Origin of the sequence: Virgibacillus sp. AGTR (genome assembly GCF_016919725.2) — a bacterium.
Lineage (GTDB): Bacteria > Bacillota > Bacilli > Bacillales > Amphibacillaceae > Virgibacillus > Virgibacillus salarius.
Genome location: NZ_JAJERH010000035.1, coordinates 1 through 45,496, shown reverse-complemented (window position 1 = coordinate 45,496; position 45,496 = coordinate 1). Strand labels below are relative to the sequence as shown.

Annotated in this window: 48 protein-coding genes and 2 pseudogenes; 19 read left to right on the top strand and 31 right to left on the bottom strand. The window is 35.1% G+C overall.

The annotated features are described in order from the left end of the window. Positions 1-33: 33 nt before the first annotated feature. The 16 genes from JUJ52_RS23730 to JUJ52_RS13465 all read right to left on the bottom strand — a co-directional run bounded on the left by JUJ52_RS23730 (position 34) and on the right by JUJ52_RS13465 (position 12,754). Complete coding sequence (locus tag JUJ52_RS23730; protein ID WP_161629305.1) at positions 34-189, bottom strand: lipoprotein; 156 nt, start codon at positions 187-189, stop codon at positions 34-36. Positions 190-298: 109 nt separating this feature from the next. Next, a complete protein-coding gene (locus JUJ52_RS13535; protein WP_228089006.1) occupies positions 299-892 on the bottom strand; it encodes a DUF4352 domain-containing protein in 594 nt (197 codons plus the stop codon). Positions 893-1,142: 250 nt separating this feature from the next. Continuing rightward, positions 1,143-1,583 carry a hypothetical protein gene (locus JUJ52_RS13530; RefSeq protein WP_026683200.1) on the bottom strand — a complete coding sequence of 147 codons (441 nt, stop codon included), beginning with the start codon at positions 1,581-1,583 and terminating at the stop codon, positions 1,143-1,145. Between the two features lie 17 nt (positions 1,584-1,600). Further along, positions 1,601-2,185, bottom strand: coding sequence for a DUF4352 domain-containing protein (locus JUJ52_RS13525; RefSeq protein WP_228089005.1), 585 nt, complete (start codon positions 2,183-2,185; stop codon positions 1,601-1,603). Between the two features lie 433 nt (positions 2,186-2,618). Further along, entirely contained in the window at positions 2,619-3,209 is a 591-nt protein-coding gene (locus JUJ52_RS13520; protein WP_026683198.1) for a TadE/TadG family type IV pilus assembly protein, read from the bottom strand. A 36-nt stretch (positions 3,210-3,245) separates the two neighbouring features. Next, complete coding sequence (locus JUJ52_RS13515) at positions 3,246-3,473, bottom strand: hypothetical protein (protein WP_228089004.1); 228 nt, start codon at positions 3,471-3,473, stop codon at positions 3,246-3,248. 226 nt (positions 3,474-3,699) lie between these two features. Continuing rightward, on the bottom strand, positions 3,700-4,071 hold the full coding sequence (locus JUJ52_RS13510; RefSeq protein WP_026683196.1) for a hypothetical protein: 372 nt from the start codon (positions 4,069-4,071) through the stop codon (positions 3,700-3,702). Positions 4,072-4,171: 100 nt separating this feature from the next. Beyond that, a complete protein-coding gene (locus JUJ52_RS13505) occupies positions 4,172-4,741 on the bottom strand; it encodes a DUF4352 domain-containing protein (protein ID WP_026683195.1) in 570 nt (189 codons plus the stop codon). Between the two features lie 17 nt (positions 4,742-4,758). Then, positions 4,759-6,909 (bottom strand): TadE/TadG family type IV pilus assembly protein, encoded by a 2,151-nt coding sequence (locus tag JUJ52_RS13500; RefSeq protein ID WP_228089003.1) that lies wholly within the window; start codon positions 6,907-6,909, stop codon positions 4,759-4,761. 1 nt (position 6,910) lies between these two features. Next, on the bottom strand, positions 6,911-7,534 hold the full coding sequence (locus JUJ52_RS13495) for a TadE family protein (protein WP_051388481.1): 624 nt from the start codon (positions 7,532-7,534) through the stop codon (positions 6,911-6,913). A 53-nt stretch (positions 7,535-7,587) separates the two neighbouring features. Continuing rightward, complete coding sequence (locus JUJ52_RS13490) at positions 7,588-8,256, bottom strand: DUF4352 domain-containing protein (RefSeq protein WP_228089002.1); 669 nt, start codon at positions 8,254-8,256, stop codon at positions 7,588-7,590. A 40-nt stretch (positions 8,257-8,296) separates the two neighbouring features. Beyond that, positions 8,297-8,476 (bottom strand): Flp1 family type IVb pilin, encoded by a 180-nt coding sequence (locus JUJ52_RS13485; RefSeq protein WP_026683192.1) that lies wholly within the window; start codon positions 8,474-8,476, stop codon positions 8,297-8,299. 35 nt (positions 8,477-8,511) lie between these two features. Further along, complete coding sequence (locus JUJ52_RS13480) at positions 8,512-9,378, bottom strand: type II secretion system F family protein (protein WP_051388480.1); 867 nt, start codon at positions 9,376-9,378, stop codon at positions 8,512-8,514. 13 nt (positions 9,379-9,391) lie between these two features. Beyond that, positions 9,392-10,321 carry a type II secretion system F family protein gene (locus tag JUJ52_RS13475; protein WP_051388479.1) on the bottom strand — a complete coding sequence of 310 codons (930 nt, stop codon included), beginning with the start codon at positions 10,319-10,321 and terminating at the stop codon, positions 9,392-9,394. Between the two features lie 31 nt (positions 10,322-10,352). Further along, positions 10,353-11,534, bottom strand: coding sequence for a TadA family conjugal transfer-associated ATPase (locus JUJ52_RS13470; RefSeq protein ID WP_205389742.1), 1,182 nt, complete (start codon positions 11,532-11,534; stop codon positions 10,353-10,355). Between the two features lie 113 nt (positions 11,535-11,647). Next, on the bottom strand, positions 11,648-12,754 hold the full coding sequence (locus JUJ52_RS13465) for an AAA family ATPase (protein WP_152525466.1): 1,107 nt from the start codon (positions 12,752-12,754) through the stop codon (positions 11,648-11,650). Positions 12,755-13,375: 621 nt separating this feature from the next. Here JUJ52_RS13465 and JUJ52_RS13460 point away from each other — a divergent pair. The 3 genes from JUJ52_RS13460 to JUJ52_RS13450 all read left to right on the top strand — a co-directional run bounded on the left by JUJ52_RS13460 (position 13,376) and on the right by JUJ52_RS13450 (position 16,816). Beyond that, a complete protein-coding gene (locus JUJ52_RS13460; protein WP_205389579.1) occupies positions 13,376-14,803 on the top strand; it encodes a zinc ribbon domain-containing protein in 1,428 nt (475 codons plus the stop codon). A gap of 426 nt (positions 14,804-15,229) precedes the next feature. Continuing rightward, complete coding sequence (locus JUJ52_RS13455; RefSeq protein WP_026683187.1) at positions 15,230-15,766, top strand: GNAT family N-acetyltransferase; 537 nt, start codon at positions 15,230-15,232, stop codon at positions 15,764-15,766. Between the two features lie 495 nt (positions 15,767-16,261). Further along, complete coding sequence (locus JUJ52_RS13450; RefSeq protein WP_308036040.1) at positions 16,262-16,816, top strand: DUF3267 domain-containing protein; 555 nt, start codon at positions 16,262-16,264, stop codon at positions 16,814-16,816. Positions 16,817-17,359: 543 nt separating this feature from the next. On the opposite strand, the gene JUJ52_RS13445 is transcribed toward JUJ52_RS13450, so the two are convergent. Beyond that, positions 17,360-17,761: a hypothetical protein gene (locus JUJ52_RS13445; RefSeq protein WP_051388478.1), complete on the bottom strand. Its 402-nt coding sequence runs from the start codon at positions 17,759-17,761 to the stop codon at positions 17,360-17,362. 568 nt (positions 17,762-18,329) lie between these two features. Between JUJ52_RS13445 and catA the strand changes: the two genes are divergently transcribed. After that, positions 18,330-18,980, top strand: coding sequence for a type A chloramphenicol O-acetyltransferase (gene catA, locus JUJ52_RS13440; RefSeq protein WP_026683185.1), 651 nt, complete (start codon positions 18,330-18,332; stop codon positions 18,978-18,980). A gap of 505 nt (positions 18,981-19,485) precedes the next feature. On the opposite strand, the gene JUJ52_RS13435 is transcribed toward catA, so the two are convergent. Next, complete coding sequence (locus JUJ52_RS13435; protein WP_228089001.1) at positions 19,486-19,701, bottom strand: hypothetical protein; 216 nt, start codon at positions 19,699-19,701, stop codon at positions 19,486-19,488. Positions 19,702-20,013: 312 nt separating this feature from the next. Between JUJ52_RS13435 and JUJ52_RS13430 the strand changes: the two genes are divergently transcribed. The 4 genes and pseudogenes from JUJ52_RS13430 to JUJ52_RS13415 all read left to right on the top strand — a co-directional run bounded on the left by JUJ52_RS13430 (position 20,014) and on the right by JUJ52_RS13415 (position 22,717). Then, the gene (locus JUJ52_RS13430) at positions 20,014-20,364 is read left to right on the top strand and encodes a YqfO family protein (RefSeq protein ID WP_228089000.1); all 351 of its coding nucleotides are present in this window, start codon (positions 20,014-20,016) and stop codon (positions 20,362-20,364) included. 55 nt (positions 20,365-20,419) lie between these two features. After that, positions 20,420-21,115 carry an MBL fold metallo-hydrolase gene (locus JUJ52_RS13425; RefSeq protein ID WP_205389575.1) on the top strand — a complete coding sequence of 232 codons (696 nt, stop codon included), beginning with the start codon at positions 20,420-20,422 and terminating at the stop codon, positions 21,113-21,115. A gap of 231 nt (positions 21,116-21,346) precedes the next feature. Then, complete coding sequence (locus JUJ52_RS13420; protein ID WP_026679797.1) at positions 21,347-21,988, top strand: hypothetical protein; 642 nt, start codon at positions 21,347-21,349, stop codon at positions 21,986-21,988. A gap of 351 nt (positions 21,989-22,339) precedes the next feature. After that, positions 22,340-22,717, top strand: a pseudogene (locus tag JUJ52_RS13415) (hypothetical protein). Between the two features lie 295 nt (positions 22,718-23,012). On the opposite strand, the gene JUJ52_RS13410 reads toward JUJ52_RS13415, so the two are convergent. Next, positions 23,013-23,372: a winged helix-turn-helix transcriptional regulator gene (locus tag JUJ52_RS13410; protein ID WP_205389574.1), complete on the bottom strand. Its 360-nt coding sequence runs from the start codon at positions 23,370-23,372 to the stop codon at positions 23,013-23,015. A gap of 101 nt (positions 23,373-23,473) precedes the next feature. Between JUJ52_RS13410 and JUJ52_RS13405 the strand changes: the two genes are divergently transcribed. From JUJ52_RS13405 to JUJ52_RS13380, 6 genes and pseudogenes are all read left to right on the top strand, one after another. Further along, positions 23,474-24,133 (top strand): MBL fold metallo-hydrolase, encoded by a 660-nt coding sequence (locus tag JUJ52_RS13405; RefSeq protein ID WP_205389573.1) that lies wholly within the window; start codon positions 23,474-23,476, stop codon positions 24,131-24,133. Positions 24,134-24,144: 11 nt separating this feature from the next. Continuing rightward, positions 24,145-24,951: a carbon-nitrogen family hydrolase gene (locus JUJ52_RS13400; RefSeq protein WP_205389572.1), complete on the top strand. Its 807-nt coding sequence runs from the start codon at positions 24,145-24,147 to the stop codon at positions 24,949-24,951. Between the two features lie 368 nt (positions 24,952-25,319). Then, a complete protein-coding gene (locus JUJ52_RS13395; protein WP_205389571.1) occupies positions 25,320-25,883 on the top strand; it encodes a DUF4256 domain-containing protein in 564 nt (187 codons plus the stop codon). A gap of 443 nt (positions 25,884-26,326) precedes the next feature. Continuing rightward, positions 26,327-26,755, top strand: coding sequence for an RDD family protein (locus JUJ52_RS13390; RefSeq protein WP_205389741.1), 429 nt, complete (start codon positions 26,327-26,329; stop codon positions 26,753-26,755). A 248-nt stretch (positions 26,756-27,003) separates the two neighbouring features. After that, a complete protein-coding gene (locus JUJ52_RS13385; RefSeq protein WP_026679791.1) occupies positions 27,004-27,216 on the top strand; it encodes a DUF3955 domain-containing protein in 213 nt (70 codons plus the stop codon). 83 nt (positions 27,217-27,299) lie between these two features. Continuing rightward, positions 27,300-28,097: pseudogene (locus JUJ52_RS13380) on the top strand (DUF817 domain-containing protein). Between the two features lie 66 nt (positions 28,098-28,163). Here JUJ52_RS13380 and JUJ52_RS13375 read toward each other — a convergent pair. The 5 genes from JUJ52_RS13375 to JUJ52_RS13355 all read right to left on the bottom strand — a co-directional run bounded on the left by JUJ52_RS13375 (position 28,164) and on the right by JUJ52_RS13355 (position 34,114). Then, positions 28,164-29,057, bottom strand: a complete 894-nt coding sequence (locus JUJ52_RS13375) for a peptidoglycan recognition protein family protein (protein WP_051388234.1) — start codon at positions 29,055-29,057, stop codon at positions 28,164-28,166. 305 nt (positions 29,058-29,362) lie between these two features. Next, complete coding sequence (locus JUJ52_RS13370; RefSeq protein ID WP_205389570.1) at positions 29,363-30,982, bottom strand: amidohydrolase; 1,620 nt, start codon at positions 30,980-30,982, stop codon at positions 29,363-29,365. A gap of 171 nt (positions 30,983-31,153) precedes the next feature. Continuing rightward, positions 31,154-31,318, bottom strand: coding sequence for a hypothetical protein (locus tag JUJ52_RS13365; RefSeq protein WP_205389569.1), 165 nt, complete (start codon positions 31,316-31,318; stop codon positions 31,154-31,156). A 66-nt stretch (positions 31,319-31,384) separates the two neighbouring features. After that, positions 31,385-31,537, bottom strand: a complete 153-nt coding sequence (locus tag JUJ52_RS13360; protein WP_228089007.1) for a hypothetical protein — start codon at positions 31,535-31,537, stop codon at positions 31,385-31,387. A 375-nt stretch (positions 31,538-31,912) separates the two neighbouring features. Then, positions 31,913-34,114 (bottom strand): phosphodiester glycosidase family protein, encoded by a 2,202-nt coding sequence (locus JUJ52_RS13355; protein WP_228088999.1) that lies wholly within the window; start codon positions 34,112-34,114, stop codon positions 31,913-31,915. Between the two features lie 541 nt (positions 34,115-34,655). On the opposite strand from JUJ52_RS13355, the gene JUJ52_RS13350 reads away from it, so the two are divergent. The 3 genes from JUJ52_RS13350 to JUJ52_RS13340 all read left to right on the top strand — a co-directional run bounded on the left by JUJ52_RS13350 (position 34,656) and on the right by JUJ52_RS13340 (position 36,891). Beyond that, entirely contained in the window at positions 34,656-34,994 is a 339-nt protein-coding gene (locus JUJ52_RS13350; RefSeq protein WP_166530722.1) for a hypothetical protein, read from the top strand. 720 nt (positions 34,995-35,714) lie between these two features. Beyond that, positions 35,715-36,221, top strand: coding sequence for an RNA polymerase sigma factor (locus JUJ52_RS13345; RefSeq protein ID WP_121604553.1), 507 nt, complete (start codon positions 35,715-35,717; stop codon positions 36,219-36,221). Further along, positions 36,208-36,891: a hypothetical protein gene (locus JUJ52_RS13340; RefSeq protein WP_026679787.1), complete on the top strand. Its 684-nt coding sequence runs from the start codon at positions 36,208-36,210 to the stop codon at positions 36,889-36,891. Before JUJ52_RS13345 ends, JUJ52_RS13340 begins: the two co-directional genes overlap by 14 nt. A 216-nt stretch (positions 36,892-37,107) precedes the next feature. On the opposite strand, the gene JUJ52_RS13335 is transcribed toward JUJ52_RS13340, so the two are convergent. Further along, complete coding sequence (locus JUJ52_RS13335) at positions 37,108-37,959, bottom strand: YitT family protein (RefSeq protein ID WP_026679786.1); 852 nt, start codon at positions 37,957-37,959, stop codon at positions 37,108-37,110. Between the two features lie 72 nt (positions 37,960-38,031). Between JUJ52_RS13335 and JUJ52_RS13330 the strand changes: the two genes are divergently transcribed. Continuing rightward, positions 38,032-38,784, top strand: a complete 753-nt coding sequence (locus JUJ52_RS13330; protein WP_205389568.1) for a hypothetical protein — start codon at positions 38,032-38,034, stop codon at positions 38,782-38,784. Positions 38,785-39,118: 334 nt separating this feature from the next. Here JUJ52_RS13330 and JUJ52_RS13325 read toward each other — a convergent pair whose 3' ends face one another. The 6 genes from JUJ52_RS13325 to JUJ52_RS13300 all read right to left on the bottom strand — a co-directional run bounded on the left by JUJ52_RS13325 (position 39,119) and on the right by JUJ52_RS13300 (position 44,378). Further along, positions 39,119-39,757, bottom strand: a complete 639-nt coding sequence (locus JUJ52_RS13325) for a hypothetical protein (RefSeq protein WP_228088998.1) — start codon at positions 39,755-39,757, stop codon at positions 39,119-39,121. Next, entirely contained in the window at positions 39,757-40,797 is a 1,041-nt protein-coding gene (locus tag JUJ52_RS13320; RefSeq protein ID WP_205389566.1) for a FecCD family ABC transporter permease, read from the bottom strand. The genes JUJ52_RS13325 and JUJ52_RS13320 overlap by 1 nt, the downstream gene beginning before the upstream one ends. Next, complete coding sequence (locus JUJ52_RS13315; protein ID WP_205389565.1) at positions 40,790-41,806, bottom strand: FecCD family ABC transporter permease; 1,017 nt, start codon at positions 41,804-41,806, stop codon at positions 40,790-40,792. Before JUJ52_RS13315 ends, JUJ52_RS13320 begins: the two co-directional genes overlap by 8 nt. A 54-nt stretch (positions 41,807-41,860) precedes the next feature. After that, positions 41,861-42,856: an ABC transporter substrate-binding protein gene (locus JUJ52_RS13310; RefSeq protein WP_205389564.1), complete on the bottom strand. Its 996-nt coding sequence runs from the start codon at positions 42,854-42,856 to the stop codon at positions 41,861-41,863. A 470-nt stretch (positions 42,857-43,326) separates the two neighbouring features. Then, positions 43,327-44,076: an RQC-minor-1 family DNA-binding protein gene (locus tag JUJ52_RS13305; RefSeq protein ID WP_205389563.1), complete on the bottom strand. Its 750-nt coding sequence runs from the start codon at positions 44,074-44,076 to the stop codon at positions 43,327-43,329. Next, the gene (locus JUJ52_RS13300) at positions 44,073-44,378 is read right to left on the bottom strand and encodes a hypothetical protein (RefSeq protein WP_121605855.1); all 306 of its coding nucleotides are present in this window, start codon (positions 44,376-44,378) and stop codon (positions 44,073-44,075) included. The genes JUJ52_RS13305 and JUJ52_RS13300 overlap by 4 nt, the downstream gene beginning before the upstream one ends. 891 nt (positions 44,379-45,269) lie before the next feature. Between JUJ52_RS13300 and JUJ52_RS13295 the strand changes: the two genes are divergently transcribed. Then, on the top strand, positions 45,270-45,496 hold a 227-nt coding region (locus JUJ52_RS13295), incomplete at its 3' end, for a helix-turn-helix domain-containing protein (protein ID WP_228088997.1).

Sequence of the window (45,496 nt, the reverse complement as noted above, 5' to 3'; positions counted from 1 at the left end):
ATAGAAATGTGTTGGCATTCTTCTCCCTCCTTCCTAAATTAATTCCCTACCCAGCCATGCTCTGCTGCTTTTTTCTTTATTTTTACATTTCACTTTCAAGCATGCGGTTCTTTTCAAATACATGAAAGGTGTGTTACTACAACCTGATACAATTATTATGATAAACAATAATACTAATAGTTTTTTCATCAGTAATAACCCCTTCTTATATCAGATTTTCTTATCTCCCTTAGAATGAAGATATTTAAATTTAATATCTTCATTCTAAGAGTAGTAAGCTACCCCATATTGACAACGCTTATGATGAAACAGGTAGTTCGAATTTAGTTTCCTCATTGGATGCCATATATTCATAAACCAGATAAAGAACATTATCTTTGTTAAAATCACTACTTATATATACTAAATCACCTGTAATTTCTTCTCCTGGTTTTAATTCTTCGTTTCTTTCTAGAAAGAAATCTTCATCTTCAGAGTTTAAACCAATAGATTCTGATACAAGTTGGGCAGAAATCATTTTATTTGGTACAAATGGTTGATCGCTAATATTTTTAATAGTTGCATTAATTACAGCAAATTGTCCACCTTCTTCAGAAGTATAGCCGAATTGTTCTAGATCAATTCCATTAATTGGTTTTGAAGTTAATTCAAAATCATTAACCGTAACTTCGTATGGGAAGTCATATAAATCACTCGTAATTGTCGCCGTTTCCCCTATCTGATAAACTTTTTTATCCTCAGCATCTTTACGTTTATTATTATCATCGTTTGTTTCTGTCGCTTGTTCCTTGTTATCATCTTTCTCCTCTTTGTTATCACCTTCATCGTTATCGCTACAACCTGCTACTATAATTACTGCTAGTAGTACTAATAATGCTAATAATTTTTTCATTGGTATCCCCCTATTTCGTTTAACAAACAATCTACCAAGATATTTCCCCACTACCTCATTGCTATGCTTAGGAATAAAATATATCAAAATATCTCATTCCTAAGGGCAGCAATGCTACCCTAAGTATTATGCAAGATTATTATTCAACGTTCTTTAATGTAAATCATACTTCTTCATCCATCATAAATTCAAAAACTAAAAAGCTATTATTTTCTTTAAAATTTGTGATTGATATCAAGTTAGTTGTTATTTATTCACCAGAATTTAAACTATCTCCTAATTCCGGAGTTAATTCATTAAAGAAACCTAAGGGAGCTGAGTTTAAGAAAATGGGTTCAATTTTATCAAAAGGTATAAAAAGCTCAGTACTCGTATTTTTAATTGTAAGATTTACTACAGCAAATTTAACTCCAGTAAAGTCTCCACCATCTGCATTAAAATCAGCAACGGATTTCCCTTCATATTCATCCTTCTCTTTATAACTATTCAAGGTAACTTCATAAGTGAAATCATATTTATTACTTTTCACCTGTACTGTTTCACCAACATTGTGTAGTTCAATATCTTCTCGATTATTATTTGCTGTTTCTGCAAGCTCAGGATTTTTATTTTTTTCTCTTGTATTATCACTATCACTACAACCTGCTACAAGCATAATAATAGCAAGAAAAATTAGACAGATCTTTTTCATAATAATCTCTAAATAACTTACTTTTTAGGGTTAGGTAATACAAAGTGTATTTCTTCATCAGATGATATTTCATATTTTAATGTGTATTTTCTTGAATCATCTAGTGGTATATCGTAAACTAGATGACCTTTCAATTCATCTCCGGGAGCCAACTCTTTATCACCAACTTCAAAAAATTCGTCATTTGAAATATCTCCCGCAGTGTCACCCTCTTTTGCTAAATTCGCTGAAAACATTTCATTTGGAACGTACGACTCGTCACTTATATTTTTAATCGTTACATCTACTACAGCAAATCCATAACCTTCATCTGCACCAGTAATATAATCTTGTATTTTCACACTGTCTACTTCATTTTGGATATTAAAATCATTCACCGTTACCTCATAATCAAAATCATATAAATCACTGGTAACTGTTGCTGTTTCTCTCATCTGATAAACTTTTTTCTGTTCTTCCGTTTCTGTAGTATTGGTTTTCGATTCATCCTGCTGAATCGCCGTTTTATTATTTTCTTCTCCAGTATCTTTGGTAGTATCACCTTTATCACTACATGCTACTAATAACAAAATTGCTAATAACAAAGTTAATGATTTTTTCAAGAAAATCTCCTTCCTACACCGCCCCTAGTCTTATACGATATATAACTTCCCAGAAATAAAGCATATGTACGGGTTTAATACATTATTTTTTAACTGGTGTTAATGACCTTTTTTGTATACTTTCTTTAATATGTAAAAAAACTAACGTCAACTTAATAAAAACGGTTTTCGTAAATATAAAACTATAACTTCAATAACCCTACGAATATAATAGATATATAAAATCACAAAGTGTAAATAATACGCCTATTATCACTCAATAACTGTTTCTCCTCATCACAAGCACCTATAGCTTTTTAAAAATATACAAGGCTAGACATAATACTTCCAAACTCTATTTGAATTTAGGAATTCTCTGCTTGCGAATATTAAAATAAGCTAGCGCAATTAAAAATAATTAATAAATTAATATCCTTACAATGTTTTACCCCTATTAATTTCCAACCCATCCACGCTCAACTACAATCTTTTTAATTTTGATCTCTTTTTCAAAAAAAGGGAGCACAATTTGCATGGTATTTTCAGCTTCAATCTTTACATTTGCCGCATCTTCGCTAGCTCCATGTGGAAAGGAGGAATCTATTACTCGAACACTTTCTGGACTAAAAAAAGTTGAGCTAAATACATTTTCTTCGTATTTTTTTTGAACTATTCCTTGATAAATTTCATTGGAGAAGTAATTAAGTCCTTGCCCTGATGTTGGAATAACATCCTTACCTACTGCTCCTAATTTATCAAGTATATAATTAGCCACCTCATGATTTCCTAACTTACCTGCAGCACCCTCTGTCAAAGAATCAACAAACCCATCTGTTTGTTCTTGGATCAGACCTTGCCCTACCATTGCTAAATATGAATAATGAGCTACAGACTGAGCTGTTTCATTTACCGCTTCCTGTAATGCCATCTCAGCTATCGAAATTTTCACTAATGAGGTGAGAAACAAAATAAAAGTTAACAAAAGAGGGATGATTAATGCTGCTTCCAACGTTATACTTCCACTATTTTTTTTTAGAAAATTCAACATAACACACCCCTTTTCCTTATGATTTAATACGGTTTAATCAATGTTCACACAACGATCAGGAATCTTGTCGTAATTAGCTATTTTTTCTACTTCATAATTATCATTTATTAAGAAATGGTTCCTTTGTTCACCATCACTTGTTTCCCAAAATGTAATAAATTTACCGGTAAATCCATCACTTTTATGGTCTATATGTAGTGATTCACAAACTTCAATATTGATAATATCAGCTTCTTGATAATCTCTGCCTGGAAAGTTCATGTCTAGTGCTCCTTCTACAATCGCACTTTTTGCTTTTGCTTGATCTAAATCTTCAATACGTATACTTGGGGCACTTTCAGTATCCGTTTCATTATTCCCACATCCGGCAAGATAGAAATGAGGCCCCTAACGCCATTAATAATTTCTTCATTTCTAGCAACTCCTAATTTTTATCTAAAATCACAACTTAATATTCTTGTACTTTCTCACTAAAAGGACCTTCCTATTAATCAATATAGATGCAGCGGTCTTCAATTTTTCTATAGCCAGAAATTATTTCTATCTCATAATCAGTAGTTAGCGAGAAATCGTACGCAAATTTACCATCACTTGTCTCCCACTCCACTTTATACATATCGATAAATCCAGCTTCTTCATTGTCAATATGGTATGATTCACAAACCTCGATATTTACAATATCGGATGGGCTATAGCCTTTATCATGTAGGATATGGCTCTCTAAAGCCCCTTCAGCTATGGCTTCTCTTGCTTTATCTTTATCTAATTCTTCTAAAGTGCCACCATCACCACCTGAAGAATTTGAACAGCCAGCTACTAAGAAAGTGATAAAAATAAGTAGGAATGATAGTTTTTTCATTACGCACAACAACTCCTTAGCCATTAATAAATACTTTATACTTCTCGAAAGTTTCGGGTGAGGAGTAGTATAACCTCTCCTCACCTTTTAGATTCACTGCTTATTGTTCTGGGTTCGGTAACTCAAAGTGTGTTTCTTCATCAGACATAAATTCATACTTTAATACAAATGTATCTGCATAATCAACTCTAGTGGTATATACTAAATGGCCTTGTATTTCTTCTCCAGGTGCTAATTCCTCATCTCCTATCGTAAAGAATTGGTCATAAGATGTTTCACCGCCTTTTGCGTCCATTCTCGCAAAATTCGCTGAAAACATTTCGTTTGGTACATAGGATCGATCACTAATATTTTTAATGGTAACCTCGACGACGGCAAATCTACCATCTTCTTCTGCACCTGAAATAATGTCATCTAAAGGGGTTCCATCTACTTCTCTAGTTAGCTTAAAATCGTCTACGGTTACCTCATAGTCGAACTCATATAAATCACTGGTGATCACAGCTGTTTCTCCGATTTGATACACTTTTTTCTGTTCTTCCTTTTTCGAAGTATCGGTATCAGTTGCCTTTTCATTATTTTCTTCTCCAGTATCTTTCGTAGTATCACCTTCGTCACTACATGCTACTAATAGCAAACTTGCAAATAACATAATCAATAGTTTTTTCATCAATTATTCCCTCCTGATTAATATGAGTATACTTTCCGTTTTTCAAAAATATAATAGTTCCCCTCTACATTTCCAGGTAATACTTCTGCTAATTGTGGAATAAACCATAGCTTTAATTTACCTTGTACATTTCCTTCGATATACGATGGTTTGTCATTTAAATTAACACCCGTCTCCTTCGTTACAACTGCCTGTACTCTTCTCATCTTTTCATTATTATACGGTTCACTGGTAGATTTCATTGCCATTATAATTCTAAGAAACATCGGCATGTTCATCGGCACACCTGTTCCTCCAAACATTTTAAAAGGATTCCAATCCATTTTATAAGGTTTTTCCGTAAGATCTTCCAACTGATCAGCTGTAGTTATTATCGCTCCTGCCAGTGCCTTAAAAAAGCCTAATGGTCCTGCAAATCCCCCCTGTATACCTTGGGAAATTAAGTTACCTACAAATAAAATTAAAGCTATGTCTTTTAAAAACATAAAGTAATTCATTCCAGCAACATTATATCCATAAGTAATATATTGTGCTTTTTTTGTAGCAAAAGCATAGGATTCTGAAGCTCCAATTTCATATGGTTCTTTTGATCCGTAATTCGCCATAATGTACTCATTAATATATAGTTCATTCCGAACAGAAGTTGGAAAACCTTGCATAAATACCACAAATTCTTTAAATCTATCGAATGCATCTTTGATAAATTGTAGACGACTCGGTTCTTCTGTATCGCCTACAGTTCCTGTTACTCCATCATATTCTGCGATAATATTATCAAGCTCAGCATAAAGCTGATTATCACTTGATATTTGATTTTTGATATCATTATATTTATTCAATTCTGCCCATAAACTGCCAAAACTTTCATCTGCTTTTTCTTCTTCTGCTTGCGTATCCACATTTTCCAATGCTTTTTTCAGATCATCATATTTTTGCATTTGATCTTCTATTTTTTTCACTTGATTTTCTTTTAAGTTATTTAACTTAGTCTCGATAGATTGAATAATAATTTCTGCTGCTGTTTTATTATTGCTATCAATAGCTATATAAAACAGTGCAAATAACTGACCTATACTATACTGTCCTGGATCACTTAGGTTTGGATTATCACCTAAGGATTTGTCAATTCGAACTTTTTCATAAATTGCATCCGTACCATCTAAAATATCTTTAAAAAAATCATCCGTTAGTGTAAATTTCTCTAATTCTGATAATAAATCACTACCATCCATCAATTCATTAATCTGGTCATTATAATCCTTTGCTGATCCACTTTTGGGATTAGTGAATTCACCACCAGAACCAACTAAATGGGTAGGTATATCATTATGGTATATCTCGATATCGATAACACTTTTATATATTTCAGCGTTAATTCCTGCTATGTAATTATCGATTTCCTTTTCTTCACTGGAACTCAATTCTTCCTCTCCATCTGCTTCTTTTTCTTTTAACTCTTGATACCTATCAAGATAAAAGACTAACTGATTGAAAGTTTTTATTCCTTTAGGGATTTTCTCATTATCAGATGAAACTGGATTACCAATGACACGATTCTTAATATCTTCGTTAATCAGTTTGTTATAAGGATTTAATTGTTTAATAGATTCATCAATTTCAGCATTCCTCTTTTTCATTAAGTCAAGAATTTCTTCATAGTTTTCAACTAGATCCTCTGCTTCTTCTACATCTTCTACTGATATATCATTTCCTGTCAGTAATTCAAATAAATCTTTCCCCATTTGTACCGGTGCTTGATATTTCATACTTTCTATAACTTGATGTCGAAAAACATCATAGTCAACTAAGTTACGTGAATTATCAAAGCTTGCCGTTGCACTTGTAATCGATGGTCTTACAAGGTTTTGTGTACCACTCAATTCAGAGCCAGAATAGAACTGATCATTCATATATGTAGTAAAATCCCCACCTGCATCATTTCCATCATATGCAAATAAGCCTACACCTGCCAAATCTGAACTAAACTGCGACATGGTAGAACGTAATGCAGTCTCCATTGCACTATCTATTTGGCGTTCTGCACTTAGAATACGCAACGTATCGATCAATAATGCATTTAATAAGAAGATTGGCAGGATAATCATAATAGCATAGATCGAGACAGAACCATTATCCTTTAAAAAAAATCGTTTTACTTTTCTTTTCAAGTTATTCACCACCAAAAAACTTCCTTATGGAGCTAACTGCATCACTTAATGCTCCATTCATGCCAAATTCACTCCATAAATATTTACCGAAGTTGGCAGTTCTAATTAATTCAGGAGTTTCAGTAACCACATGGCTAGATGTTCCTTTCACCTTGCTTCCAATCATATTTTTGAAAAAGGTGGGGATATACAAGCCAGATTCAGCCTCCACCTCAACTTCGCTATATATCAGCGTATTATTATAGTCCACTTTTAATGTAATTGCACCATTGTATATATCTGCTTTTCTTTTCTTATCTACCACTATATTGTCTCCAGCAAAACCACTTAAGTTAAAAAAACCTAAAACATCATTATCTGTGACCCGCCAATATAATCCATCTCCACCAGCTAGACCTGTATATTCTGTTTTTTCAAAATCACCCGTTTTTATGTCTTTATGTGTACTATTCCATGTATAGGCGAGCTCACTTGATACTTTATGCGCCATATAGCTTGCCGTGCCCATTTGAAAAATAATAATACAAAAGAAGACGCCAATTAGAGTAAACATTAGAAGAGCAGGGAAGACAAGGGTAGCTTCAATTGTAAAGCTTCCCCGTTCTTCCTTCATAAAGGGCTTCATATTAATTACTCCCTTCATTTTCAACTGTTAATTATTAATTAACATTCATTCTCTTACTTTACTTCCCCTTCACTGAATTCCCATTCAGCTCGGGTCGTAATTTGATCTGCAGCATGACCAAATACAAAATTGTAATTATCTGTTTTCTCTATATCAAACACATAAGTTCCATTAATAGAATCTCCAGGATCTAATTCTCCCTCTATCAACTGTATTTCTGAAGCATCCTGAAGATACTGAGACCCAATAGGTGGTACGTATTCATTGGAATCAAGCCCTCCTAAACCAGGTTCAAAGATATCAGTAGCATCAAACGCCCTATCATCGACATTCTTTACAGTAACATCTACTAATACAAATGTGTCTCCATATAAGGATACATTTTCAAGTTCATCACGATAGCTTACTTCATTTAATGTCACTTCGTATTTTAATTTATCAGGTGAGCTTACAACGATTCCTGTCTCTCCTATTTTCAAGCCAAGTTGATGCTCTACATACTCATCATTACTAGTTTCTTCGTCTTTCTCTTCTGTAGCTGTTCCATCTTCCGATTCTTGTTGTGTATTCTCATTAGAAGTATCAGTATTATTGCTATCTGTTTCTGTTTGCTCTTCCCCCGTCTGTTCCGTTTCCTCATTTGGTTTATCATCAGAACAGGCAGCTAAGATTAGACAAATTATTAATACTAAGAACATGGATAATAAACTGTTTTTTTTCATGATAGATTGTTAATCCTCCTCAAAAAACGTATAGTCATGATCACTCACCTGGAAGCTGTTCATCTATATTGTCAAATAGATTATTTGCCCATTTTGTAATCCTTTCCTTGAATAAGAGGGCAATTGCTACTAAAACAGCTAATATTAAAAGCACTTCAATTGTTTCTAATCCCTCTTCATCATTCCAAAAATCCTTCCAAAAATTTGTGATTTTTTCCATGTAAACTCTCTCCTCTATGCATATAAATTTAATAATTAAAATATAGCTATTGCTGGGTAAATAACAATTAATAACACGGCACCAAATATAAAGATTATCGGGAATACCAATTTTGATGATGCTTCTTCCCCTTTAATTCTGGTAATCGTTTTTCGCTTATCCCATAATGATACCGATAATTCTTTCAGTGATTGAACTAAGAGAGCTCCACCTTTGCGATAATTCATCATAACGGTTGTCGTAAATATGGAAACCTCCTGAATCCCACATCTGTAATTTAGGTCCTTCATCACCTCCTGAAAGGGTGTGTTTGCTGACATTTTATTTACCGCTTCGTTTAGTTCAAAATATAATGGGGAATCAAAAACCTTTTGTTTATTCTGATCCACACATTTTTTTATGGCACCTTGAACCGTATCTCCTGCATTTACTAATAGAATGACTTTATTAACGAATTCGGGCAATTCAATAACAATAGAATCCTTTCGTTGCCTCACTTTTTTATCCAAATCCTTCACTAAATAAAAGCCTAAAATGCCCGTCAATATTAATCCATATATTAAATTTGTATAACCTCCACCGTCCAATTCCACATATACCATTGTAAAGAATACTGCTAATGTTATGGTTGTGATGATTTTTGCCAAATATATTTTGGTATGATCGGCTGATAGTTTACTTCCTTTTAAAATGATCATTTTCTGATGAATAGAATTAATCAATTTCGGCATTCGTTTATACAAGTTTAATTTATCAATGATAGCTAATGCGTAAGGAGCAATGATAGGTAATGTAATGTCTTCTTTATAACTAGAAATAAATGATTCATATACCTTCTTATATTTCAAGTTCATGCCAATGATAATTAATAGAATCACCATCAATATACTTTTTAGTATCATAGATTAACCCTTCCTATACCTCTATGTCCATAATCTTTTGACTAATTAAAAGTCCACAAATGATACACGCGAGCGCAACTGTCATAACAATTGGCCCCAATGTGCCAAACTCATATAATGGTGCTACAAAATCAGGGGAAGTCACTTTCAGCATGACCGTAATTCCCACCGGAGCCACCGCCATAATCTTAGACTCAAATTTCTTTTGGGAAACTAGTACCCTAATATCCTGTTGTATTTCGATTTTATCTGTAATAATATCAGCTGTACGTTTGATTACTTCTACTAAGTCTCCACCAGTTCGTTTACATGTAATAAATACATCTGAAAAATTACGGATATCATCTACATCGGAACGCTTGGCAAAGTCATCTATAGCACGTTCAATTATTTCACCATTTTCAACTCTCCGGTTAATCAAGTTTAATTCCTTCAAAATGTACGTGTCATTATCGGGATAAAGCAATTTTAAGTCCTTTTGAGTTTCACGAAATGCATTCTCAATTGACTGCCCTGCTGCAAGAGATGATGCAAGTGAGCTAATTGCTTCCTTAAATTGTAAAGCCAATTCATCTTTTCGCATTTTTATTAAATCTTTACGCTTAAATTTAGGATAAATAATTCCAAGACATGCAGCGATACTTGATACAATGATACTGTCATAAAATATTATTCCTACACAAAATATAATACTAGCTGCTAATAATGTATACTTCACTCGTTCTGTTTTCGACAATTTATAGGTTCCATAGTCAATAAGATTTTCTCCACCTATGGTCCTTCTTTTAATTGCTTCTATACTTCTTCTTCTGACCTCAGCACCATGCTTTTCTGCCAGTTTTTTTTCTATGTTTGCCAACTTTTTCTTTCGGACTCTACGGAAAATAAATATTCCTACACAAACAATAATAGCGGTAAGTGAAAGGATTTCTCTTGTGTCCATTTATCATCCTCCTCTTCAGGCACACCTACTATTAGGCAAACTGCTCCAATACATCGTTCTTTCCTGTAAGTTTTAGCTTTGATGTATTTTCCAGCTTATGATCCGTCTTTTGAAGCTTACCGATAATTTTTCCTCTGTAGTCCTCTCCGGTTTCTTCAAAAACATATAATGGTTTAATAATAATTTCACCATTCTCTACTCCACACACCTCAGAAATCTCCATTACTCGACGCGAATGGTCTCTAAGCCTCGATAAATGGACCATGATATCAATTGCCGATCCTATTTGTTTACGGATAACTTCAATTGGTAATTCAGCACCACTTAAAACCATCGTTTCTAAACGGCTTAGCATATCATAAACGGAGTTCGCGTGCCCTGTAGAAAGAGACCCATCATGACCAGTGTTCATCGCCTGCAGCATATCTAATGCCTCTTGGCCACGTACCTCACCAACAATAATCCTGTTCGGTCGCATACGTAAGGAAGCCTTGATTAAATCTCTGATTGTAATTTCGCCTTTACCCTCTGTATTGGCATTTCTTGTTTCGAGACTAACTAGATTTGGAACTTTGCGTATTTGTAACTCTGCCGAATCCTCGATAGTAAGAATTCTTTCCTCGGTTGGTATAAAATTGGACAATACATTTAAAAATGTCGTCTTACCAGAACCCGTTCCACCGCTAATGAAAATATTATATTTCGCTTCTACTAACTGTTCGAGAAAACAAGCAACGTCTTCATCCAATGCACCAAACTGGATCAAGTCTCCAATCATTAAAGGCTTTTCTGGAAATTTACGAATTGTCATAGCTGGACCTTTTAAGGCTACTGGTGGTAATACAACATTTACCCTAGAGCCATCTTCTAATCTAGCATCTACAATAGGACTGGATTCATTAACAACTCGGTTAACCTTAGAAACAATTGCTTGAATCGTATCTTCAAGCTTTTGTTGATTCTCAAATTTCACATTTGCATTCGATACTTGACCATCTCGTTCGATATAAATTTCATCATAATTATTTATCATAATCTCCGTTATAGATGGATCATCCAATATCGGCTGTAATACGCCAAGTCCTCTAAATGCATGATACATTCGATCAACGATTCGTTTAATCATAACTGAGGAAATCTTTGACTCTCTTGCATACTCAATCACTGTCTCTTCAACGAGTTCCAGTAGCTCGTCATTTGTAGTTGAATGCATGAAGTCTAGTGTTTCCCTTAATTTATCGATTAACAGCTTCGTAATTTCATCCTCCGTTTTTGGTACCTTGCTCGTGGGCTGTTGATGAGCTGACTCCTTATCCTTAGTTTCACTTATTGCCACTGCGGAGACACCTCCGATGATTGAATCGTATTTTCTTTTAGTAATTTGAAAAGCTGTTCACCGACAACGATATCTTCCTGTAACTTTGTTTCTTCACTTTTGTTAAGCCAATGGACATGAAATGGGATATGCGCTTCGATACTAAAATTAAATGCATCAAAACCGTCAAACAATTCCTCACCCACATTGTTTACAATAAAGTGGATATTGGACCGATCATTCCCAATTCCAACTAAATCATGTTCCATGACATTATTAGCACTTGAAAAGCTAGTCTCGTTCGAAGACAAGACCCAGAATACTTCATCACTATTCTTGAGAGCAGTACGATTTCGCGCATGAATGGAGCTATCAAGATCAACAATAATATAATCATAATTTTGTGTATCTCTAATTGCCTGTATAAGCGTTTCAATATCTTCTTCTGTTGCTAATTGCATTTCTTCTGGAAGTACTGGAAATGAGAAGTAGTCTATGTTTGTTAAAGCATCTCTTGACTTTAACGATTCGATATTAGCAATAAGCTGATCTTTATCTTTTTTTAAAAAATAAAACACCTCGGCGGAGGATGGTTTATCCTGTTTGAAGTATAAATATGTATTATGTAATTCTTCTAGGCTAAGATAGAAGACGCGCTTCTCTTTAAAACTTAAATGCTTTGCTAAACAAAGGGATAAGATCGTCTTACCAACTCCGCCATTTCCACTATAGAAGCTAATAACGCTATCCGTTTCTTTCCCGTTCATTACCGAACCAAGCTTTCCGTTCATTTCATAATACATGGCTAACACCTGTGACATAAGCTCATGAAAAGGCTGATACTTATATATAGATGCAATGGAATCATGTTTTTTACTTATCTGTTCTTCAGAAAGCGTGATTATTTTATCAAAAGTAACCGAGCTTTCATGATCAATAATCATATCTGTTAGTAATATGTGCTGTTTCTTGTTACGTGTACTCTCTTTAAACGTATCTATTTCCGTGAAAATTTTGGAGGAAAATTTCTCTTTAAGATTTGAACTAATAAGAAAGTTCGAGAAATAATTAGCATAATCACTATCCTTTGTTAATAAAACCAGACTAATCTTATTCATTGGAATCACCTTTACTTAATGATTTAATACCACTTTATTTATCCTCCCTAAATATTACTAAAAACCGATTATAAAAATAAGATGTAAACCATAAAATGGTTATTTTTACCTATTGTTATTCAGGAATTACTTTAAATTCGAAGTATTTTTTGTCGAAAGCTTTAATTCAAGATATTTTTCCGTACGTTACATAGATAAATTCTTAATAAAATACGCCTAATTAAACAATTATGGCTATTTTTCAAACATAATCTGAAAAAACTATCGTAATTTAAATATTCTTTATTATCCATATATTATAACTTTGGAATTTTTTCCCATATATAAGTTTCTTTTTAACTAGGTAATTTTACTTAATCAATAATGATGACGAAGCAGAATTTCCGGATTGTAATCAAATTGTAATATTAAAACAGCCACTTTTCTTCATTTATAGACGGAACTATTCATCCATTTTTCTATCGTTTATAGTTCATATTTCATTCCTCTATCAAAAAGTCCTATCAATTTCGTGGTAAAAACAGGGAAAAAGTGGCATTATCAATTTTATTCATTATGGTACGATTAGTATACTGTGGTAATCGTCCACGCAATAAGTTTAGAAAGGTAGGGAAAGCATGCATGAAATGTAAAAATTGTGGCTATAAAACGAATCAGAATAAAAATTTTTGTCCAGAATGTGGCAATCCATTGTCAGAACCAACGAAGAAAGTTGGGAAGAATAAAACAAATAGCAAAAAATTACTTGCCATCATATGCTCCACCATCATCCTGATTGCTGCTATCATTTCATTTTTCTTAGTTGGAAACAGTAAATTCACACCAGAGAAAGAGATTCAAGCTTTTGAAACAGCAGTCAACGAGAAAGATGTCGACGCTTTAAAAGGCATTCTTCATCCCGTAAATGACTCATTCAATGTAACAGAGGAGAATGCTTCACAGTTTTTGGAATATCTAGCAAACCACCCTAAAAAACACGAAACGCTGATTAATCGTTTAAACGAGCAAGTTGAAACGGTATCATCAGGCACTATGGCCAAAGCTTCTTTAAATAATACATATGCTACTGTTAATATAGTAAAAGATGGTAAAAAGTGGATGTTCTTCGATGATTATAAAATCATGGTTTCTCCGATGCATCTCGACCTATATATGGATACGGAAGGTATTGACCTGTATGTTGACGATGAGAAAGTAGGGACATCTTCTGGAGAAGGCTATCATAAAGAATTTGGACCATACATGCCTGGTATGCATAAGGTAACTGCTACCTTCGAGAATTCTTATATATCATCAAGTATTGATGAGGAAGTGGAATTGTTTAACTCCAATGATTCGACACTCATTCATACATTAGAGCTTGATGCAACTGAAGTGGAAGTTTCCTCCATCTATGATGATTCTACCCTCTATATTAATGGAGAAAAAACAGATATTACCGTCGGTTCAGACAAGACGTCAATTGGTATGTTCCCAACAAATGAATCAGTTTCCTTATACGCTGAAAAAGAATTTCCATGGGGAACTGCAAAAAGTGAAGAGCATTATATCAATGGAGATTATGTTCAGTTCGACACTATCTATCCATTATCAGAACAGAATGAAGAAGCATTATTCAAACAGTTAAATGATACATTGATTCAATATCGACAAGCGTTATCTAAAAAAGATGCATCCCTATTAAAAACTGGAGCTACGAAGAAGCTTAAAGAGCAATTAGCCGATAGAATAAAAGAAATAAAGGCCAAGGAACCAAAGTATACAGGCGAATTATTAAAAGCAGTATACAATAAAAAGTCACTGCTACACACCGAATATGATAAACAATTAAACCAATATATATTTCAAATAAACGCTGTGCTCACCTATCACGAACCTAATGGTGATTTAGGCTGGTTATCCAGAGATGAAGATAAGAAAAACTATACTAGAACGAGAAAGCTAACTGTCATTTATGATGAAAAAGAAAAAAAATGGCTACTTGATAAGGATGAATTATTTTACCACTCCATCATGGATGATGAAGCAATTGAGTTCCAATTCAATTAATTCATTCGCTTGACCTAATGAGAAAATCTTAGTGTATGCTAAGGACACAACAAAACTCCTAAGGAGTCAATGGCCTTCTGTAGCAATTAGAAAAAAATGTCTTTCACCTAGCTTTCCTAGTTAGGTGAAGGATATTGTTCTGTTCTTACAAGCCAAGGTTGTGATGTGCACTGTACTCTATTTTTACTTTTTTCATTAATTCCATTGCCTACTTCCTCAACATTCTAAAGCGACCTCGCTTACTTTTCTCACGATAGCTTAAATATCTAGAATAGGTTTTATCTAGCAGCAACATATTAATGTTGCTATTTACTTACTTTTTTAAACCTTGTATAATCGAATTAATTTCAACGCAAGAAGGGACTGAATGATGCGCAGCTATCAATATTTATAGCCCATAGTATAAATAAATTGGAGGGGTAAGTATTGATTACCAACTTAATCACGGATAGACTATGTTTACGAAAAATGGAAACAAATGATGCAGCCAGTTTATTCAACATTTGGTCCGATCCTGAAGTGACTAAATTCATGAATATAACTAGTTTTACTGATGAAAGCCAAGCACAAGATATGATTCATTTTCTAAATAAGCTGTATGAGGATAATAAAGCTATTCGCTATACAATTATTGAATTAGCAACAAATCAAATTATTGGCTCATGTGGTTTTAATTCGTTAGATCAGGAAAATGAAAAGGCGGAGATTGGCTACGAATTAGCAAAGGAATCTTGGGGGAAGGGCTACGCCACAGAGGCAATCTCTAAATTGCTTACGGTTGGATTTGATTCGTTTAATCTTAATCGCATCGAAGCTAAGATTGAACCTGATAACCATAATTCTATTAAACTAGTAGAAAAGCTTCACTTTACGTTAGAGGGTACCCTTAGACAATATGAAAAGTATGATGAAAGGTACATCGACCTTCATTTATACTCTAAACTAAAATCAGATTCCATGTAAAACCAATAGGGCTGTCCTAGAAGGTTATCTAGCTACTGAAACTGAACTATACACTCCTTGCTGGAGAAAAGGTAGGTCCTGCTTTGAGCGTTTTTCTTAGGAGGAAGCTTCACCTCTACCCGCGGAATCGTAATACAGCATAAAGTAAAACTTCAGGCAGTGGGGGTTTTGTTTATCCCCCACCGCTTGTTCGTACCACAAGAGTATGACCTAAAGGCTTTGAACCAATCGGACATTACTGGCAGGCGATCCCCCACTTATCCATATTGGTTTCACTTTATTGCTTGAAGTGAGGGCTTACTGCCTGTTATATGCGGGATAAAGATATTTCTTAGACAAGCACTGTCATCTCTCCTGCAAACCTGCTACATAAAAGCTTACCTTCTATTATATTAAAAGAATTCTAAATGAGGGAATCAAATGAAAATAAGAAACAACTTGCCAAAAAGCAACCCACATTTACACATAGATTTAATAAAAAAGGGATGGGTTCCAATGAGAGAACCTAAACATTTATGCCATGCTATTTTGTTATCTATTCCGTTGATGATGGTAGCTGCAATTCTCTCTATTGGGGTCATACATATCTTTTCCACTATATCCTTTCATGAGTTTGGACTGACAGCAGACAAAATCTCACTAACTATTAACGTTCCTATTATTTTTATACTAATCCTTCTTTTAATACTTCACGAAATCTTTCATTTGATATTCATACCACATTTTATTACATCAGATAAAACATATCTAGGTTTAACGTTATTCGGGGGGTTTGTAATAACAGAGGAAGAGATCGTAAAATCAAGATATATCCTAATCACCATTGCTCCGTTCATCACTATTTCCATAATTGCGCCACTGCTATTAGGTATGCTAGGACTCCTAACACCAGCATTAAAATTTCTGATAATCCTAAATGCAATGGCATCGTCCGTCGACATTCTTAATCTTTTACTCATACTTAAACAAGTACCGAAAAATGCAATTTTAACAAGTAATGGACCATACACATATTGGAGAGATATAGCGGTGAACGAAGAAATAAAGTAAAACTTCAATCCGTGGGAGTTTTGTTTATAACCCACTGATTGTTCGTGCCACAAGGGTATGACCTAAAGGCCTTTGAACCAATCGGACATTTACTGGCAGTTGATCCCCTCTTATCCATATTGGTTTCACTTTTTTGCTGGAAGTGGGGTCTTACTGCCAGTTATATGCAAGACAAAGTAGAAGCTTCCATGCTATTGGTACATTTCAACCATCCATTCTTTTTTGCAAAAAATGATTAATATATCCCAAACACAATCTCAGCTTTTTACGTAGACTAATGTACAAGATTATTTATTCCACATTTTATTATTTCCTTCCCTTTCATCCTCCTTTTTATGGAGGGTTTTTTATTTATGAGCGTTACCAGCTGGTGATCTTAGGAAGATGTTGACCTCAATATCAGTGTTACCATCACGATGAAAAAAGTATTCCAAGATAAAAAGGACACCCCCTCCAACCAAGGAAAGGGCACTATATTCAATGCACATCAATCATATAAATCCGTATGCAACTTTCATTTGTTTTAATCTATCCAAGCACCTTTTATCTAACATCAAAGCTTATGGTACCACTAGATGTTACCACACCAGTAACTACATCTCCATAATAGGTTCCGGGTAACATATTAGTAAAAGTTCTAGTTAGCAGTGGCTGCCTTAATGGACCAAAACCTGTACAGTTTCCCGATGAAGCATTACATAAACGCACCAATGGTTCTCCATAAAAATTCAAATTCCTTACAGTTACCGTAACGTCTGCACCACCAGAGGGTACTACTACTTTTCCGTCCCACTTACCATCTTTTGTTTTAAACTTGTATGGTCCGAATGTTTTCAAGAGAGTTACATCATCCTTAGTAATAGCTTCAGAGGCATGTGACGTGTTTCCAAAAGCCACAACGGATATAACAGTTACTAGCAGCAGGGAAAATAAAATTTTATACATCTTGTTACCTCCTTTTTTTTCAATATACATACTACTTCTATACGTATCCTTATTTTCCTGCAATTTTTTGTTAATTTTACATCAATTTAACTTTTTTAAAAAAGCAGCCTATTACAAGAAAAAACAGCTACTAACCGTTAATTTCTTCCATAGACCTCTTAGGGTTTAATGTAAACTGATCGATATTTAGTAATACAGATTATATTAAGTGTATATTTCAGAATAAAAAACTACTCTACAAATAGATTATTCGTTGAAGAACGTTAGATCACACTTACTTACTATACGAAGCAAACATAATTAGAATGAGTTAATACCAAACCAATAGAATATTTACTGATATAACAAAATTAGGTATCCGTACAGCTTCAAACGCTACACTATTTTAATTTTTTCTACCATCAAATGATAAAGTATAAATCTATTTTATTTAGAGGGTGTACATTTATTTAATTTTGTTATATATTACCAATAATAAATAACATTATATAAGGGTGAGTGAGTAATGAAGCGAACCGTGAAGATTGCCTCTTAAATTTATTCAAAAAATTTAGGAGGCATATAAACTATGACATTTAATGTAATTGATATAAATACTTGGGAAAGAAAACCTTATTTTGAACATTTTTTAAATCATACTAGATGTACGTTCAGCATGACTGCAAATATAGATATTACAAGGTTATTAGCAAAAACTCATGAAATGAATATTAAGTTTTATCCTGTTTTTATCTATATGGTTACTAAGGTCGTTAATTGTCAAGTTGAATTTAGAACCTGTTTGGATGAAAAAGGAAGACTGGGATTTTGGGATCAGATGATACCAAGCTATACTATATTTCATAACGAGGATAAAACGTTTTCTACTATATGGACAGCATACGAAGTAAACTTCTATCCCTTTTATAAAAACTATCAACAGGATATGAAGCTTTATGGCAATGTAAAGGAGATAAGCGCAAAAAAACAAACGCCTAAAAACGCAATTCCTATTTCTTGCATCCCTTGGACTAGTTTTACAGGTTTTAACTTAAATATCTTTAATGATGGTACATTCTTACTACCAATCATTACAGGAGGTAAGTATTTTAATCAGGGAGATAAATTATTTTTACCTATTTCAATACAAGTCCATCATGCTGTTTGCGATGGATATCACGCTAGTCAATTCTTTAACGAATTACAGCGATTAGCTGACGAGTGTAAAGAGTGGCTATAACCCACTATATTTTTCATATTAAATGACGTAATGGGCTGGTAATTAGCAGCCCTTTTCTTATACAGGACTTAGATTATTTCTAAAAAGAAGCAAAGTTTCAAAACATACACACAGATTATAGAAATGATGAATTTGCGTATTGATTATCGCAGCTTCCTATTTTAAAAAAGGAAATCTTGTAAGAGCATAATAATACTTATAGAATTAACCTATGCATGACTAGCTATATGGAGAGAAAGAATATGATAAAGTAAAACTTCAATCCGTGGAGGTTTGGTTCATCCCCCAGGGTTGGTTAGTACCACAAGGGTATGACCTAAAGTCCCTAGAACTAATCGAACATTTACTGGCAGTCGATCCCACCCCTATCCCTATTGGTTACTTGAAGTGGGAGTATTACCGCCAGTTATATATGGGATAAAAAGGGTATTATTTAGAATAACTGAGCAAAATTCGCTCAGTCCTTATCACTACATGCTCAGATTTACGCTTCCTCTAGTAGCTATTATGTAATAATAGCTACTGCTTGCTTGACCACCACTCCGGCTGCCCACTTCCCTTTCCGTGGGGTTTGTCCCTCAGCTAACTTTTTTAGCAAAACCCGCTCAAAAAAGTGGATCTTTAGGTCAAACATTTCCCACAGGAGTTGAAGTGGCCGGCCTTCGCTATTATCAGGCTCTACAACGCTAGCATGAAGTAACACAGCTGCTTTTATACTCACGGATAGCGATTTTCACTTTACCCATTGTAAAAAAAGTCAACCTATTACTTATGACAAGAATTGTTGCACCTTCGCATAGCGGAGACTAATTACGTAGACTCCTGCGGGATTAGCGCGAGCCGAAAATCCACTTTGCAACGTGTTCTTCTTTGCAAAGTTAGTTGAGGCCGTGCCCGCCGAAAGCGAAGTAATTAGTCGGAGCATTGCCAATATACATCAAACATTTCAAAATAACTACTTCGCTTAACGCAGTCATTGCACTAATTTTATACTTTCTTAACTTTTAAAAAAGGTATTGGGAGGAAGAAATTTGTGAAATTAGTGCCAATATATAGAATACATACTTATGTGGTTCCAGAATCTTTGGATAGAGTATTAGTAGGTGTGTTACATGTTGATGATTTAATTTATGGAAACTATAAAAACGTAGCTTGGCATTCAAATGATGGTATAGAGCAATTTGTCCCTTCAAAAAATTCTATGCCAACAGAGGGAGATATAGGAGAAAGGAAGCAAGTAACGTCGTTTAAGTTAGAATTTTCTATTCCTAGAGATAAGCATTTATTATTAAAAGTAATTGAAGAAGGCATTTACCCTAATCATCCTTGGGATGAACCAGTCGTGCAAGTAACCGAAGCATTTGAAACAAGAAAGCATGGATAAATCGTTTGGTAACATAATCATTCACTAGATTTTTAAGACAAACGGAGGTAGAAAGATGAAGATAAAAGAATTACCAATTAAATTTGAATTTAATGGACAAAACAATTATATTTATCCCAGCTTACTTATATCAAATAATGAATTAACCTTGATTGATACAGGGTATACAGGCTTTTTACGTTTAATAGAAAATGAAATTTTAAAACATGGATATGAAATGAAGCATTTAAAGCGTATCATCATTACACATTATGATGATGATCATATAGGGTCCTTATACGATTTCAAGGAAAAATATCCTTGGATTAACATTATAGCTAGTGACCTTGAAGCAAAATATATTAGTGGTGAAATGAAGTCAGAGAGATTGATTCAAGCAGAACAAAAGCTAGAAAATATGCCAGAAGAAGAGATGGAATTTGGCAAATGGTTTATACAGCAATTAAAGAATTTAAAGCATGTTCCAATTGATGAAAAAGTCCAGGATGGAGATATGATTTTAGATAACAAATGTCGAATAATAGCAACGCCAGGGCATACTTCGGGTCACATTTCATTATATATTCCGAGTTTAAAAAGTGTCATTACAGGTGATGCAGCTGTTAAAGAAAATCAAGAATTAGTTATCGCTAATCCACACTTCTGTTTACATATTGAGAAAGCGGAACAATCTTTGAATAAAATTAAAAGTCTTCAAGCTGAACATTACTATTGTTATCATGGTGGAAAACTTACGTTAATGGAGGCGTAGACACTAATCACCAGCCCAAGGATTATCCGAAATTTATAATAGAAAAGCGCTTCCGCAAACAGGTAGTTGCCAAGTAGCCTTTCAGCATAAAACCCATGCGGGATAAATTGAAACTTTCATATAAATTATCGTAATATAAGAATGAGCAGCAAAGGAGGCGGAGCATAGATAGGTAGTTTTATAAATTTGATTTAATATGAATGTATGTAAATTAATAGAAGGAGTGAAACGATGGATAATGACAAAAATTTTGACGAACCTGAGGAGCAAAAAAGCAAAATAAACTTTGATTTTGGTAAGAGTTTAAATGAAACGAAAGGTATACTAAAGGATGCCATTATAAGACCACATTCTGTAGTGAAGTCGAATCATATCATTGGAATTGAAACGAGTATCCTCATACTGTTAATACTTTCAATTATCATAGGTTTATGTAACTTTTTATTCTTTAAGTTTGGATTCGATGGCTTATTGAGTATGTTTACAGAGATTGGAATTATGTTTTTAATAACTGGGACTCTTTCCTGGATTATTACTTTTGCAGCAGGCTATGTCTCTCTATTTATGTTATTGAAGTTTCTGGGGAATGCAAAATTCTCTCACCGCGAATTACTTACAAAGTACGCTGTCGTAAACATTCCATTTGCTGCTATTTTCTGCTTGGTTATCTGCTTTTTTGGATTTCTAATGATAGACTTGTTTGTAATTACCTACGTTTTTGCACTAATGTTGTATGGAGTCATCCATATTTATCTTTTCCTTGTACATATCAACAAACCAAAGTTTGATTTGTATTGGACCATGGCGGGATATTTGCTGGTACTGACCGTACTTACATATATGCTGAATGGAATTGATTTTAGTTCATTTTAACACTTAGAAAAATGTCAATGGACTTCCATTAGATAGATATAATGACCAAATTTATGGTACAGGAATCACCGCTTGAAGTGGGGGCAAAAAATCCTCTGCTAACTATCTTATTGTGCAATAGTACGCAGTGGGACGTTTGCTATGTGGGCTTGTATCATGCAAAAGTTTTTACTGCCAATTATATGCGGGATAAGCAATTAAATCAGGATTTGGTTCACTTTCTTTCACTTAGATATAACCTTGGTTTCCTATTATCTCATAGGGCAGACTTCAACTAAAACTAGTCATTTTTCATATTGCTAAATATATTACTATTCCAAAATTAGTTAAGGGAGAAGGAGTTCTCTATCTATGCTCAAAAAATTTTATATGGTTTTTTTAACTTTATTAATAGCTGTTGGAGCGGTTTTATTGGCTGCTAGATATCCAACAGGTCCTAATACTGTTTCATACGATGAACCAGCTGGTTAGTGGATATCTATTGGTATAATCATTGTACTCTTTTTACCGCCTTTGCTTTTATCACTATTTAGTAATCGTGTTGTACGAAACATATCGGCAATGTATCAAGCATTTATAGTGATCTCATTTTTAGGAATTATACCAGTCGGATTTCTTTCTCCTAATAATCTTGGGTTAAGCGCTATTGCCATTTTAGGAGTTTTAGTTAGTATAGCTAGTATTATTGTAACCTTAAAAATCAAGTCAAATAAAAAAGCCAAATTTTAAATTACTTCAACTAATGGCTTTATGCATACACGTTATGAAAAGATGGACCTTTTCATACAAATTAATCGAAGCTAAACGAGATAGATATCTTTATTCGTTTCCAAATCGCACGAAGATGTTAAATAGTTATTGACGAATTTTCATATACTCCATAAAAAACACCCTAAATATTAGTTTTATCTATTGTTTACTTGACAGAGAGCATATCACTAAATTTAGGGTGTGGTATCTTCTCAGAGTTGTACATAAGAATGAGACTTTTGTAAATTCATAACAACTCCCCGTTTTTTTAACCTTATTCAAATCCCTTCCTCATATAAGCATTCCCCCACTTCTCTATGGATTTTATTATTGGAATAAGATCCTCACCAAGAGCTGTTAGATAATATATTACCTTCTTAGGGTAATCGCTTGTTTCTTCTCTTTCAATAATACCATCTTTCTCCATATCTCTAAGCTGTAGTGTAAGAATGCGTTGAGTAACACCTGGTATTTCACGGCGTATCGCATTGTAATTCATTGGTGATTGAGACAGTAAAAATAGAATGATACCTTTCCATTTACCACCAATAATATGCATCGTTAATTCAATTGGACATGCATGCTTTACAGTTAACGTACAAGTACCATATTGACTGCTTTTAAAGTCTGACATTTTCTCACCTCAATGGGTAGTTACAAAATTGTGCCTTCTTGTTACTACCTTTTTATCTTGTTAAATTTATGATATCAAATAAATAAGAGAAGGTGTATGAATTGAAATTCGTCCAAATTTCTAAACATATTTATAGACTTACCTACGAAACCGTTGTCGGTATTCCAGTCAAGATTAATACATGGTACGTAGTGGATGGTGAAGATGTTTACATCATTGATACCGGGATGGAAGAATACGCACATATACAGCTAAAAGCAGCAAAATCCTTAGGTGCTCCCAAAAGTATTTTACTAACACATGGTCATCTGGATCATATCAATGGAGCTAAGTATCTACGAGCTGAATTAAACATTCCTATTTACTCACACAAGAATGAACTTCCGTTTATTAATGGAAAAATACCCTATCCAAATAAAGTAGAAAAGGAAACAACAGGTGTTGAACATCAGGTTGAGGCTTTTCAAGATAGTGTCATTAACACGTTACCCCTCGATGTATATGAAACACCTGGTCATGCTCCAGGCCATGTCATTTACCATCATAAAGATGACAATGTGTTGATAACTGGAGACTTATTTATTTCTGATGCTAAGACCCTACATCCACCGATTAAAAAGTTCACAATTAATATGGAAGAAAATATTAATAGCGGGCGCGTAATAGATGATATCAAACCATCTATCCTATCTTCTTCACATGGTGAGGATGTTAAATATAATGACAAGTTATATACCATTTATAAATTTACATATGAATAGGAGATATAAAAATGAAAATACAATTATTTCAATTAGAGATTATAGAAGGCAACGTAGAACAAAATGAAAATCGTATCAAAGCCTTATTTGAAGAAAAACTCGAAACAGATACAGAGGTTGTTATACTACCTGAAATGTGGAATAACGGGTATGATTTACAACATTTAACAGAAAATGCAGATGTCGATTTAACAAGAAGTTTCCCTTTTATCCAACATTTTGCGACTAATCATCATGTAAATATTATTGCAGGTTCCGTTTCAAACAAACGCAATAAGAATATATATAATACCGCCTTTGTGGTATCAAAAACGGGTAAGCTAATTTATCAAAAAGATAAAATACATCTCGTGCCAATGTTAGATGAACAGCTTTATTTAACAGGTGGAAATGAAGCACCAGAAGTATTTGAAATTAACGATATCAAGGCAACTCAAATTATATGTTACGACTTACGTTTCCCAGAAATCACACGTTACCCAGCGTCTCAAGGAGCAAAAATCATTTTCTATGTCGCCCAGTGGACCACCAAAAACTTAAACCATTGGCGAACATTATTGAAAGCAAGAGCTATAGAAAATTGCGTCTATGTCGTTGCATGTAATAGTGTAGGTGTCGTGAATAACGAAAAACATGTTGGCAACACATACGCAGGACATTCCATCGTCATCGATCCAAATGGAAATATTATTCAAGAAGCAGGCAATCAAGAGACAATCTTAACAATAGAAATCGATATACAGAAGGTAACAGAACAACAGCAAAACATTCCTATTTTTGAAAACCTGAGACCAGATGTTTATAAGTATTCGGAATAGTACTTTCGTTATCGAGGGCTACAAATAAGGTGAATCATCAATCAGTGGAGATTTGTTTATTCTCCACTGATTGTTTTTACCACAAGGGTATGACCTAAAGGACTTTGAACCATTCGGACACTTACTGGCAGTCCATCCCCCAACATTGGTTTCATTTTTCACTTGAAGTCGGCACCTCACTGCCAGTTATATGTGCGATAAAATTTGTGTAGGAAAATTAAAGTCATTCAAGAAAAATTCCAGATTGTAGGGAAATACATTTACTTAGTCTTATAATTTAATGTAAACTGACTTTACACAATCCTTTAAACAGTTTATTGTAAAACAAATATACATATCTTAACCGTTTTAGTTAGGAGGAAATGAACATGACAAAAAGCAATGAAAAAGAGTTATCAGTAGAACAACGTGAAGGATTACTCAAAGCATTGAAAACACGGTTTGAGAAAAACATGCACCGTCACCAAGGTGTCGAATGGGCTAACGTCCAAGCAAGGCTGGAAGCTAATGCGGAAAAACTGTGGTCGCTTCAAGAAATGGAAAGCACTGGCGGTGAACCCGATGTTGTTGGTCATGAGCAGGGCCAATACATTTTTTATGATTGTTCAGCCGAAAGCCCTAAGGGCCGCAGAAGCGTTTGCTATGACCGTGAAGCACTAGAGGCAAGAAAAAAACATCAACCAGAGAATAATGCAATTGATATGGCAACTGCCATGGGCATTGAACTTTTAACAGAAGAACAGTATCGAGCGTTACAGCAGCTGGAACATTTCGATAAGAAAACGTCAAGTTGGGTGCAAACACCCTCAGATATTAGAGAACTCGGCGGTGCCCTTTTTTGTGATTATCGCTATGGGCATGTCTTTCTGTATCACAACGGTGCATCCTCTTACTATGCTGCTAGAGGATTCCGTGGCTCGCTAAAGGTCTAAATTTTACACAGACGGCTAAGTATGGACTTCTGCGATAAGACTTTGATTCATTCTTCAGCTAACATGCATAAAGGGTGTAATCATATGATTACATCTATAAAGGGACATTTTATTTTATCTGTGATAACCGCGGTTTATAATGCTGGGATATGAACACAAAAACATGGGTGTGCTACATTACAATTTGAAAATGGAGAAAGTGCAGATTCATTAGGTTTAACTGGTAAAGAAAGTTCAAACAAAAAAGCAGCAATAAAGTGAAACCTCAATCAGTGAGGAGCTTATTTACCTCCCCCTTCTCTATATTGGTTTCACTCTATTGCTTGAAATGAGGGTCTTACTACCAGTTATATGCGCGATAAAGCTTTAACGAAAACTGTCATTCTCCATAACATCCTAATGAAAAAAAGCATATGATTATTGTATAGAGAGGAGAGGTTTTTATCGACATTACCAATCCAGCAGGTTTTCAAAACAGATTCTTGGCAAGAGTTTTAGATGTTATTATTATTTTTTTAGTGACAGGAATTATTTCGCAATTTCTATACGGTGTATTCTATGATAATGAAACCATCCGTCCTATTGATTATTTAGGGCTTATATATAGCCTGATAACACCTATTGTTTGGTATGGGTACACGCTAGGGAGGAGAATGGCGGGAAACCGTATTGTAAGAATTGATGGCAGAAAAATTGGCATAGGAACAATGATATTAAGAAATATTGTAGCAGGAATTATTTACATTCTTACGTTTGGAATAGGATTAATCGTAAGCGCCTTCATGGTAGGAGTGAGAGAAGATAGACGTGCCATTCACGACTTTATCGGACAAACGTATGTGACAACAAATCCCCCAACAAAAGTTCAATAATAATAGGGTAAATTATTTTAGACTCCTAGCTAACTTACCATCCAAAATCGAGCTATTTTCCATAAAAAGCTGTAAATAAGAAAGGCATCTCCAAATATAAAAGAGGTGCCTTTCTTTATGTTTAAGCAATCAGAAAGAAATCTATTTAAATAATAAATTTTATTGTAAATCAATAAATTTTAATTGATTTACATATATTTTTGATTTAAAATTAGTTTGTAATAAATAATAACAAAGGAGAATGTTTGATGAAAAAGAAATATCTGTTAGCTTCTACACCAATCTTGTTGGGTGCTATATGTTTCGTTATCTATAGCTTAATTGGTTCAAGTGTGGAACCTGATGGTACTTTAATTGAACCGTTCTTCTTAATTAATTTATCTTATCTATTTGTTTTTAGTGGTGTACTCACCATATTTCTTATTTCTATCGTTTCCTTCATTAAGCGAATTAGCAACTAGCATTACGTTATAAAACAAATAGTCCTTATGGTTAATGTAAGTAAGGGCTATTATAACCCTTATGAATACGAAGAGGGGAGAACATGAAATATATCATAGACCTTTTTTATTTCGGTTACCATCAGGCTTTATCATGCATTTTTCCAGTGGTTATTTTCGCGACACTTGCTTTGTCCAAGATAATTTCTATACCTGGCATACCACGCTACGATTTTATTCTACTAATCTGTCTTATTACGCAATATCTGATGTTAAAAACCAATTTGGAATCATTTAAAGAGTGGAAAGTGATATGTATTTTCCACGTTATCGGATTACTACTAGAAGTATATAAAGTATATTTGGGTTCGTGGTCTTATCCTGAAAAAGCGTGGTCAAAAGTTCTTGGGGTACCACTTTATAGTGGTTTTATGTATGCAAGTGTCGCTAGTTATATTTGTCAGGCATGGCGTAGATTTCATTTAAAAATGAATAAATGGCCCAAAAATATATGGACAATACCACTTGGATTGATGATTTATTTAAACTTTTTTACGCATCATTTTATTTTAGATTTTCGTTAGATTTTAACACTGCTATTATTTATTGTCTTTTTACAGACTCATGTACAATTTATTGTACGGAACACAACATATAAAATGCCGTTGTCTATCTCATTTATCCTTATCGGCTTCTTCATTTGGGTTGCCGAGAATATTGCTACTTTCTTTGGGGCATGGCAATATCCTAATCAACAATTTTCATGGAGTTTTGTGCATATCGGAAAAATTAGTTCCTGGTACTTACTAGTAGTAATAAGCATCATGATTGTAGCGCAGTATAAACGATTTATGACACCTCTTCCTAAAAAAGAAAAGTATTCCATTAACAATCTTGGATAAACAACCTTTTTATATCTACTTTAATATGAACGTGCCCCACTCCTTAGCGAATGAGGCACTATTTCTTTACTCGACTCTGACATACTGATTACTTGCTGTCACATAATAAACGTTTCCTTTACTATTTTTAACCTTGTATTGATAACCATTGCCTACTTTGAGCTTAGCTACAATCGTCGGAAAACCATATCCCTTTTTAAGATAGCCAACAACATATTTATCCGACCAACTGGGCTTGTTATAAAATCTTAATTGACCTGCATGTTTAGACTCTACTCGTTTGCCGATATAGCTTGCTTTTTGTGAATCGCCACGCATGCTATGAAGCAATGTAAGATTCTGACTGGCTGTTCCCCTATAACCTCGGATGCCATATTGAGCAGCATATCGCCGGCGTGCGCGAAAACTGGCGTTCTTGCCAATACTATTAAGGTAATCCACAATGGAATGACCGTAGTAGTTGTCTACTTCTTGGTTAGATACACCATTAATTTCATCGATGAACCCCTTCCAATCATCAAGTAATTTTCTAGGGCAGTTCTTTCCACTCCAGTGCTTATGGGTAACAATTCTTGAAATCGGTATTTTATGCTCTTTCATCAATTTTTTAATTAGCCACTGTGCATTTTTTGTTGCTTTACGGAAGTCGCCATCGCTATTTTCACAAATCTCAATAGCAATGGATCGTCTATTACCAGTTCCATTTTCACCATCACCAGCATGCCAGCCGTTTTCATTCGTTGGAAGATGCTGGTATATTTCTTTATCATCTACGGTGTAATGCCAGCCAACAGTTCGACCACCTGCACCATTATGCAAGTATTGATTATGCATTTCTGCATCTGCGCCTTCGCTGGTATTAGCAGTATTGTGAATTGTTAAATAGAGCGGAACCATAGCATATCCAGGACGTTGTTCCTTTTGAGAGGCAGGTATAAAGTCTTTAATAATTTTTGGCATAAGAAATCTCCTCCTTAATATTTTTATATTAAAAAAACGGCTTGCCCGTGTGGACTAGCCGTTTGACTACTTAATAATGCTTATTCTGTTGTATACTGCTTATGGCTGAAAGAATATATTGATTACCTTGTTATAATAGCTACAAAGTTAAAATATTAAAATAGAAAGGTAATATCTTTGTTTAGTAATGAAGTCAGCAGTCGCCCCCACTTAACCATATTGGTTTCACTTTCTTATATTGAAGTGAGAGTCTTACTGCCAACTATCTGCGAGATTTAATACTCATATTAAATAGTGCCTACATGTTAGGCGCTTGCCTCAGTATTTTGATAAATCGTGTTTCCTTCCTTAATAGTCTCTACTACGTTAATGTTATGAATCGCCTCTTTATCTATCGTGAGCGGGTTCTGATCCAATATTACTAAATCTGCATATTTTCCGACGGCAATGCTCCCTTTTGTATCCTCCTCAAAATATTGATACGCCGCATTGATGGTAACGGCTTGTAACGCTTCGTAAACAGTAACACATTCCTCTTCTCCAATTCGCCGACCACTTCTAGTTTTACGATTCACAGCACACCAAATGGCATGAAGCATGTCAGGTTTAACAACAGGGGAGTCCTGATGAAAATTAACAGCCAATCCTTTATCGAAGGCTGTTTTTGCTGGACTAATTCTGCTACCTCGTTCTTCCCCTAAGTTTTTGAGGTGTACATCTCCCCAGTAGAAGGTGTGCACATTGAAAATCGACGGAATCATATTTAATTCAACCATTTTGTCCAATTGATCACTACGTACAGTTTGACAATGAATCATTACTGGACGCAGCTTGTGTTTATTCGGATTAGCTGCGTCTTTTAAGGATTCCTCATAGCTTCGTAGTAACTGATCCGATGCGGCATCTCCATTACAGTGTGTCAGTAATTGAACATCATCATTAAGCGCAGTTAAAACAAATTTCTTTACCTCTTCATCTTGGAACCACGCATACCCTCTGTAATCCGTTTCTCCTTCATATGGTTCCGTTAACCAAGCTGTTTTTCCTTGTGGAGAACCGTCCAAAAAAAGCTTATATCCTCCAAGTTTAAACCGATTGCTGTACTTTTTAGCATACCTTTCGTATTGTTGTAGCAATTCTGTTGGTGCTTCCATTACTAATGGATAGGCAACGATATCTATCATGAGCTTGTTCTGATCTGCTAAGGTATGGAAAAGCTGCATCATTTCTTTACTTGTAGCACCTTCCTGGCAAGTCGTAATCCCATTTTTAATATATATTTCTTGACCTTGCTGCATCATCGCTGCAAAATTTGTCCCAATATCACTTACTACCTCTTCTCGGATAGCCATCATACTTGCTTCTTCTAAATATCCATTGGGCTCTAGTGATCCTCTTACTCTACCAATCTTACCGCCTTCATGATCTTTCGTATTTTCATCAATTCCAGCAAACTGTAAGGCCATGTCATTGACACAACCCATATGAGCAGATGTATGCATGACGATAACCATTCTATCCATCGACACTTGATTAAGTATTTCTTTGGTTGGATGCTGCTTTTCTTGTAATACATTATGGTCGTAACCAAAACCAATAACTGGATCGGTATCTCTCAATTGCTTCTCTTCTATATAAGACTTTAATGCGGTCACAATCTCATCGAAATTGTTACATGTACTTAAATCACACAAAGCTGCAACAGGACCAACCATCGAAACATGGCTATGAGGATCAATAAAGGAAGGTAACAACGTATGACCTTGTAAATTATGTTTTTCAATGTTGCCATTGTGTAATAGGGATTCAAACTTAGCTAACGAACCAAGGTCTTGAATGACACCTTTCTCTACCAATACAGCTTCGACTGATTCCTTGTCTTTTTCCATCGTGATAATTTCTCCACCATAATATAGCTTTTTCATTGTAATTCACCTATCCTTTTAAAAATAGGGAGTTTCTGCCCATCCCCTTGAAAAGGTGGAAGAAGGAACGTTTGATTAACAAATCTTTCAAAAAAATGAGTGCCTGGATTTTTCCACAAAGGGCCCATTTACTATCAAGAAAACAATAAACATTGACTTGTAAAAGAAGGTTTAACTAGTCCTTTGTCTTTCTTCCACCATCTTTTTTAATTCTTCTTGTCCGTTTCTAAAAGATTCAATTTCTTTTATCGTTTTCAATTTTTCTGCTATAGGTTTCAATACTTCTTGAAGTATTCCTTGAAAGCGCAGCGCCTTTTCATCTTCTTTTATTTGCATTCCTCCATTTTATCGCGTCTAATTCAACAAAGCGAGCGTTTCAAACTTATGATTCCTCGATAGTATTTAAATAACATACAAAAGAAGTAACGTTTTGGTGTTCCTGCGTAAATTATCTACATGTTCCCTCATCGCGTGAACTTCACGATTCTGTACTGCGTGGATAAACGTGATTTCACATCCTGCTTGGTTTTCAACCAATGTATTCAGCATACTCATCATCGGTGTAATTCTTCCGCAAGTATCTCTCGGGATCAATATAATTAATGCATACACCTCAGTTGAAATTGCACGTCAGGCTGAAAGGACACTTAAAGGGCATCTGCCCTTTAAGTTACCCATTCTACTCCATTACAGGTTGGGGAAAGGAGCTGTACATTACTTCCCTTTAGTACCAATAACATACTTAAAAATTATTACATTTTAGAGAATGTCCTTGCTGGAAATTACGAAGTTTTTTTAATTCTATCATTCTTTCAACAAAGAAAAGCCGCATGTAACAATGCGATCGACAGCAAAAAATAATTCTAAAATATTTTCATGATCATGTTTCCCTTTTGTAATATTTCTTTTTACCCTGTATGGTGACATCAATTATTTTGGCAGGAATAGAATAGCATCACCAATATCTCTTTCACCTGAATTATCGGAAGGATGATTAATTAATTGACTTCCAACTGTCATTGTTGTGGATCCTCCACCATCAAGATTCATTGCTTCATAAGCACCCAAGCTTTTCATAAGCTTTGCCGACTCTTCAAAGGTTACTCCAACACTATTCATTGGATCCCTACCATCTACAGTTACAAAGATTATATTACCATTTGCTTTAATGCCAGCAAGTGTTCTAGGGTGACGGCTTTTAACAAAACTATTGAAAAAGTCTTCGCTCCAACGAAACCCTTCTTCTTCTGAGTGAATATCTATTTTTCCGTCATCCAGAATGCGTGGTCCTCCATTTATAATACTAGTGTACCTTTTGGCTGGCACCGATTTCCCATCTAATAATAAATGAGTTTCAACTTCGATTGACATACCGATCTGAGCATTTTGGCTTAACCATTTTATAGTGTCTCCAGTGGCAGCAAGCACTGCCCCATTTACTGGGATATTGCCACCTCTATTATGACGAATATCCGTTACCTTCCCTTTTGCATCTAAAACAACCTCTAAGCCATTTCCTGCCGGCGTCTCATCTCCAAAAATGGGTTTAAACAAAATTAGTTCGTCATCATCTGTACATGTGACATCGTGTTTTGGATCTTCTTTTCGTTCGTCCTCTGAAGTACCACCACAACTACGGATCAACCCTGGCTTTCTATTCAGACCATCTATAATTGATTTTTCCCCATTTGAGGAGATAGCTTTTAAATCTGTTTCCACATTTGCAATAGAGGCCTTGTTTTCACTCGAGTCTGAAAACAATAAACTCGTTCTATCCCCTACTGATTCACTAACAACTTCCCCATTCACCATTGAAACACCTGCTAAATCACCTGGTGTCCCATCGTTTGCTCCTACAACAAAGTATCCCCCGTTCACAGCAGCAAGTGAATTCATGCGTTGCGATATACTTGTCAATTGTTCCTTCCCCTTAACCACATCATTGGATAAAAATGACCTAATTTCACCTTTAAATTTATCTGGATTGACTTCTAAAACATCAATATTCCACGGACCTGTGTTTTGAACCCCATTATTTTCAGTTGGGTTTCCACGGTCAATATGTGTATGTGATAGGCCAGGTGCAATTTCCTTCTTATCACGAGATTCTTCCAACCATGGATCCCCTAAATCCAACCTTTGCCACTTGTTTATAAGATAAGCCGCATCCCTTTTGAGCTTCTGATATACCTCATCAGAAATTAATTGATTCTTTTTCTGCTGATTAATCAATGTTTGAAATCCATTCAAATGCTTGACGACTTTTTGAGGAAAATTTTCACCCTCAAAATGACTGACCGTTTTCAGATGCATGATTAAAGAATGAACTGCGCCCTTATTTGTGATTAAACCTGTTTCTTCAAAGTATTCTATTAGTTTTGTCATCCCATCTGCATGAAGCGGATTCTCTCCTGGTTTAATCGTAATATCTGCTACTAAAGGAAGATGATCAGATGCCAATGAGTGAATTACCTGACTGGAACTGACATTTAGTCTTGGAGATGTTAAAACATAATCGATTCTTTTTGTAGGGGAATCCGCCGGATACGTATATCCCAAGCCATCGTGATTAACAGACCAGACATCTGTATAAATTTGAAAAAGTGATTGCATTTCAGTTGCATTAGGCGTGGCATTTAAATCACCCACCAATACGTTATTATTATGCCTAGAAGTAATATCCACTATGTCCTCTACTTGCCTTGCACGTACATTAGAACTCAAATGTGAGGTATGTGTTACATAGAACCATACTTCTCCCCCAGCAACGTATACTTGTGCTTCCAATAGCCCTCTTTGCTCCTCATCATCTGTCAATTTCGTTAACTTGTAGTTTTTTGAATCAAGAATAGGATATTTGCTTAATATCGCTGTTCCATATTGGTGATTATGAGCCTGTCCTTCTTCAGGTGGATAGTTAAGATTGGGACCAAAAACGTAATGCATATCTAACATTTCAGCGAGCTCTTTAGCCTGATTTTTAAAGTCACTTCTCTCTGACCAATGATTATCTACTTCCTGAAGACCGATGATATCCGCATTAGACTGACGAATTTGTTCCGCTATTCGTTCTAAATCCAATTTACCATCCATTCCCTCTCCATGGCGAATGTTGTACGTCATTACTTTCATTTGTAAAGACTTTTCTCCCAAATCCGAAGAGGAATTCTCCGCTGCCACCATACTTCCAAACATAGCTATAGACAACGATAGTAAAACGATTGCAAACAGAACTATAACTGATCTTTTAATGTTTCTCCCTCCTAAAAAAATAGTTGAATTATAGCTAAACCTCAGATTTCACAATGTGAGATTTACACCTAGATTGGGGTTCTTTATATAATTAATATTTATTGCTTCATAAGTTATTCGTTAATCAACGTTAACTTTTTATTAATTCTCGCAGAAAACGAACTCCATAAAATCCGCTCCATCGTTTCTCCATACTTTTAAGTAATTCAGCAATCTCTATTATTATGCATCATAACGCTTTGACAGTTTCTCCTGATGGGCATGGAACATGTGCTTAGTGCGGTGATAAAGTTTACTGCCGGAATGGGTTATTAGACGGAATTATTCAAAATGACTATACGCTTATATGCTTTTCTTGCCTTACTGCCAGTTATATTTAGGATAAATGGTGATACAATATGCAAAGGGAGGGAAATACAAAATGGAATTCGAATTTGGGAATGCTGCTATTATTCTACCCCCTTTACACATTACCATTATGGCAATAATCATTATTTTCTTTTTAGTAAGGTGGAGTAAGCAATTAGAAACACGACGTTTTACGATTTTCTTCTACTTTCTAATAAGTACAAACATTGCTCCGTTTTATTCTCATACTACCGAGCAGGGAAGCTTTGAGCTATGGATTCCCTTAGGGTCTATAGTAATTTTCCTGTACTTGTTTCACAGCAAAGGAAGAAACCATCCTTCTAAAATAAAAGCAAGCATTCTAGGGCTTTCCATAGCTTTATATCAATTGATTCTTCAATATGTTGGGTAATTCTTCGATTCTATTAAAGGGATAAGCTATTCTTGAATAAGAAGGAGCTTTCTGAATTAGTCAGAATAGGGAAAAGGAAATTTTCTAATGCTTTGCTTATACAATCTGTTTATAATTTACTACAACAAAAAAATGGTTAAACCCCTCCCTTAAACGGAGCTGTTGAAGTGAATATTTTATTGATATGATAAAGGGAAACTTTAATCAGAATGGGGATTGGTTTATCCCGCCACTAATTGTTCGTACCTCAAGGGTATGACTTATAGGCTTTGGAACCAATCGAACATTTACTGACAGTTGATCCCCACTTTTCCATATTGGTTACTCTTTATTGCTTGGAGTGGGGGGCTTACTGCCACTTATATGTGGGATAAGAAGATGAGCTATAGAACATCTTCTAAAGCGATACTTCAAAGGTATCGCTTGTTTTAGTCTGGACTTTGGATGAAAAGCTCGAAATATTGACATTGTAAAATTTATTTTTTCCTAAAAAGCGGAACTTTTCGGAATGTTATTCAGTCTGTATATATAAAGGGAAATTTCAATCCATTGTGGGAGTTATTTATCCCCCCACTGATTGTTCTTACCTCAAGGGTATGACCTATAGGCTTTGGAACCAATCGGACATTTACCGGCATTCGATTCCCCACTTCCATATTAGTTTCCCTTTATTGCTTGGGATCGGGGTCTTACTGCCAGTTATATGTGAGATAAAGGGAGGTGGTTGAAATCAGCCGTCTAAATGAAAAGGAAATATATGAAAGCCATTTTGAAAAGGTGTACAAAACAGCTTATTTTATTTTAAAAAACGAAGAACTAGCAAAAGATGCCACACACGATACTTTTATAAAAGCGTTCAAACATTTGAACAAAATCAACCAGCATGCAAGAATTAATACTTGGATAACTACTATTGCTACACGTACAGCTATTGATATCTATAATAAAAACAAAAAGCAAATAGCATATGAATTTAAAGAAGAAAACTATCTATCAAAGTCAGATGAGTTTAACGTTGAAATTGATGAGTTAGAAAATTATTTAGACAACATTCCACCTGAACAAAAACAAATATTGATTTTAAAATATATGGAAGAATTAACAGAGAAAGAAATTGCAAACCTTCTATCTATTAAACTAGGAACTGTGAAATCAAGAATATTTCGGGCAAAACAAAAATTATACGAACAGTATACGTTAGGAGGTGAAAATCGTGTTGGAGAATAATCAGAATGAACAAAGGTTAAAGGAACACGTAACAAAGGAGATAGATTCGATTAGAGTGCCAACAGGATTGAAAGAAGAAATGTGGACACAGGTTCAGCCTGTACGTAAGAAGAGAAGAATACCTTCAAAAGTTCTTCCGTATATAGCTACGCTTGCATGTGTAGCCGTCTTAATTCCGCTTGGGTTAGCTGTATTACCTTTTAATTCGGAACCAACACCTAGTGACGTTGTAACAACTCAAGAAGAACAGATAAAGACAATAGAAACTGTATTACAGAATGCTCTTAATGGTCCAGATGCTGAATTGAAGCAAATATTTAATCGTGATACATCTATAGAAGACAGTATCCAATATGATAAAGAGCGTTTTAAAGAATATTTTGCCAATGATACAGCCTATATGGAATTTGTAAATAGTTACGGTGCAGTTTTAATGATCATTCCTATACGAAACGAATACACGCTGCAAGTAAAAGATATCAAATTTGAAAAAACAGATTCTAAAGAGATTATTTATAACTTTTCAGTTGAGGTACTGTACCAAAAAGAGGGCAGTGAAAAATCAGACGTTGAAGTTGTTGATGGGCAAGCAAATCTTAATGAGGACCATAAAATAGAACGAATATTAATCCGATTAAACGACTTATGGAATGCTATAGAAAAAAACTAATGTAAAGGCGATTTAGACCATCGTCTTTTTCTTTACTACCGATAGTGGGTCGTTCACCCTTTTATACATGATAGTTGTTAATGAAAACTAAATCAGATGTACATTTAATAACAAAAAATTCTCTTTTGGTTTAATTCCTTTTCACAGTTTCTAACCCTACCATATTGATTAGGATTATATAAGTAAAACAAGCCCCTCGTGGAAGCTTGTTTTATTTTAATTTGTACGAGTTCCACTAGTGACAAATCCTAGCTTCCCACCAACAACTTCTTTCACCTCATGAATGACAACAAAGGAACTTGGATCAATGGTTTGCACCTTCTTTTTGATTTTTAAAAGCTCCGTCTTTTTAATAACCGTATAGATAATTCTTTTATCTTTATTGACGTAGTATCCATATCCATAATAAATCGTGGCAGCATTACCAAATTCGTTTGTAATTACGTTAGAAATTTCTTCATATTTATCTGACATAATCGTCATCGCTTTCTTATTATGGAAACCTTCAATTACTTGATCCGCTATTTTTGTACACAAATAGACAAATATAAAGCTATATAACATATTATTAATTCCAATAATAAATATGAAAGCTGCTATGATGATGCTATCCATATAAAATAGACTCTTAGAAAAGCTATATCCCTTTGTGTAATTTAATAAATATGCAAGAAGAGTTGTTCCACCGGTCGAGCCATCAGCGATGAAAATCAGACCTAAACCAGTCCCAAGTAATAATGCGCCAAATACAATGCCTAACACCATATCTTCAATACCAAACGGAACAAAGCTTAGGATACCAAGAAATAAAGAACTCATGGCAACACCTAATATGGTATAAAATATCGTTCTTTTCATTAAGAACTTATATGCGATCGCTATAAAAATAAGATTGATGATAAACGTACTTATACTTGTTGGGATCTGAAATAAATAGTATAGAATTAGAGACATACCAATTGTACTTCCATCACCTAATCTATTCGGAATAACAAAAAATTGAACGGATGCAGCAATCAGAAAAGATCCGACTATAATTAGAAGCACATCTTTTATAATGTTTTTCATATAAATAACCTCCCTAGCCAAAAAATTAAATGTAAACCTTCCATCAGTGGGAGCTTTGTTTATCCCCATGGTTTGGTAGTACCACAAGGGTATGACCTAAAGGCCCTAGAACCAATCGGACAATTACTGGCAGTTGATCCCTACTCACCAATATTAGGTTCTCTTAATTGCTTGATGTGGGGTCTTACTGCCAGTTATATGCGGGATAAAGTGAAACTTCAATCCGTGGGGTGGCGTATTATCCCCCACGGATTGTTAGGTGAACCAATCGGACATTTACTGGCAGTTGATTCCTACTCACCAATATTAGGTTCTCTTTATTGCTTGATGTGGGGTCTTACTGCCAGTTATATGCGGGATAAAGTGAAACTTCAATCCGTGGGGTGGCGTATTATCCCCCACGGATTGTTAGGTGAACCAATCGGACATTTACTGGCAGTTGATTCCTACTCACCAATATTAGGTTCTCTTTATTGCTTGATGTGGGGTCTTACTGCCAGTTATATGCGGGATAAAGTGAAACTTCAATCCGTGGGGTGGCGTATTATCCCCCACGGATTGTTAGGTGAACCAATCGGACATTTACTGGCAGTTGATCCCTACTCACCAATATTAGGTTCTCTTTATTGCTTGATGTGGGGTCTTACTGCCAGTTATATGCGGGATAAAGTGAAACTTCAATCCGTGGGGTGGCGTATTATCCCCCACGGATTGTTAGGTGAACCAATCGGACATTTACTGGCAGTTGATCCCTACTCACCAATATTAGGTTCTCTTTATTGCTTGATGTGGGGTCTTACTGCCAGTTATATGCGGGATAAATAAAAGACTTTAGAAATTAACTATTTCTTAACCTCTAAAGCCACTAAATTCAACTATTAATTTATACACCTCATCATGTAACTTCACGATTATAGTAATCTCTACAAGCAAAGTCAATACACTGTAAAATTTTTAGATTAATAAGATATATAATCCATTGTCATTCCTATTAGCTATGCTTTTAAAAACAAGCTGAAATTGTATGCCTATTGGTGAATCACATGAAAATCAGCCTAACATTATATAAAATGAAACTTTAATCCGTGGGCTTTTGTTTATCTCCACGGATGGTAGTTAAACAAATTGGACATTTACTGCCGTCGATCCTCCACTCTTCTTAAGACGAACAATTCTTATTATGAAGTGGACACACCAGACAGTGTGTGAGTGTTTCCTTCTTTTTTTCCAGCTTATGAAAGTAGCAGCACGTACGCCTTATTTTTTGTTCACTAAGAGAATTGGGATTAGTCAGATAACTACTCATAGGATGATTCATACAATCAAAATAGCTTCCATCCAATTGATTCAATTCTCTAGCAAGTTCAATAATTCTTTGGCGATGATCGGGATATTTCTCCACTGCTTTTCTAAAGAAAGAGTTGAGCCGAACCGCTACATTTTCCCATAAAATAAAAAGAGGAATATTTGTCACCTGGTGAAACGCCTGCAACAATGGCAAGATATGATAAGCAAAAAGCCCCTCCCAAGCCTCCTGTCGTGAGTCAGTATATTTGACCTGTAGAGCATCTACCCTAATATCCAACTGCTCGCTAATGGTGCAAGAGGAAAGGGGAATGATTTTGGCTTGTTCTTCCCATAACATGGAATCCAATACCTGAGCTGGAAGAACCTGAGCGTACTTCTTCATCATCATTGACGCAGTAACCTTTAAGTTGGGAGCATAGATTCGCTGCATTTGATGATTTAAAAATTCAATACATTTTACCTCTTCCATTAATCCAAGAACAGGAATCATTAACGAAACCCCTTTCTGTTGCGGTATAGTAAATAAATGAAAAATGGTGCCCCAATCCCAGCTGTAAATACTCCAGCAGGAATATCCGATGGCAAAAAGACCGTACGAGCTATGATATCAGCTCCCATCACTATTAACGATCCGATAAGCGCAGAACCAACTACTAAATTAGCAAACGATTTATGCAATATAATCCGAGCGATATGAGGAGCGATAAGCCCAACAAAAGCTATGCCACCTGCAAAAGAAACAGCAGCGCCAGCTAATGCAACACTCAAAGCAAGTAATAGAAAGCGGAAAAATTGAACTCGAACACCCATACCGATCGCTATATCGTCTCCTAATTGCTTGACATTTACAATCCCTGTAAAAAATAGCGAGAGAAAGATCAAGGTAAGGATAATGGGAAGGAGAATGATTACTTCCTGCCAATTGGCACCGTATAAACTTCCGGTTAACCATAGATATACTTTAGAAGCAATGGCAGACTCACTTGATACCATAAACATGGTCACTATGGCATTGGTCAATGCAGAAATGCCAATTCCAATAAGAATTAATCGCATGGGAGTCACCCCATTTGACCATGATAATAAATAGATAATAGCTGATGTAACTGCTGCTCCAATAATCGAAGCCAAGGGAAGCCAATTGACACTCATCTCACCCAGTAAAAAAACAATAAACAAAACCGCTCCTACAGACGCCCCTCCTGTTACTCCTACAATGTCCGGAGAACCTAGAGGATTACGAATCATCCCCTGTAGAATTAACCCGGAAACTCCAAGCCCTGCACCCACAAGGAAACCCATTATTACACGGGGCATTCGGAGTTCATGAAGTATAAAAGGATAATCGCTTTCACTAAAGAGCTCTTGAAAAACCGCTCCCACAGGAATATAACTGCTTCCTGCTGAAAGGCTTATGATAAAGACAACTACCGTAAGCAATAATAAGCAAATCAAAATAAACAACGACTTTTTATGAAATTGCATTGAAATTTTATCATTTTCACTTCTGATTGTGTAAAAGTCACCCACTTTTCTTCACCCCTTTTCTAGCTATATAAATGAAAAATGGCGTTCCGAAAAGAGCCGTCATAACTCCTATAGGCATTTCCTGAGGGGCAATGACGAGTCGTGCTGCGATATCAGCACATAATAGCAAAGTAGCCCCGAATATACCACTGATCGGTAAAATCCATTGATAATTTGGTCCTGTGATTCCTTTAACAATGTGAGGTACAACCAGGCCAATAAACCCCATCGATCCTGCTATAGCTACAGAGCCTCCAGCTAAAAACACAATAATGATTCCGATTACCAATTTAACCAAACTGGTGTTTAGCCCAAGATTTTTAGCCACATCGTCACCAGACATAAGAATGTTCAGTGGCTTTCCAACCAATAACGAAATAATAATGGCTCCTAAGATAAAAGGAAGAACCGGTAGAAGAAGGCTTAATTCCCGACCCGCCACAGAACCAGCTAGCCAAAACAACACGCTTTGTATACGCTGTTCATCCAAAACGAGCATCCCTTGCGTGAATGAGATAAAAAGCGCGCTAATTGCAGCACCCGCTAAGACAATGCGAACTGGAGACAAGCCATCTTCCCCCATTGAACCTAGTAAATATACGATCGCCCCCGCAAGTCCAGCTCCTATAAAGCCAATCCACATATACCCGCTTAAGGATTCTACTGAAAAGAAGGTAGCTGAAGCGACGATAAAAAATAGTGCTCCTGCATTCACCCCAAAGATGTCAGGTGCTGCTAATGGGTTACGCGTCAATGCTTGCATAAGCGCTCCGGCAATGGATAGACTTGCTCCTATGGTAATAGCAATTAATGTTCGGGTTAAGCGCGACGTACGAATAATGACCTGATTTGTGTCGGAAGGGTCATAATGGAAGAAGGCGTCCCAAACTGTAGAGAGAGGTATAGAGGTTTTTCCTAAAAATATGCTTAAAAAAGATGCAATTACAAATAAAAGCAATAGAACAAGAAGCGTTATCCACCTTATATGTCGATTGTTTATAAATTTGTTCATTATTTTTCTCCCCAAAGAAACAAAGATAGGAGAAATCCTCCTATCTTTCGTCATTTATTTTTCTAAATCAAACCTGTCATACAAATCGTCCAGCATTAAGTTTGCGGCTTGAATTCCACCGGACATGTTCCATATAACTTCATCGACCATATGAACCTCGTCATTGTTTACAGCGTCCAGATTCTGCCAAAGAGGGTGGTTCGTCCATTCTTTATAATTATCTTTAATCGCTGGGTCATCACTCATGAAAACATAGAAAACATCAGCGTTCATTTCATTAATACTTTCTTTGTCGGTTAGCTTCATACCCCATTCATCTGATTGTTGATTCTCTGGTCTAGTGAAGCCTGCTTCTCTAAGAATCGTTCCGGCAAAACTATCAAAATAAATACGAGCATGATCACTTCGGAAGTTCAAGATAGAAACATTTAGCGGCCACTCATCTCCTAACTTTTCGGCAGCTTTTTTATTGAAATCTTTAATCCGTTCATCCCAATTGGTCAAGATTTCATCTGATTTATCTTGCTTATTCAACGTTTCTCCCATTAATTTAACTGTTTCCTTAAATTCATAGACTTGATCAATGGCTACAGTGGGAGCAATTTTATTTAGTTTTTCATAGATTCCCTCATGACGAAGTTTCGATGCAAAAATAACATCCGGTTTTAACTTCGCAATCTCTTCTAAATTTGGCTGTGTCTCTTCCCCCACTAATTTCGTTCCTTCTAAATCATCTCTAAGATACTTATAAATAGGTTTCTCTACCCAGGACTCAACGATTCCTATTGGCTCCACCCCAAATGCAATAGCGGTATCCGTTGCTCCTTGGTACAGCGTCACAACTTTTTCAGGGGTTCCCTTGATAGTTGTCGTCCCCATAGCGTGATCAATTTCCCGCTCTTTTGAATTCTCGCTTGAAGACTTCTCCCCTTCCTCAGACGAAGCGTTTTCTGAAGAAGTTTCTTCCGATCCACAAGCTACAAGCAGTGTAACCATAAGTACAACAAATAAAAGTAATCCCCATTTTTTATGTAATTGTTTATTTAGCATATGTATTCCCCTTTTTTTGATAATGATAATCATTTTCATTTAATATTATAGTATTTCATATGATAACTCATGTCAACAATACAGTTAGGACTTTCCATCATTTAACTATAAGTAGAATTATAGAATTAAAAAGGAGCTTCTCAAAAGTTCAATAAACTAATCAGAAGCTCTCTACAATATAAAGTAAATCCTTTTTATTAAATAACAAAAGGTATGTTATTCAGGGGTTATCAAACAAACTCCTTCACATAGGGTTTCAGGCGTTATTACATCACCTGAATTTTTTGGAAAAATATTTTCTCGCTCGTTTGGGCATTTTAAAATCTCCTCGGCTTTTATTTGAGCCAAGTCTATCTGACCTTAACTAACTTGTCCAATTAGGTGTAACAGATTCATGTTAACTTTTTTAATTACATCCGAATATTCTTCATTTAAAAATTTCTTACTAAACTCACTTGTTAATAAGAGAATTAGATATCCTTTTCATTACGACACTTTTTACATCTTTTCGGGTATGAAAAGCCTTTTTTCTCATAAAATCGTTGCTCTCCCGTTGTAAAAGTAAATCTTACTCCACATATCCAGCATTTTAAAAGCAGGTCATGCGGCTCTAAGCCCTCTAGTGCTTTATTTATAGATTCTGTCCTTGCTTTTACAACTGAATGATCAATCGGCTCATTTCTATTTATTACATTTATAGTTGTTCGAATCTCAGCTCTTACCTTTTTATAATCAACTTTCTCCCATAATTCTAAATAAGGAATAAACGCTTGATCTCCGGACTCTTTAATCTTCTCAAGCAATAATAGAATCATTTTCCTATTCCGATCCTTTAAATAGCTCATATCAGGATTTTGTTTTCCCTGTTTGGCCCATTCCTTCCATTCATTTAAAAGTTCATCAGCATATTGATCGGACTCTATGTACCAACCCCGCTCTGTGAAAACAATCATTGGAAATTTTCCGTCATACTCAATTTCTAGAAAATCATAATCAATCATCCAATCAATTTTTTTCATAATTTCATCTAGTTTCTCTGACTTAAAATAACCATAGACAGGACACCTATCCAACCCCAGTTGCAATACTTTCTTTTCCCGTGAACCCTTTAAGATTTTAGCAAGAAGTGTTCTTCCTCCTTTTGCAATAATTTCATCAGATGCTCTCAATATAACTTTTATCTCTTCCTCAGATAATCGATTAATCTTAGATTTCTTCAAAACGGTAAGTCCTCCTCATCCACCCAGCGTTTAGATACAATCGCATCTTCTTGCTTCATAGATTTTCTTAATGCTTTACTGAGAGCTGGGTTAACTGTTAGGACCCTTCCAAACATCTCCCCATAAAGATTACGAATCCATACTTTAACAGTTGCTTTCCTTTTTTGATTAGGGACTGGGATATTTTTAATTAAGCTCTTTGGTGTCATCCTCAACTCCTTGGCCATTTGTATATCAGTCTCATTCAAACGACATCGTGTTTTTGCCCCTTCCCAAGCTTGTGAATTCTTTTTTGTCGCCATCACCATATCCACACCTTTTTATCATTCTATAATTTCTGAGGATTACCATAAGTCCTGTATAATTGTGTGTATTTTTTACTTGAATCCCTCTTCTATTTTGTTCTCTTTAGTGACAAGACTTCACATTAATTTTACTTTGTTTGAGTCATCTATAAAAGTCATGTATTCTTTTTTATATCGTTTTTCTTTCATCTTCAATTTTTTTGATATTTTCTTTTCAGCAATACACCACCAAAACAGCAAGTTGCCCTCATTAAAGAAACCTTTTTAGTAAACTTTTATCATGCCGGATACTTGATATACAGAAATCTACCTTCAGTATCTAATCTGTACACCATATACGCAACCAATTCATCCCACGACTAAAGTCACGAGCGTTCCCGGCTAAATTCTAAATTTTTTCACTGTTTTTTCTAAGAAAATTATAAATCCAACCTACTTCAAGCAGTGAATAGACAAAAAGAGACTTCTCAAGAGTTGAAACCCATTGAGAAATCTCTGTTACTTCATGTTAGTATTTTGTTAGCAAATAACTCAATAATCCTTATTTATCAAGAGTTTTGGAGCATGAATTACATCATGCCGCCCATAATTCAGATAAATATTCAGGATTTCATCAACATTCTATTTAATTATTTCAAGCGAAAAAACATCTAAAAATAGTTATGGGATTGCGCTTTATTTCGAAATTTTATTATTACTGGTGAGATTCCTGTGAGACCTCATAAAAACCTCACATGTTACGAGCTCCTAGCATTACTTAAACTTCATTCTACACCTACATTATTATCATTGCATTATATGCTTTAACAATCTTAATCCATGTATTTAGAGTTATCTTGTTAATTATCTCCCATAAAAAGGAGCGATAGGACTTTATGAAATATCAGTTTGAATCAGTATGCCGACTTTCTTGATTTTTTAAATGAGAATTTACTTTCTACTGTTGAAACGGCTGAAATATTAGGAATATCTAAAGCTAGAGTTGGTCATCTAGTTAAATCTGGAAAGCTACAACCTGCAAAAAATCAACCTAAAACTTTTCTTAAAAACGTAGTATTAGCCAAAAAAGAGGAATTAGAAGAACTTAGAAGAAAATACAGACCCTATGATGAATA

What these genes read in the sequence shown, in the direction of transcription:
- JUJ52_RS13515 (WP_228089004.1), bottom strand. Translation starts at nt 3,473, where the DNA reads ATGAACTTTCCAGGCAGAGATTATCAAGAAGCTGATATTATCAATATT.
- JUJ52_RS13425 (WP_205389575.1), top strand. Translation starts at nt 20,420, where the DNA reads ATGAAGATAAAAGAATTACCAATTAAATTTGAATTTAATGGACAAAAC.
- JUJ52_RS13365 (WP_205389569.1), bottom strand. Translation starts at nt 31,318, where the DNA reads ATGCAAATAAAAGAAGATGAAAAGGCGCTGCGCTTTCAAGGAATACTT.
- JUJ52_RS13510 (WP_026683196.1), bottom strand. Translation starts at nt 4,071, where the DNA reads ATGAAAAAACTATCATTCCTACTTATTTTTATCACTTTCTTAGTAGCT.
- JUJ52_RS13310 (WP_205389564.1), bottom strand. Translation starts at nt 42,856, where the DNA reads ATGCTAAATAAACAATTACATAAAAAATGGGGATTACTTTTATTTGTT.
- JUJ52_RS13385 (WP_026679791.1), top strand. Translation starts at nt 27,004, where the DNA reads ATGAAAAAGAAATATCTGTTAGCTTCTACACCAATCTTGTTGGGTGCT.
- JUJ52_RS13505 (WP_026683195.1), bottom strand. Translation starts at nt 4,741, where the DNA reads ATGAAAAAACTATTGATTATGTTATTTGCAAGTTTGCTATTAGTAGCA.
- JUJ52_RS13460 (WP_205389579.1), top strand. Translation starts at nt 13,376, where the DNA reads ATGAAATGTAAAAATTGTGGCTATAAAACGAATCAGAATAAAAATTTT.
- JUJ52_RS13315 (WP_205389565.1), bottom strand. Translation starts at nt 41,806, where the DNA reads ATGAACAAATTTATAAACAATCGACATATAAGGTGGATAACGCTTCTT.
- JUJ52_RS13470 (WP_205389742.1), bottom strand. Translation starts at nt 11,534, where the DNA reads ATGCATTCAACTACAAATGACGAGCTACTGGAACTCGTTGAAGAGACA.
- JUJ52_RS13395 (WP_205389571.1), top strand. Translation starts at nt 25,320, where the DNA reads ATGACAAAAAGCAATGAAAAAGAGTTATCAGTAGAACAACGTGAAGGA.
- JUJ52_RS13490 (WP_228089002.1), bottom strand. Translation starts at nt 8,256, where the DNA reads ATGAAAAAAAACAGTTTATTATCCATGTTCTTAGTATTAATAATTTGT.
- JUJ52_RS13360 (WP_228089007.1), bottom strand. Translation starts at nt 31,537, where the DNA reads ATGAGTATGCTGAATACATTGGTTGAAAACCAAGCAGGATGTGAAATC.
- catA (WP_026683185.1), top strand. Translation starts at nt 18,330, where the DNA reads ATGACATTTAATGTAATTGATATAAATACTTGGGAAAGAAAACCTTAT.
- JUJ52_RS13410 (WP_205389574.1), bottom strand. Translation starts at nt 23,372, where the DNA reads ATGTCAGACTTTAAAAGCAGTCAATATGGTACTTGTACGTTAACTGTA.
- JUJ52_RS13355 (WP_228088999.1), bottom strand. Translation starts at nt 34,114, where the DNA reads ATGAAAGTAATGACGTACAACATTCGCCATGGAGAGGGAATGGATGGT.
- JUJ52_RS13375 (WP_051388234.1), bottom strand. Translation starts at nt 29,057, where the DNA reads ATGCCAAAAATTATTAAAGACTTTATACCTGCCTCTCAAAAGGAACAA.
- JUJ52_RS13495 (WP_051388481.1), bottom strand. Translation starts at nt 7,534, where the DNA reads ATGAAGCCCTTTATGAAGGAAGAACGGGGAAGCTTTACAATTGAAGCT.
- JUJ52_RS13325 (WP_228088998.1), bottom strand. Translation starts at nt 39,757, where the DNA reads ATGATTCCTGTTCTTGGATTAATGGAAGAGGTAAAATGTATTGAATTT.
- JUJ52_RS13535 (WP_228089006.1), bottom strand. Translation starts at nt 892, where the DNA reads ATGAAAAAATTATTAGCATTATTAGTACTACTAGCAGTAATTATAGTA.
- JUJ52_RS13530 (WP_026683200.1), bottom strand. Translation starts at nt 1,583, where the DNA reads ATGAAAAAGATCTGTCTAATTTTTCTTGCTATTATTATGCTTGTAGCA.
- JUJ52_RS13370 (WP_205389570.1), bottom strand. Translation starts at nt 30,982, where the DNA reads ATGAAAAAGCTATATTATGGTGGAGAAATTATCACGATGGAAAAAGAC.
- JUJ52_RS13400 (WP_205389572.1), top strand. Translation starts at nt 24,145, where the DNA reads ATGAAAATACAATTATTTCAATTAGAGATTATAGAAGGCAACGTAGAA.
- JUJ52_RS13350 (WP_166530722.1), top strand. Translation starts at nt 34,656, where the DNA reads ATGGAATTCGAATTTGGGAATGCTGCTATTATTCTACCCCCTTTACAC.
- JUJ52_RS13465 (WP_152525466.1), bottom strand. Translation starts at nt 12,754, where the DNA reads ATGAATAAGATTAGTCTGGTTTTATTAACAAAGGATAGTGATTATGCT.
- JUJ52_RS13300 (WP_121605855.1), bottom strand. Translation starts at nt 44,378, where the DNA reads ATGGCGACAAAAAAGAATTCACAAGCTTGGGAAGGGGCAAAAACACGA.
- JUJ52_RS13445 (WP_051388478.1), bottom strand. Translation starts at nt 17,761, where the DNA reads ATGTATAAAATTTTATTTTCCCTGCTGCTAGTAACTGTTATATCCGTT.
- JUJ52_RS13450 (WP_308036040.1), top strand. Translation starts at nt 16,262, where the DNA reads ATGAGAGAACCTAAACATTTATGCCATGCTATTTTGTTATCTATTCCG.
- JUJ52_RS13335 (WP_026679786.1), bottom strand. Translation starts at nt 37,959, where the DNA reads ATGAAAAACATTATAAAAGATGTGCTTCTAATTATAGTCGGATCTTTT.
- JUJ52_RS23730 (WP_161629305.1), bottom strand. Translation starts at nt 189, where the DNA reads ATGAAAAAACTATTAGTATTATTGTTTATCATAATAATTGTATCAGGT.
- JUJ52_RS13420 (WP_026679797.1), top strand. Translation starts at nt 21,347, where the DNA reads ATGGATAATGACAAAAATTTTGACGAACCTGAGGAGCAAAAAAGCAAA.
- JUJ52_RS13485 (WP_026683192.1), bottom strand. Translation starts at nt 8,476, where the DNA reads ATGGAAAAAATCACAAATTTTTGGAAGGATTTTTGGAATGATGAAGAG.
- JUJ52_RS13480 (WP_051388480.1), bottom strand. Translation starts at nt 9,378, where the DNA reads ATGATACTAAAAAGTATATTGATGGTGATTCTATTAATTATCATTGGC.
- JUJ52_RS13475 (WP_051388479.1), bottom strand. Translation starts at nt 10,321, where the DNA reads ATGGACACAAGAGAAATCCTTTCACTTACCGCTATTATTGTTTGTGTA.